Annotated in this window: 43 protein-coding genes and 1 riboswitch; of the genes, 18 read left to right on the top strand and 25 right to left on the bottom strand. The window is 47.2% G+C overall.

Annotated elements, in window-relative coordinates; translation table 11 throughout:
- Positions 1–130 precede the first annotated feature (130 nt).
- From atzF to BM021_RS06625, 5 genes are read right to left on the bottom strand one after another with little or no spacing between them, the layout of a single operon-like run.
- Positions 131–1,945, bottom strand: a complete 1,815-nt coding sequence (atzF, locus tag BM021_RS06645) for an allophanate hydrolase (RefSeq protein WP_090720145.1) — start codon at positions 1,943–1,945, stop codon at positions 131–133.
- A gap of 2 nt (positions 1,946–1,947) precedes the next feature.
- A complete protein-coding gene (gene uca, locus BM021_RS06640) occupies positions 1,948–5,574 on the bottom strand; it encodes an urea carboxylase (RefSeq protein WP_090720134.1) in 3,627 nt (1,208 codons plus the stop codon).
- 59 nt (positions 5,575–5,633) lie between these two features.
- Complete coding sequence (locus BM021_RS06635; protein WP_090720132.1) at positions 5,634–6,299, bottom strand: urea amidolyase associated protein UAAP2; 666 nt, start codon at positions 6,297–6,299, stop codon at positions 5,634–5,636.
- Positions 6,296–7,027, bottom strand: a complete 732-nt coding sequence (locus BM021_RS06630; protein WP_090720130.1) for an urea amidolyase associated protein UAAP1 — start codon at positions 7,025–7,027, stop codon at positions 6,296–6,298. The genes BM021_RS06635 and BM021_RS06630 overlap by 4 nt, the downstream gene beginning before the upstream one ends.
- A gap of 22 nt (positions 7,028–7,049) precedes the next feature.
- Positions 7,050–8,489 (bottom strand): APC family permease, encoded by a 1,440-nt coding sequence (locus BM021_RS06625; RefSeq protein WP_090720128.1) that lies wholly within the window; start codon positions 8,487–8,489, stop codon positions 7,050–7,052.
- Positions 8,490–8,552: 63 nt separating this feature from the next.
- Positions 8,553–8,654: riboswitch (guanidine-I (ykkC/yxkD leader) on the bottom strand.
- Positions 8,655–9,117: 463 nt separating this feature from the next.
- Here BM021_RS06625 and smbP point away from each other — a divergent pair.
- Positions 9,118–9,468, top strand: coding sequence for a small metal-binding protein SmbP (gene smbP / locus BM021_RS06620; protein WP_090720126.1), 351 nt, complete (start codon positions 9,118–9,120; stop codon positions 9,466–9,468).
- A 208-nt stretch (positions 9,469–9,676) separates the two neighbouring features.
- Positions 9,677–11,008 (top strand): aminotransferase class V-fold PLP-dependent enzyme, encoded by a 1,332-nt coding sequence (locus BM021_RS06615; protein WP_218147825.1) that lies wholly within the window; start codon positions 9,677–9,679, stop codon positions 11,006–11,008.
- Here the strand turns inward: BM021_RS06615 and BM021_RS06610 are convergent.
- The 8 genes from BM021_RS06610 to BM021_RS06580 form a co-directional block, all read right to left on the bottom strand.
- Positions 10,919–13,813, bottom strand: coding sequence for a glycosyltransferase (locus BM021_RS06610; protein WP_090720124.1), 2,895 nt, complete (start codon positions 13,811–13,813; stop codon positions 10,919–10,921). The two genes, BM021_RS06615 and BM021_RS06610, sit on opposite strands and share 90 nt — an antisense overlap.
- Positions 13,810–13,968 (bottom strand): hypothetical protein, encoded by a 159-nt coding sequence (locus BM021_RS15480; RefSeq protein WP_177186314.1) that lies wholly within the window; start codon positions 13,966–13,968, stop codon positions 13,810–13,812. Before BM021_RS15480 ends, BM021_RS06610 begins: the two co-directional genes overlap by 4 nt.
- 489 nt (positions 13,969–14,457) lie before the next feature.
- Positions 14,458–15,585, bottom strand: a complete 1,128-nt coding sequence (locus tag BM021_RS06605; protein WP_177186313.1) for a polysaccharide pyruvyl transferase family protein — start codon at positions 15,583–15,585, stop codon at positions 14,458–14,460.
- Positions 15,578–20,665, bottom strand: coding sequence for a glycoside hydrolase family 99-like domain-containing protein (locus BM021_RS06600; RefSeq protein ID WP_090720120.1), 5,088 nt, complete (start codon positions 20,663–20,665; stop codon positions 15,578–15,580). The genes BM021_RS06605 and BM021_RS06600 overlap by 8 nt, the downstream gene beginning before the upstream one ends.
- 639 nt (positions 20,666–21,304) lie before the next feature.
- A complete protein-coding gene (locus tag BM021_RS06595) occupies positions 21,305–22,333 on the bottom strand; it encodes a tetratricopeptide repeat protein (protein ID WP_090720118.1) in 1,029 nt (342 codons plus the stop codon).
- A 10-nt stretch (positions 22,334–22,343) separates the two neighbouring features.
- The gene (locus BM021_RS06590) at positions 22,344–23,573 is read right to left on the bottom strand and encodes a glycosyltransferase family 4 protein (protein WP_090720116.1); all 1,230 of its coding nucleotides are present in this window, start codon (positions 23,571–23,573) and stop codon (positions 22,344–22,346) included.
- Positions 23,548–26,187: a glycosyltransferase family 2 protein gene (locus tag BM021_RS06585; RefSeq protein WP_090720114.1), complete on the bottom strand. Its 2,640-nt coding sequence runs from the start codon at positions 26,185–26,187 to the stop codon at positions 23,548–23,550. Before BM021_RS06585 ends, BM021_RS06590 begins: the two co-directional genes overlap by 26 nt.
- Before the next feature lie 44 nt (positions 26,188–26,231).
- Positions 26,232–27,275 (bottom strand): hypothetical protein, encoded by a 1,044-nt coding sequence (locus tag BM021_RS06580; protein WP_090720112.1) that lies wholly within the window; start codon positions 27,273–27,275, stop codon positions 26,232–26,234.
- Between the two features lie 397 nt (positions 27,276–27,672).
- Between BM021_RS06580 and BM021_RS06575 the strand changes: the two genes are divergently transcribed.
- The 3 genes from BM021_RS06575 to BM021_RS06565 all read left to right on the top strand — a co-directional run bounded on the left by BM021_RS06575 (position 27,673) and on the right by BM021_RS06565 (position 31,937).
- Entirely contained in the window at positions 27,673–28,890 is a 1,218-nt protein-coding gene (locus BM021_RS06575; RefSeq protein ID WP_090720110.1) for a pyridoxal-phosphate-dependent aminotransferase family protein, read from the top strand.
- A 70-nt stretch (positions 28,891–28,960) separates the two neighbouring features.
- On the top strand, positions 28,961–29,992 hold the full coding sequence (locus tag BM021_RS06570; RefSeq protein WP_256207816.1) for an MraY family glycosyltransferase: 1,032 nt from the start codon (positions 28,961–28,963) through the stop codon (positions 29,990–29,992).
- A 7-nt stretch (positions 29,993–29,999) separates the two neighbouring features.
- Positions 30,000–31,937, top strand: a complete 1,938-nt coding sequence (locus BM021_RS06565) for a polysaccharide biosynthesis protein (protein WP_090720108.1) — start codon at positions 30,000–30,002, stop codon at positions 31,935–31,937.
- A gap of 128 nt (positions 31,938–32,065) precedes the next feature.
- Here the strand turns inward: BM021_RS06565 and BM021_RS06560 are convergent, their stop codons facing one another.
- Complete coding sequence (locus BM021_RS06560; RefSeq protein ID WP_090720106.1) at positions 32,066–33,745, bottom strand: ABC transporter transmembrane domain-containing protein; 1,680 nt, start codon at positions 33,743–33,745, stop codon at positions 32,066–32,068.
- Positions 33,746–34,034: 289 nt separating this feature from the next.
- Between BM021_RS06560 and rfbA the strand changes: the two genes are divergently transcribed.
- The 8 genes from rfbA to BM021_RS06525 all read left to right on the top strand — a co-directional run bounded on the left by rfbA (position 34,035) and on the right by BM021_RS06525 (position 42,055).
- Positions 34,035–34,967 carry a glucose-1-phosphate thymidylyltransferase RfbA gene (gene rfbA, locus BM021_RS06555; protein ID WP_090720104.1) on the top strand — a complete coding sequence of 311 codons (933 nt, stop codon included), beginning with the start codon at positions 34,035–34,037 and terminating at the stop codon, positions 34,965–34,967.
- A 22-nt stretch (positions 34,968–34,989) separates the two neighbouring features.
- The gene (rfbC, locus tag BM021_RS06550; protein WP_090720103.1) at positions 34,990–35,535 is read left to right on the top strand and encodes a dTDP-4-dehydrorhamnose 3,5-epimerase; all 546 of its coding nucleotides are present in this window, start codon (positions 34,990–34,992) and stop codon (positions 35,533–35,535) included.
- Entirely contained in the window at positions 35,535–35,693 is a 159-nt protein-coding gene (locus BM021_RS15475) for a hypothetical protein (RefSeq protein WP_177186312.1), read from the top strand. Before rfbC ends, BM021_RS15475 begins: the two co-directional genes overlap by 1 nt.
- Entirely contained in the window at positions 35,694–37,043 is a 1,350-nt protein-coding gene (gene radA / locus BM021_RS06545; protein WP_090720101.1) for a DNA repair protein RadA, read from the top strand.
- 16 nt (positions 37,044–37,059) lie between these two features.
- The gene (locus BM021_RS06540) at positions 37,060–37,836 is read left to right on the top strand and encodes an alkaline phytoceramidase (protein ID WP_256207815.1); all 777 of its coding nucleotides are present in this window, start codon (positions 37,060–37,062) and stop codon (positions 37,834–37,836) included.
- A 127-nt stretch (positions 37,837–37,963) separates the two neighbouring features.
- On the top strand, positions 37,964–38,923 hold the full coding sequence (locus BM021_RS06535; protein WP_256207814.1) for a universal stress protein: 960 nt from the start codon (positions 37,964–37,966) through the stop codon (positions 38,921–38,923).
- A gap of 92 nt (positions 38,924–39,015) precedes the next feature.
- The gene (locus tag BM021_RS06530; RefSeq protein WP_090720097.1) at positions 39,016–39,717 is read left to right on the top strand and encodes a protein-L-isoaspartate(D-aspartate) O-methyltransferase; all 702 of its coding nucleotides are present in this window, start codon (positions 39,016–39,018) and stop codon (positions 39,715–39,717) included.
- Position 39,718: 1 nt separating this feature from the next.
- Positions 39,719–42,055, top strand: coding sequence for a hypothetical protein (locus tag BM021_RS06525; protein WP_090720095.1), 2,337 nt, complete (start codon positions 39,719–39,721; stop codon positions 42,053–42,055).
- A gap of 82 nt (positions 42,056–42,137) precedes the next feature.
- On the opposite strand, the gene BM021_RS06520 is transcribed toward BM021_RS06525, so the two are convergent.
- Positions 42,138–43,523, bottom strand: coding sequence for a DEAD/DEAH box helicase (locus tag BM021_RS06520; protein WP_090720093.1), 1,386 nt, complete (start codon positions 43,521–43,523; stop codon positions 42,138–42,140).
- Between the two features lie 335 nt (positions 43,524–43,858).
- Positions 43,859–45,061, bottom strand: coding sequence for a tyrosine--tRNA ligase (tyrS, locus tag BM021_RS06515; RefSeq protein WP_090720090.1), 1,203 nt, complete (start codon positions 45,059–45,061; stop codon positions 43,859–43,861).
- A gap of 151 nt (positions 45,062–45,212) precedes the next feature.
- Between tyrS and BM021_RS06510 the strand changes: the two genes are divergently transcribed.
- Together BM021_RS06510 and BM021_RS06505 are read left to right on the top strand one after the other, a co-directional pair.
- A complete protein-coding gene (locus BM021_RS06510; RefSeq protein WP_090720088.1) occupies positions 45,213–46,544 on the top strand; it encodes a peptidoglycan DD-metalloendopeptidase family protein in 1,332 nt (443 codons plus the stop codon).
- Positions 46,545–46,642: 98 nt separating this feature from the next.
- Positions 46,643–47,743, top strand: coding sequence for an anhydro-N-acetylmuramic acid kinase (locus BM021_RS06505; RefSeq protein WP_090720086.1), 1,101 nt, complete (start codon positions 46,643–46,645; stop codon positions 47,741–47,743).
- A gap of 26 nt (positions 47,744–47,769) precedes the next feature.
- Here BM021_RS06505 and erpA read toward each other — a convergent pair whose 3' ends face one another.
- The 6 genes from erpA to rplM all read right to left on the bottom strand — a co-directional run bounded on the left by erpA (position 47,770) and on the right by rplM (position 51,569).
- Positions 47,770–48,114 carry an iron-sulfur cluster insertion protein ErpA gene (gene erpA, locus BM021_RS06500; RefSeq protein ID WP_090720084.1) on the bottom strand — a complete coding sequence of 115 codons (345 nt, stop codon included), beginning with the start codon at positions 48,112–48,114 and terminating at the stop codon, positions 47,770–47,772.
- A gap of 21 nt (positions 48,115–48,135) precedes the next feature.
- The gene (locus tag BM021_RS06495; protein WP_090720082.1) at positions 48,136–48,627 is read right to left on the bottom strand and encodes a bactofilin family protein; all 492 of its coding nucleotides are present in this window, start codon (positions 48,625–48,627) and stop codon (positions 48,136–48,138) included.
- 12 nt (positions 48,628–48,639) lie between these two features.
- Complete coding sequence (locus tag BM021_RS06490) at positions 48,640–49,275, bottom strand: DUF6776 family protein (RefSeq protein WP_256207813.1); 636 nt, start codon at positions 49,273–49,275, stop codon at positions 48,640–48,642.
- 338 nt (positions 49,276–49,613) lie between these two features.
- On the bottom strand, positions 49,614–50,642 hold the full coding sequence (gene argC, locus BM021_RS06485; RefSeq protein ID WP_090720136.1) for an N-acetyl-gamma-glutamyl-phosphate reductase: 1,029 nt from the start codon (positions 50,640–50,642) through the stop codon (positions 49,614–49,616).
- Positions 50,643–50,738: 96 nt separating this feature from the next.
- On the bottom strand, positions 50,739–51,131 hold the full coding sequence (rpsI, locus tag BM021_RS06480) for a 30S ribosomal protein S9 (protein WP_090720077.1): 393 nt from the start codon (positions 51,129–51,131) through the stop codon (positions 50,739–50,741).
- A 3-nt stretch (positions 51,132–51,134) separates the two neighbouring features.
- Entirely contained in the window at positions 51,135–51,569 is a 435-nt protein-coding gene (gene rplM, locus BM021_RS06475) for a 50S ribosomal protein L13 (protein ID WP_090720074.1), read from the bottom strand.
- Between the two features lie 240 nt (positions 51,570–51,809).
- Here rplM and BM021_RS06470 point away from each other — a divergent pair, with 240 nt between their 5' ends.
- The 3 genes from BM021_RS06470 to BM021_RS06460 are packed head-to-tail and all read left to right on the top strand — an operon-like array spanning position 51,810 to position 54,288.
- Positions 51,810–53,516, top strand: a complete 1,707-nt coding sequence (locus BM021_RS06470) for a glutamine--tRNA ligase/YqeY domain fusion protein (protein ID WP_090720072.1) — start codon at positions 51,810–51,812, stop codon at positions 53,514–53,516.
- The gene (locus tag BM021_RS06465) at positions 53,509–53,886 is read left to right on the top strand and encodes a type VII toxin-antitoxin system MntA family adenylyltransferase antitoxin (RefSeq protein WP_090720070.1); all 378 of its coding nucleotides are present in this window, start codon (positions 53,509–53,511) and stop codon (positions 53,884–53,886) included. Before BM021_RS06470 ends, BM021_RS06465 begins: the two co-directional genes overlap by 8 nt.
- 3 nt (positions 53,887–53,889) lie before the next feature.
- Positions 53,890–54,288, top strand: coding sequence for a type VII toxin-antitoxin system HepT family RNase toxin (locus tag BM021_RS06460; protein WP_218147824.1), 399 nt, complete (start codon positions 53,890–53,892; stop codon positions 54,286–54,288).
- A gap of 90 nt (positions 54,289–54,378) precedes the next feature.
- On the opposite strand, the gene BM021_RS06455 is transcribed toward BM021_RS06460, so the two are convergent.
- The 3 genes from BM021_RS06455 to BM021_RS06445 form a co-directional block, all read right to left on the bottom strand.
- Positions 54,379–54,849, bottom strand: coding sequence for a hypothetical protein (locus BM021_RS06455; protein WP_090720068.1), 471 nt, complete (start codon positions 54,847–54,849; stop codon positions 54,379–54,381).
- 117 nt (positions 54,850–54,966) lie between these two features.
- Positions 54,967–56,031, bottom strand: coding sequence for a metal-dependent hydrolase (locus BM021_RS06450; protein ID WP_090720066.1), 1,065 nt, complete (start codon positions 56,029–56,031; stop codon positions 54,967–54,969).
- Between the two features lie 2 nt (positions 56,032–56,033).
- Complete coding sequence (locus BM021_RS06445) at positions 56,034–56,744, bottom strand: TetR family transcriptional regulator (RefSeq protein ID WP_090720065.1); 711 nt, start codon at positions 56,742–56,744, stop codon at positions 56,034–56,036.
- Positions 56,745–57,054: the final 310 nt, after the last annotated feature.

The raw sequence follows: 57,054 nt of genomic DNA, 5'->3' as shown, positions 1-57,054 counted from the left end.
GAATATGGTCACCGCTGCGTGCAAACAGACCGACTTCCGCTGTACCAAGGGTTTCAGATCCATTCACATGCACCGATCCCTTGAGCACTGCCAGCTTGACAGTATGGCGGAGATAAGTGATCAGTATTGGCTATAGATTGTCCAGTTGCCGCAGGTAATTGCGCCACCCGCCAAAATGGCTGATATCTTTTGCATTGTCGATAGCATAGTATTCGCAGAGAAAACCTTGGACTGTTTCACTGTTGGCCAGCGTAATGGTGCCGATTCCTAACGGTGATGGAATATTGGCCACAAAACTGCCCAATTCGCGTACTGATAGCTCCCAAACTTCCACTTCGATGGCAACGCCTTGCTCATTTTTATTGACCCGAATTAACCCGGGACGTTGCGGCGGTTTGCCTGGCAGCGCGTAGAGCCTGTAATCAGGTGAAGTGGTTGTGCTAGTCACTAACCGACCCTGACGGCTGGTTAACTGATCGTTTAATGGCAAACCGGATAAATGCGCCCCGCAGACGGCGATGCGTACTTGGCCTGACCGGGTTGCAGGGAAGGGCGTATTCTGGGGCAGCGCAATGCCCGTTGCACCCAGCGGAAGCAAGTAGGCTTGCTGCAGCCGCTGAGCCAGATGCAGCAGCGGTTCATCCTGGTGAGCCGGTGCTACTAATGTGATGCCAAAAGGCAGCCCGTCATTCTGAAAACCGGCAGGAACGGCGATTGCGGTATAGTCGAGCAGATTCATGAAATTGGTATAGTAGCCCAGATTGGTATTGAGGCGGATCGGATCCTGCTGCATCGCTTGAATGGAATAAATCGTTCCGGCGGTTGGCGTCAGCAGACAATCAATGTTCGCCCAGGTCTGATCTGCCTGTTGCTTGATGCTGCGCAGTTGATAGATTCCATTGAAGGTATCCGCAGCGGAGTACCGTTTAGCGGTCGCAATAACTTCACGTACTGGTGCGACGATCTGATCGCTATGCAGCTCAAAAAAAGATTGAATGGCTGCATAACGCTCAGCTACCCAAGGGCCTTCATAAAGACGTCGGGCGGCTTCGAGAAAGGGCTCAAAATCGATCTCGATCGCTTCTCCGCCCAGTGCTTGCATGCGGGCTGCTGCCTCGTTGAACAAGCGCTCGCTGTCGCGATTACCGAAAAATTTCAGTTGTTGTTGGCGCGGGATGCCAAAGCGGAAATGCGATGCCACGCCAAAATTGAAACCATGTCCTTGTCTTTCCCGGGAATAGATATCGGCTGCGTCATAGGCAGTGGAAATTGTCATGATATGCGCCGCATCGGCAGCTGTAAAGGAGAAGATGGATACCGTATCGAGGGAACGGCAGGCTGGCACCATACCATGCGCTGAAAGCCAGCCTTTGGTGGGCTTGTAGCCGATCAGATTGTTAAAAGCGGCGGGCACTCTGCCGGAACCTGCGGTATCGGTGCCGAGGCTGAAACATACCTGTCCTTTGGCCACCGCGACAGCCGAACCCGAACTGGAACCGCCGGAGATATACTCGGGATTGAATGCATTGCGGCACGCACCATACGGTGATCGTGTGCCGTTCAGTCCGGTGGCGAACTGATCGAGATTGGTTTTGCCGATCGGAATGGCACCGGCATCGATCAGTCTTTGCACGACCGTTGCGCTGCGCGAGGGCGTGTAGGCAAAAGCCGGGCAGGCGGCCGTGGTCGGTATGCCCGCCAGATCGATATTATCTTTGACGGCGAAAGGTACACCATATAGCGGCAGCGCTGCCATGCCTTGTGCTTCCACTTTATGAGCATAGCTTCTCAATGATTCCAATGAAAGTGTGGCAATCCAGATATGATCCGGATCATTCTGTATCTCGGCATGAATGGCTTCGACCACCTGAACCGGTGATAGCGCACCGCTCGCATAACGTTGCAGCAAAGAGGGTATGTCACCCAATGGGAGAAACTTTTGCATCATCACTGCTGCTCCTGAATGATCAGCAGCACCTGCCCGGCGGATACGTACCCGCCTTGTTTACAGAACAATTGCCGCACCGTGCCGGTAACTGGAGCATCCACTGGAAACTCCATTTTCATCGATTCAATCATGATCACCGGCTTGCCTGCTTCCACAGACTCACCTTCTTTGACCAGTACCTTCCAGACCGTGCCGGTTACTTGGGAACTGATGGCTTGCGCCCCTTCCGGTAAGTCCAGCTCGCTTTGCGTATCCGCTTCCTCCAGCACATCTTCACTGGCGTAATGGGATAAGTTGCTGGCTTCCCAGCGTTGTCGCTCGGCTTCAAATGCAGCCTGTTGCTTGGCCTTGAATGCGCTAATGCTGTCAGCCTGCTGTTGCAGGAAAGCGTTGTACTGTCTCAGGTTTAATAGAGTTTCTTCGATGCGCAGTTTGAAGTGTCCGCTGATGAAATCCTTGCGCAGTTTGAGCAGTTCGCTTTCACTGACCGGATAGAAACGGATTTGATCGAAGAAACGCAACAACCACGGTTGACCGTCCTTGAAATCAGCTGTCTGACGGTAGCGATTCCACATTTGCACAGTACGGCCGACGAACTGATAGCCGCCCGGGCCTTCCATGCCGTACACGCACAAATAGGCGCCGCCGATGCCGACGGCGTTTTCAGGCGTCCAGGTACGTGCCGGATTGTATTTGGTAGTCACTAGGCGATGACGCGGATCGAGCGGGGTCGCCACTGGTGCGCCCAGGTAGACATCGCCCAATCCCATGACCAGATAACTGGCGGCAAATACGATATGCTGAACGTCCTCAACGCTTTCCAGTCCGTTAATGCGGCGGATAAATTCGATATTGCTCGGACACCAGGGAGCGTCGCTACGCACCGATTGCATATATTTCTCGATAGCCAGCCGCGTGGCGGCATCATCCCAGGATAAAGGCAGATGGATGATGCGAGACGGTACCTCCATGTCATCAACGGCAGGCAATTGGCTTTCACCTGCGATCAGAAGTTCCAGTAATGCCTCGCGTGCCAGCCGACGGGAATCAAAATGAATCTGCAGAGAGCGGATGCCAGGTGTCAGATCCAGGATGCCGGAAAGTTTGCCGTCATCGATGCGCTGCTGCAGCCAAGTCATTAATGCATGAGCACGAAAGCGCAGATTCAGATCGAGTACAGGTGGCCCATACTCGATTAATAGATATTTATCGCCGGATTGGCGGTAAGTCACCTGCACCTGGTCTTCGCTCTCGGGAGTGCAATGCAAAACAGGATTGCCTGGTTTTGCGGATGGAGAATAGGCTGGTGAGCTTGCCTCGGCATGAAGCTGCTGAATCAGTAAATTCTGTTGTTTTTCTAGTAGAAGCGCTTGTTCTATCGATATGGGATAGAAATGAATGCTATCACCGGGTTTGAGTTGTCCAGTCTTCCACAATTCTGCCTGAACAATGGTGACTGGACACACGAAACCGCCCAGGCTGGGGCCATCAGGACCCAAGATGATGGGCATATCTCCGGTAAAATCAACCGCACCGATGGCATAAGCGTTATCGTGAATATTGGAGGGATGCAGGCCGGCTTCGCCGCCATCGCTGCGTGCCCATTGCGGCTTCGGACCGATCAGACGTACGCCAGTGCGGCTGGAGTTATGGTGTACTTTCCAGTCAGCGGCAAAAAATTGTTCGATATCAGCTTCGGTAAAAAAATCGGGTGCACCATGCGGTCCATACAATACCGCGATCTCCCAATGATTCATATAACGCGGAATCAATGCCTGCGGTAAATGCTGTGAAAAAGCAGGCTGCGGAGACGGAAGCGACGGGATATGCAACACATCACCGACACGCAGCACGCGTCCCGCATGTCCGCCGAACTGCCCAAGCGTGAAAGTAGATTTACTGCCCAGGTAATCCGGCACCTGGAATCCACCATGTACAGCCAGATAAACCCGGCTGCCGGCTTGCTTGACTTTGCCGAATTGCAATAACGAACCGGCTTTGACGGCATGAGACTGCCATTGCGGCAACGGTTCACTGTCCAATGACACATCGATAGGCGCGCCACAGATGGCGATAATGCTGTCGCAATTAAAACGCAACGTCGGGCCTGCGAGCGTGATTTCCAGGCCGGCGCTATCTTCAGGATTATTGACCAGCCGATTGGCAAGACGAAAGGCGAGGTTATCCATAGGGCCGGAAGGCGGAACACCCACATTCCAGTAGCCGATCCGCCCGGGATAATCCTGTATCATGGTCTGCACACCGGCATTTAGAAAGTCGATACTATGCGGTTGATAATGGAATCCATTGAGGAACTGCGTGTGCGATTGGCCGTTACGGAACACCGTGCTGTGCAGAATCTGCTTGAGATAGGCAAGATTGGTTTCAATCCCATGCAGCGATGTTTGATCCAATGCAGCTAGCAGCCTGATGATGGCTGCTTCGCGCTCTGGTGCATGCACGATGATCTTGGCCAGCATCGGGTCATAAAATGCCGAAACTTCAATGCCGCGCTCAACCCAGGTTTCAACACGCGCGGCAGTGGAAAATTCCGCTGCCGTGAGTGTGCCGCTGGAAGGTTGAAAATCTTTTGCCGGATTTTCGGCGTATACCCGTACCTGAATGGAGGCTCCGCTGGGCTGGATGGTGAAAGAGTCGATAGAAGGCAGATCTCCAGCCGCCTGCCGCACCATCCATTCGACCAGATCAATGCCGGTGGCTTCCTCAGTCACACCATGTTCGACCTGCAGGCGGGTATTGACCTCGAGAAAATAAAATTGGCCATTGGCGGCATCAAAAATATATTCAACCGTACCGGCGGATTGATAGTTGACGGCTTTACCCAGGCGCACCGCGGTATCCAGCAATGCCTGGCGCAGATGCGGTGCCAGGTTGGGGGCGGGCGTTTCCTCGATGACTTTCTGGTTGCGCCGTTGCATGGAACAGTCACGCTCGCCCAGTGCGACGACCTGGCCTTTGCCGTCGCCGAAAATCTGCACTTCGATATGGCGCGCCTGGTCGACATATTTTTCCAGAAATAAACCGGCATCCCTGAAGTTATTTTGTGCCAGTGTTTTGACCGATTCGTAGGCACCGGTCAATTCCTCCTGATTCCAGCACAGGCGCATGCCGATGCCGCCGCCGCCGGCGGTGCTTTTCAGCATCACGGGATAACCGATATGCTTGGCCTGATGGCACGCATCGTTCAGGTTTTCCAGCAAGCCGCTTCCCGGCAGCAGTGGCACCTCATTTTCCAGTGCCAGGGCGCGTGCTGTGTGCTTCAGGCCAAAGGCGCGCATTTGCTGTGGCGTAGGACCGATAAAACAGATGCCATGTGCAGCGCATTGCTCGGCAAAATCGGCCTTTTCGCTGAGAAAGCCATAGCCGGGATGAATCGCCTGGGCACCGGTTTGCTGGGCAACTTCCAGGATTTTGTCAGTGCGCAAATAACTCTCCGCAGCGAGTCCACTGCCAATACAATAAGCTTCATCGGCTTCTGTAACATGCCGCGATAAAGCATCGGCTTCGGTATAAACTGCTACGCTTTTTACCTGCATGCGGCGCAGCGTGCGGATGATACGGCAGGCAATGGCACCGCGGTTGGCAATCAGGATTTTCTCGAACATGGCGTTATCCTCTTTCTAAATGAATGATCAGCCGAATTCAGTGGCCCAAGGTACAGTCATTACTGAGAATCCCAGATCAGCAAGCGGATCGGTGTTGGATTATAGGCATTGCACGGATTGTTGAGTTGTGGACAATTCGAAATCAATACCAACACATCCATTTCAGCACGCATTTCGACGTATTTGCCGGGTGCAGAGACGCCATCGGCAAATTCCAGCCCACCTGCTTCTGTGACTGGCACGTTCATAAAGAAATTGATATTGCTCGGCAAATCGCGCTTGCTCATGCCGAGTTGCTCGCAAGCTGTCTCATGCGCCAATGCATGCAGGAAATTATCCCGGCAACTGTGCATCGGATATTTTTCCAAGGCGTAGCGCACCGTGTTGCTTTCTGCGGCACAGGCACCACCCAGCGTGTCATGACGCCCACATGTATCCGCCACAATCGTGAGCATGACATTGCCAAAATTCGAGTAGAGTTTGCTGTCATTGGTCAGATACAGCTTGTTCTGGGTACGAATGGTATCGGTGACACTATAACGTTCTAATGCGTGATTGGCATTGAAAAACAATGTATCGACGGCTTGGTTGCCTTCCAGATCAACGATACGGAAAATTTGTCCTTGCTTGACGATTCCGACCCAGGGTTCACCGGCCGCACAAATTTCATCAACCACGGCGAGATCAGGATTGAGTCTGCTTTCTGCAAATGCATGCGTGTTCATAGCGCACCTCCACAGGGTTGATATAGCCGGTGAGTATTGTGCAATCCTCTGACATTCTCGGCGATTTGCTGACATGCCGAGGCTGTTGCGGCAGATGTCACAAATGCTGCTAGATCGACAGCACCGGGCTGGTAAGCTGGCTTTGTGTCCAGCGGATGCGGGGCGGCAGAGAGGATGACCAAGGTATCCATCTCAAAACTCAGATCCACATGATCACCTGCCTGGCTGTTGCCGACATGAAATGACAATTCGCCGTCAGCATCCGCAGTGACTTTGCTGAAAAAATTGATGTTGGATACAATGTCGCGCATTCCCAACCCCCATTTGCCCAGTTCGATCAGCATGCCATCCAGGCCGCTGCGAAACATTTGATTACGATGCTCCTGATAGCGCGCAACACCATATTTCTGTTGGATTGATTTGGCGTCGCTTAATCCGCATACCGTATCATTCCAGCCTGCAGTATCTGCCGTAATACAGCAGAAAATCCGCCCCATATCCGAATAGCATGCATGCCCTTTAGTCAAGCGGAAGGTGTGCTGTGCTTTCAATGTATCCGCCATGTTGTAGCGTTCGAGCTTTTCTTCCTGGTTAAAGAACAGAACAGCCGCATTCGCACCGCCCTGTACATCGGTCAAACGGAGTGTGACGCCACAATGCAGGATGCCAGACCAATGACATCCGCCCGGAATAGATTGTTGCCAAAGCAATGCATTTTGTTGATTCATGATAGATCCTTTTGAAAACAAGTTACTTAACGCTTATCCATTTTTTGCAAAGGATATACACTGTGGTGATACCTAGAAGACTTCCGAGTACCAGCGGTGTTGCCCACAACTGCCACCAGGGCGCATCGACTGAAACAGCATAAGGGCGCGGCCAAGCAATATTGATGAGTTCAAATAAGGACCAAGCGAATGCCAGGCTATTGATGATCAAGCCCCATTTCCCCAGTTTTAATTCGCCCAGATCAGGGTTCCAGCGGCCAGATAACCGTGCGAACAACCCGACCCCGGTCGTGAACGTAAACATGGCATATAAACCGCCGGTGCCGAAGGCGATGATGGTAGCTACCGCATCATCATTTAATCCGAATATCAATCCGGAACCGGCCAGCAATACCGTAAACAGAACGGCGTTGCGCGGAATTTTGCTCGCCGTGACCTGACTCAGTATGGCGGGCATATTGCCTTCCCGTGCCATGGAATAAACGATGCGCGAGGTATATTTGACCACCGATGCCCCGCAGGCAAGAAAAGCGGTCATTACAATGGCCAGAAAAGGTTTTTCAAACCAGTCTCCGATGCTGCTGGCGATTAATGGTGTCACGGGATCGGATGTGCTGCTGGAACTCCTCAGCGTATCGGGATCAAAGGCCAGAATCAGAGAAGCTGAATTGAACAAGACTACCGTACCAACCATCAGCAAGGAGAGGAAGACTGCGCGTGGAACCATGCGCTTGGGATTGTGAGTTTCTTCTGCTGTGGTGGAGCAAGCGTCAAAGCCAATAAAAGCCCAGCCAGCGATGGCGAGCGCTGCCAGAAAAGCAGCAGTTTCAGTAGGGGCGGTTCCAGTGCCCATATGTTGGAACAATTCCAGCACTGAATGCTGGCGGAAAAACACAAATAACAGTAAGGCAACACCAGCTGAACCGACGATTTCAGCATAAACTCCCATTTTGATCACAAATTTGAAGATACTGACGGGCGCTATATTGAGCAGTGTACAAACGAGCAGAAATACTACGCCCCAGAGTACCATCATTTCACCCCCCTCAGCAGGCAACCCCAGGAAAGTAGCTAGCCAGAAACCGCCTGTATAAGCCGTTGTCGTTAACATAGCAATGGTGGAGCAAATATAAATAACCCCCGCATATTGCCCGGCTACGACGCCTCCGAGTTGCCGCGCCCACTTATAGGCACCGCCGGCAATCGGAAATTGTGAAGATAATTCTGCGTAGACGGTAGCTACCAATAACTGCATGGCCAGGCAAATCGCCAGAGCGGCAAACCAGCCACCACCGGTCACTACTGTCTGCACACCAATGATGGCATACAGTCCGACTACCGGTGACACAACAGCAAAGCCCAACGTAAAGCTATGCCATACGCTCATGCTGCGATCGAGCGCATCGCCTGTTATTGCATTCACATCTGCAGAGGGGGTGATTGATTTTGTTACTTTTGACATAACGAAGTCTCCTGCACTTAACGGATAATTACCGAGAATAATGTACTAAAAATACATTACTTAACCTCCCGGGCTTTTATCCCTCCGTGGAGCCTCGCTATCACGAGACCGGAAACTCTTGGACCAGCATTTCTCTTAGAAATCGGAACCCTAGTTTCCCTATCATGTACTGCTTTTCTTTTTGAGCAACCATGCTATCAATAATTAGATTGTTTGGTTAGCGTTTTAGAAAGCAAGTATCGGTTAAGATTTTAAGTGTGAATTCTGGAAAAAGCAATTGGATGTTAAGATTTACTCTATTTTTTTATTGTCTTATGTTTGCTTGGATTTGCAACTTGCAAGAATTAGCACTAAAGATGTGGTGAAAAGAATAGAAATTCTTACTTGCAATAGGCAAGCGCTCAATGGCCCACTTCCACTCAAATTCATCACTTTTTAAATTCTCATCCAGTTTAGCATTATTGTTTTCCTGCAAGATATGCTATAAAGAGCATGCGTGTTGTTAGAGCTAGCGATAACTATCAGACAGGCTGACTCTTTCATGACAGTTGCGCGGGCAGCTAGCTAGCACGATCTTTCCAAAGATGTTTGACATTATTTATCTTAAATAAAATAAGGAGTAATGATCATGAAATCGATATCAACGATTCTTGCAACTGGAGTATTAGCATTTTTCTTGAGCACCCAAGTCTTTGCAACGGATGCGCCTGAGAGAATAGAAGCATTGAAACATATTGATGAAGCGATAAAGCATGGGAAAATGGGCCATGCCAAAGAGTTGCTCAAGCACGCCAAGGAAAGCAGGGAGCATGCCAAAGCTGCACTCGCGGCAGGTGCTGATGCTCATATGGATCAAGCTGTTCAGCATTTAGATGAAGCTATCAAGCACGCTGAAATGGACCATGCCGATGAGGCAACGAAGCATGCCGAAGAGGCCCACAGCCATATGCATGAATCGGGTGCCAGATCTGCTAATTGAACGCGGTAGAAAGCAGGTACCCCAGCATCGCTGGGGTTTAATCATGGCCAGGCAATTTTTCTCAGAATCTGTCATACGAATCATTACCTTTCTTGGTTTGGGGTTTATATTTCGATAACTCACTAAACATTTAACCCTTTGCCTAATACAGGCTTGAAGGCCTGTCCGTTTCGTCGTCTCATGCGTCTCATGCAAAAAGGAAAAAGCTATGTCTATGACACGCCGTAATTTTTTGTTGAGTGCCGGATGCACTGCTGTGGCTTGCACTGCTCTTCCATCGGCTGGAAATGCCAGTGACCATACGCACGATGTATTCAATCCCCACGATTGGCATTCTGTGCGTGCGCAATTCAATCTATCGCCGAACTATATCCATCTGACCGGTTTTTATATTGCATCCCATCCGCGTCCGGTGCGCGAAGCCATTGCCCGGTATAGCAAAGCAATCGACGAGAATCCGTTTCTGACCATCGAAAATGGGCTGTTCGGGGAACCGCAGAGCAAGATTTCTACGCGGGTATGTGAAGCGGCAGCCGCCTATGGAGGCGGTAAGTCCAGCGAATATGCCATCACTTCGAATACCACCAGCGGCTTGGCGCTCATCTATCATGGACTGATGCTCAAACCCGGCCAGGACATCCTTACTACTGAGCACGATCATTATGCGCATCAGGAATCTCTCCGGCTTGCGGCGGAGAAAGCCGGCGCTTTCTGGCGACGCATTGCGTTATTTGAACGATCTTCCGATGCAACCGAGGATGAGATCGTTGGCCGCCTGGTAAAGGCCGTGCGATCAAATACGCGCATCATTGGCCTCACTTGGGTACAGTCCAGCACTGGCGTTCGCCTGCCCATTCGCAAAATTGCGAATGCACTTGCCGAAATCAATCGTGGACGCGACGATGCTGATCGAGTCCTGCTGGTTGTTGATGGTGTGCATGGTTTTGGTGCTGTGGATGAATCCTTGCCAAATCTTGGGTGTGACTTTTTTTCAGCCGGTACCCATAAATGGATTTTCGCTCCGCGGGGAACAGGAATCCTCTGGGCACATGATTCCGCATGGGCGCAGATGCGACCGACCATTCCCAGTTTTATTGCCGATGAACCGTTTGATGCCTGGATGAAACGCGAACCGCCCAAGCCTCCCACTCGGGCAGACTGGGTTGCTCCCGGCGGGTTCTATGCCTATGAACACCAATGGGCAATGCAGGATGCCTTCGAGTTTCAGAGGCAGATCGGGCGCACGCGCATTGCCAGGCGTATTGAAGAACTCAACAGCTTGTGCAAGGAGGAGCTTGCGAAAATGCCGCATGTAATGCTGCACACGCCGCTCGATCCTGGACTTTCGGCTGGTATCATTTGCTTCGAAGTTGCTGGCCTTACGCCACAGGCAATTGTCGAAAAGCTTTTGGAACGGCATATCATTGCAAGCACATCTCCTTATGCTACCTCATACGCTCGGCTTTCCTTTGGAATCATGAATACGCCCCAGGAAGTGGATGTCACGCTGAGAGCGATTTGCGGCTTGGCTAGGGGTTAATGTTTGCTTCGTCTGTTCAAAGGCAAATAACTTGATTGCCAGGTTTAATCTGATTCTAGCATCGGCCCGAATATTCACTTTTTGTTTACTTTGTTTAATCGCAGGGATTATTCTGGAGATAAGTTCTTGAAGAATTTCAGTTCCCGGCCATGCTATTCCTTCGGCTTTGCCATGCCGCAAATAGTGTTCCATTCCCCAAGGAAAATCGCCTGCACGCACCGCCTCGGCTACATCACTTCGTTGCTTTAAATACTCTGCATCCAAATGCAACAGCAAAGCATCGAACGATTCTAATGATGCGCTGATTTGACCGGCCAACAGGAGATAATACGCTGCCTTGTGTAGCGATTGCGCACTTTTATCGGAAACATGTGAAAGCTTGAGCGCATATTTATGCATCAGGCTATGTGCATCGTTTTGTTTTTCGAGCACCGCTAAAAGCGACTGATAAAACCATGCCTTGTCAAAATTATTATGGTGACCGGCTTCAAACTCAGAAACAGCTCTTTCCACTTCAGCAAAATTGCTATGCTTTACAGCATTCAATGCATGCAGCAGGAGCCGCATGTTAATGATGCCGGGATTTGAATTGATACTCTGCTTGTCAGCATCAAGTTGCCTCAGCAGTTGACGTGCCAATTTGTCCTGATTCTCTAGTATTAGCAATTTAATCAATGCAACTAGAGTTTCCGGTGCATCGGGATCGCCAATCTTGATTCGTTGCCGATCTATTTCCGGCAATTCGTCATATGTATCTATCTTTATTTTAGCAGAGTCTGTTTGCCGATAAGCAAGTCCATGTGTGAGGACAGCCAATTCAGCTAACGGAGCTGGCAGAAATTCCATAAAAGGCCGAAAACTGCGCATGCGATTTGCAGTTGTGTGAGTAGTACTCAACATGGAGAATCCATTTCGCCGGTACCAGAACAAGGATTCAGGCACGACGCTTATTACCGCACCGCTGAGTACTGCCCGCAGATAAAGCTCAAAATCTTCGTGGCCCAGTCCATACTCTTCAGAAAAGCCGCCTAATTTCTTGAACGAGGATCGCCGTATCAGTGAATTGGCATCGCCAATGCAGTTACTGATCGCCGAAAAAGAAACGATATCACCCAGTGGCAGGAAACGCTCAACGATCGGGGTTCGCAGGGTAGGTGCTTTGTTTCCCGAAAATACATCGAACATTGCCGTTACCAGATCGGCTCCGGAGGTTACCGCTGCTTGAACGAAGCGGCTGATCATATTGGGTTTTGCGACGTTGTCATCGTCCATAAACAGAAGATATTCACCCTGGGCTTGTTTTACTGCCGTATTGCGTGCCTTTCCCAGATAGCCATTTTTCAGATGCAAGATTTTCCAGTTGCGTTTAGTAAATTCCGGCTCCAGCTCAAAAAGCAGTTTTTTGGCAGTTTTGCTGGAACTGCCATCATCAGCAAGAATGACTTCAAAATTCGTGTAATCCTGTGCCATCAGTGAAGCTACTGCCTGTTTCAGAAGTTGCGGGCGGTTATAGTGAACCAGGCAAACTGACACAAGTGGTGGCTTGGCATATTCCCGGTTACGCTTAATTTGGTTGACTGGTGATGAGGCACGGATTTCCCTTACCTGGGCCAGCAGAGTTTCGCACCATGTGCGGCGGTTTTCTTCAAGATCGAAGCCCAATCGAGGGACCAAGGCTCCATCACATAATATCCTGGCGAACATTTGTGCGAGTATTCCGGGGTTATCACTAAACAGGCAGGCTTCCTGATCCTGCGGGTGTATTAGCTCAGCGACTCCGCCTACATCGCGAGCAAGGAAGGGAATAGCAGCTACCAGACATTCGTATACTGTATAGGGTGAGTTATCGGCTACTGATGGCATCACTGCCAGGCGACCAGGTTCAGCCAGATATGCCAATGCTTCGGACTGCCCCAACCGTGCCTGAATCTCGACAGGAAATTTCCATTTTTTTGCACGTCTGGCGATGTATAGACCCGAGTGTTCTTGTCCCATGCGCGAGAATTTGCCGAGAAAGGTTACCTTTTGCGGTGCAATTTTTGTTTCCGCTAATCTATCCAGCGCATCGCAGAATTGCCCGAGCCCCTTGCGATACTCCAGTCGTCCAAAAAAAACGAGTTCATTTACCTGGGTACGAACACAGGATGTTGATTTGCGAGGCTTCTTTACTTCGATCAGATTAGGTAATACAAAAGATCGTTCGGGAGGATTGAATCCATGCTGCCGTAGCCAGTTCAGCATATATGCGCTGGGACTAATCACTACATCCGCCAGTTCTACTGATTTGCGCTCCATGAAATAGGTGATCGATTGCATCGGATCCGAAGCTAAATCGGCATTGTTCAATGCATGCCACAGGCTGGGACTATGGGTTTGAGTAATGAAAATTGTGTCTTGAAAACGCAATCCGGCTCGTTTGGCCTGCAAGGCGTAGAAGCCATGGCCTTGCCATTCCATGAAAAGCACCAAGTCAAAATCGCGCTCGGCCAGCCAGTCGTGAACTGCAAGAGCCATTCCCAGCACTGGATAAGCAGGAAAATATTTATTTTTTCTATTCTTTAGCCACGCCTCTGCGATATCAATACTGATACCGCGTGATCGATAGTTTTTCACCCACGAATCTGTTGATTTTGCAGAAGTAGCACACTGTGAGAATAAAATAGAAACTTGGTAACCAGCCTCAGATAAAGCATGAGCCAGAAACGTGCATGCGGTGCCAATACCGCCGTTGCGTACCGGGCCAAGCAAATCAGGTGTAATAATACCAATTGATAAATTATGAGGTTTTTCGTAATCTTGTCTCATTGTTGTTTCATCAGCGCCGCTTTTTCTGCGCTCTCCGCATCGGTCTCACGCAATGAAAGAATTTTGCTCGGTGCGCAGCAAAACCGATGTTTTCGTAAGCGAACCTGGCTGCCAATTCTGCGGTCATCATAGCTTCCACAAAGCATTTCTGACATAACCGTAATATGCTCAGGTGGTGCTGGCAAACCGCATCATAAGGTGCCTACCGGCCTGCATCCAGCAGAACGGGTTCTGCTTCATCCTCCAAGCGATTGGCATTGATTGAATTCCAGATTGTAGATATAAAAATATTTATATATAGACCCTTGCAAAAGTCCTTTTATGAGTTCTCGACCTATTGATTTTATTAATTAAAATTTTATGAAAATAGACTTTTGCAAAGGTCTCATATAGTAAAAAGTGGTTGGAAACTATATTTCTTTGTTTTGATCTTTTTTACTAAACCCTAATTTTATAATTGCAATACAATCTGTATAGGATAATTTTAAGTATATAATTTAAAAATATAATTTTTGATATTTTTTAAGCTAAGGCAGATTTTTATATAATAAATAATCATCAAAACACGGAGTAAACAATGCGCGTCTAGAAAAAACTGATGCGCACATAAAGCTCGAGAAGCACTTCTTTTTAAAACCTTTTCCTTAAGCATTTGCTATATTTGGGAGATTGTGGAAGATTCCATTTTCATTCAAAAATTTCACAAAACGTTTAAAAAGAATCTTGTAACTATTTTCAAACTGACTGTAGTCTGCTTCAAGAATTGCATTTTGAATATCAGTGATCTTAAAATTATCTTTTTCAATCTTGCTGACATGAAGCGTTGGTACACCGAGAAGAGCACACATCTCCATTGTTCTTGAGTCATGAACAATTGTTAATGCAGGGATACCATTAGTAAGAGCAATGAGATTTCCATGAAACCTACTGCCAATACTTAAATCTACCGATCTTATGTGCTTTGCCCAATCTGATACATTGCAAAAAAATTTGGTTTTCTTTCGGAAGTAATCAATACATATATCAGGATCAATCTGATCAAAATACTTTATTATTTGTGCCTTTATAGTGGCGTTCTCAATACTTGCAAGGATTGATAATTCTTCAACCTCATCTTGAGCAATAAATATACTTTCGTATCCCAATGCATATTTAAGTAACGTATTTTCAATTACTTTCATCCGATCTGGATAAAATGAATGGGTATGTACGCGCCGAGAAAAATTTATAGAAATAGTTTTTAACTGTTTTAGTGGCATTGTATTCACATTTACACTAGGGCACCGGCTAGTATAAATTGAAGGACATCCAATTACGCGTATGTTATGGATTCCATGTGCAGCCAATACTTCAGCTGTGTAATATCCCCTAACACCAAGTGACGCGGATCTTTCACTAATAATATTCATCAGTCTTAAAGTATTAGGGTGAATTTCACTCGTTGTAGTTCTGTCATTAGTTTGAGCGCCAACGCCAGTGATTGTTATTGGCAGATTCGTTTTTTCCAGAAAGTCTGCCATGTAACCAAAGTCAAAATTTTTCCACAAAAAGTTGGCTGCTGGTATTACAACCTGATCACATTTCTCATTTGCCTCTTCAGGGGATTTGAGTGATGATCTGCACACTATCTCGTTTTCAGTCAAGAAAGAATAAACAGCATTTCCGATCAGGATATTTCCATAGTTTTTTCCACTTTGTTCGAAACTTTTCTCAAAAGGCAGATTGCCATCGCAACTTGTTGGTGCGCCCCACAGCAGAATACGCTTAGCCATTAATATTCCTAATTTTTTCTGTTTTAAAGAAATCGGTTGGTTTCTCATATATCCAAATCATCTCTACAAAATCTTTTCCATTTATTACCGATTTAATCGCATCAATCTCCGGTCCCATTATCAGTAACCTCAATCTGGTATCGATCTTGTTTTCCTTACGGCTGATTTCCAATTCTTGGATCACTTCCCTCCATTGTTCAGGAGTTTTGCTTGCTGCTAGCGCTACTTGAACATCTTGGTCGATCTGCAGAGAAAGCTTTTTACCATGTTTTAGGTTTACCTTGGAAAGATCCAATCGATAAATAGGCCGCCGAGAGGCCTGAGCCATGTGAGCAAAAGCATGAGGCGGATATTCCGAGATAAAGCATGCTTCATCACAAATTTTCACGGCGTTGATCAGCGCTTGGAGTGTGATCGTCTTGTCTCCCGGTAAACTACCTAGTAGCGTATCGAATTCCTTGCCGGCAACTAACATCCAGTGCAGACGATTTTGTTTCCATAATGATTCGATCTGAACATGGGAGAACAGGCCATGACTGATGACATTACGATTCTTGGCAAGTAGATCCGGTAAGTTTTCAGTTTGACTGACATGTCCTTTATTGGTGCGCTTGTCGGATAGTTTTGTTGCACTTGTTTTGCACAAGATTGAGACTTGTTTTTTGTCCAATCCAGTGACTTCAATGAAGATTTTCGCTCTGTCGATACTAGCAAGGATAGCGACTTGTAATTTGTATCTGTTTTGCAAGTAGTTTATGAGGCGCATTGAGGCTTCACTATCTGCTAGTGCATCTTCGGAGATGACGAGCAGAATTGGAGAAGGCTGGTTTGCGGTTTTGAGGGCAGCAACAGGATCGAATTGCTCTGTCAGTGCCTGATATTCCATCTTGAAGACTGGATGTTCCTTCAAGCGTACAGCCTGATTCTGCAATTGGGGAAATAGGCGATACATGGCTTCTAGGCGGGTGAAAATGTCCAGTCGCGTTTTGGGGCCGAAGATATGTGGTTTGTATTTTCCTAGCCGACGATAAAAGGCCATGGTTTCCGGTATTAGCTTTTCACTTTCACGCAAAATATTTCCCATCACACTTTGTGAGTGGCGGCGGTGGTAATTGAGAGCTTCGGCACGGTAAGAGACTTTGCCTTTTTCAGCAAGGCTGATCCAGAACCACCAGTCACCGGAAAAATAGTATTGGTTGATCATACTAAGATCAACGTCGACTGCTTTTCGGCGAAATAATGCGGCACTGGCGTTAGGCAGAAGATTGGCTGAGAGCAGGCACTTTTCGATGAGCTTTGGGCCGTCCATTATGAAGTGACTATGCCACCAATCGCCAAATTCTTTGGCGTAATGGGTTTTGTACTCAAAACCATGACTATTACCGAGACTATCGACAATAACAGAGTCACACCATGCCAACACAACACTGGAATCAGTCAATTCTCTAGCCAGGGTTTCAAGTAATGTAGGTTCACAATAGTCATCGGCTTCGGCAATCCATATGAGTTCGCTATTGGCTTTTTCTAATCCTTTGGCCCATTGCATAAAGGGATTACCAGTGTTTTTGTCGTTGGTAATGAGCTTGATGGGGATAGTACTTTGTTCCGCCACGGCACGAATGATGTCCAGGCTATAATCACCGGAAGCATCGTCGAGGATGATAATTTCGTCAGGTGGCAGGGTTTGATCAAGAATAGTTCGCAGCCGTAGCTCCAAGTAGCGTCCATAGTTGTAGTTGGGGACGATGGCGCTGATTGCCGGGCGCGGGGCGTCTTCATACCAAGCCTGGCGCTTGAGTATGCCTTTGTTGACAGCTCTGGCTGGTACTCCGTCGAGCAGGGCCAGCAGCTTTTGCATATAGGCAGAGTAACCGAAGGTGGTGCGGCAGAATTGATGTACGTATTTGCTGATGCGTTGATGACGGCGCTTGTCTTTGAGCAAAGCAGCCAAGGCTTTTGACATGGCGGGGACATCGAGATAAGGGATGAGTGCGCCAGTTCGATCATTCACGATGTCCACATAACCGCCACCACCGTCAAATGCTACAACAGGTAAATTTGCGTCGAAGGCTTCCATTACTACACTTGGGAAGGGATCTTCGCGGCTAGTAAGCGCGAAAGCGTCGGCAGCAATGTAGTAGCGGGCAGTGTCATCAACGCGTCCTGTGATATGTAATCGATCTTCAAGATGTAATCGCTTGATGTCATTCTGAATGTAAGGTGCTAATCCGCTATCTAAATTACCTACCCATACAAAAGTAACATTAACGATCATGCGGCTGACTTCTCCCGCCATTTGCACAAAGAGATCGATGCCTTTGCGAGTATCGCCGTAGCCGCAGCCCATGATAAGTAAGGCGCTGTCCGAAAACCCGAGTTCTTTCCTTATTTGGCGACGCAGCTCGGTACGCTTCGGGTGATAGGGATTGAAAGCAATGCCTTGTGAAGCGATCAGGATTTTTTCGGAATCTGGCCAGAAGCGATCCCGAAATTCCCGGGCGACGATATCTGAAGCGAAAACAATATTGTCTGCATGACCGGCAACATGCCAACAAGCACTCTGCAAGCCGTGCGATTCTACGAGTGAAGGTAATTCATGCACTAAGCTAACGATAGTATAGCCGTGGCTACGAATAATACTTGCTAATTCTCCAGTAACTACAGTATTGCAAATAGCTTTGCGTGTTCCGAGGGCAAAATAGTGTCGCAGCAAATCAGTCAAGGTGGTCTGCCACCCTAGGTCCTGGCCAAGTACGACAGTGGGGCCGACCCGTTCATATTCCTGGACCAGTTTACCCCCATCTTTAAGAAGAATGAGGACGTCCATGCCAAGGTCACGCCGTAGGCAACGGGCCATATGCAGCATATTAATTTGCGCACCGTGAGGATGAGCATCATGACCAACCATGATAATTCGCTCACTAGATTCAAGACGTTTCGCAGGAAATTGGGGTATGTTGTGCTTCCAGTATGTGTTCTGTGTCAATAAGGGAAACATTGCTTTGGTTTGGCGAGTCGCCTCCAGCAAGCCATAACCAAAATGACTGTCTGGCTCCAAAACTGCTCCTTCAGCCCATTCATTCCATGCATTTATGAATACCATGCCGGTATCGGCTTCCTGCGCACAGCGCACAAAATTGTGTGCCAGCCACTGCTGGTACTTGCTGATGGAGAAGTTGTGATAGATGTGTGCGTTTTTTCCGCGCCGGGCGGTATTATCCCAAGCCAGGAAGCAAGCACGATGCAAGTGGTAGGGTTCTCGGGGGCGTTGCATGAAGGCATCGGCTATGCTTGCATAGTTGTAAACACTGCCCGAGAAGTGTTCTACCAAATTTGGTAATCCGGCTAATTTTTGGTAGTAGTTATGCTGTTTATATTTTTCGTGAAGTGAGTGCGGCGGAAACTCAACTGCTGCATCAAAGCCTAATGGGCGCGGGTCATCAAAGCCAAATGCTTGAACTGCGCAGAGATGCAATTCACCAATTCCTTCCTTGCGGCACCAGTCACGCCATGCTTTAACAGTTTTCTTAGGTGTTGCTAACTTATCTGCCCGATATATCAAGAGTACAGGTTTGCCGTCAAAGCGCACATAATTCGAATGCTTGAGCAATGGAGCCACATCCTGGATGAAACGTAAATCAGATTCTGGAGTATGGTTTTGCGCTAGCAAGATTTCGCCTGACATACCATCCCAACTGCGGGTCCAGTCTTCGTTGGCCCAGCAGATACAAAAGGGGAAGGGACCACTCCGGCCTTCCATCAAATCTTGCAGGGGGCGTTCTAGTATCCGTTTACCATTAAACCAGTAGTAGTAATAGCAAAAAGCATCAATACCGTATCTTTTCGCCAGTTCGAATTGAGCATTGGCAGTTTCGGGCAGGCGCAGGTCGTAATATCCAAGTGCTGTAGGGCGGCGCGGTTGTAGATGGCCCGAAAAAAGAGGTGCAGCAGTGGTAACGTTAGTCCATTCAGTGAAGCCCTTTCCCCACCATTGTTCATTTTCTGGGATCGGGTGAAATTGCGGTAAATAGAATGCAATGATCTGTACACGCTTGGTGCGACGCATTGCTTGGAGTTTATCAATACGCTGTAGAATATCTGATGCTTCAGGCAGCTTCCTCATCGCATTGAGCAATAGCTTTTCTGCTTCAGCTTCTTTTCCTATGGAGATCAAGATATCTGCTGATGCTGCATAAGCTTCCGTTCGGGAGTTATCTATTGCGATGGCGCGTTTGAATTGAACCAAAGCTTCGGTTGGCTTATTGTCCTGTTTAAGTAGGTTACCAATTTGGCAAATCAGGGTATAACGAACTTTTAGATCATCTTTCTCTATATTGATGAGTTTTTTTTCTATCGTTTGAATCTGTTGCTCGATTTCCGATTTGGCAGAGGTAGCGGCAAGTCGCGTTTTTTGGGCTTGGATCGCTGACGGTGTCATTTCCCAAATAGAATTATCCAGAAAAGGGTAATGTTCACTATCTTCTACCGGCTCGGGAAGAGGAGTAAGATAGCTACGAGTTTCGATATCCCATTGTAATTCCTTGCAATGAAAGGTAAATCGGTGAATCTCGCCGTCAAGATATTTTTCCGGCATATCGAATGTAAAACGGCCAAGCGCGCCCCCTTCGTCGATCAAACCTTTGGTATCACTTTTACTGATTACTTCATCTTCTTCCATTAATTCTATAGTGAAGTGACTATTGGGGTTAATATGATCATTCAACCACCCAGTCAGCTTGTGGCGATCTACAAAGCCGTCGATGTGATAGCTAAATCTTGATGCTAGAGAAATTTGATGTGGGCCACCAGGCAGGATGTCTTCTGTTCCAGCGATAACTGCTTGCAGTAGTGTCCTGTCTTTCATAAAACACTTGCTTGGTAAACAAATTTCAAATCCGATTCGTAATCCTTTCAGATCGGATCGAGAATTGAATGCATCACCTGTGGCGAGGATATTTCCATCCTGATCCACAATTTGAATACGGACGTGTAGTTTTGGGTTAATTTTACTGATCGCCCATCCAATTGCACGGCCATTGCGCACCATCTCAAAGCGGCCTATTAAATTTTGATTATTCATTGTTTCAGAGTCTCACATCACGGAATATTCTTTTAGTAAATAAGGTTATTGGCAATTCTCGTAAGGCTTTTAAATTTGAGTCTTATTTATAACAAATGATAAATTCATCTGCTGACTCCCACAGTACTTGGTAGCCGCAACATTGTAGAGAATACAGGTGGAAGTTTATTGTCAGGAAACAGTAAGCTGGGTAGAAGTTTGTCACCCGCGGTATCCTGGAGCAGGCCAGATCGATTGATGAGTATTTCATTCTTTCAGCCAGGGCTTCGCTATTGTTCAATTGAATTACTTGATCAAGCATTAATGGCTCTGCAAATAATTTTCCATCAGTAGTTTGCAAACGTTTGATTTCTCTTTTACCGCCCGGGCAGGAAAAAGTAATTTTTCAGGCTTTAAATATGTCATGGGAGATATCAGCATCCTTATTCTCCAGCAATGTGATGAATTAAATGCAATTTTATCAATTACTTATTAAATGAGTTAATTTGGATGTGAAGCCCTTGGTCATGGCATTGCGTTTCTTAATCTGATATCACCAGACTTATCTGATCAATCAGGGTTAGATATTTTGTAATTTTTCATTTTGTTGAATTCATTTGCCTGAAAAAGGTTAAGAGCAGCCATTCTCGCCAATTTTCGCTACAGGAAATCAGCTTTTGCTGTTTTGTTTGTTTTCGGTTTCCTGGTTTTGGGAGTAATAGCTGTTTTTTGTTTCAGCTCTTGTTCGACAGTGGCCAGATTTTCAATGGCATCCTGGTAATCAGGGTGGAGCTTGATGGCCTGTTTCAATTCCTTGCGTGCGCCAGTCAGATCGCCTTGGATGCGCAGAAGGTTGCCGAGATTGTTGTGGGCAGCCGGTGAATTGGGTTGCAGAAGAATAGCCTGGCGGTAGGCCGTTATGGCTTCGTCGAGTTTGCCGATGCGCTTGTAAGCGACGCCCAGGTTGATGAATGCGGGGGTAAAATCTGCTTTGACTTTGAGGGCACGCTTGTGAAAGCTGATGGCTTTTTCCAATTCGCCGCGTTCCTGAAAGAGAATGCCTAGATCGTTGTAATAATCAGGCCGGTCCGGTGCCAGCATAATGGCTTGCTGGATCAGGGGAAGTGCGCCATCGAGGTCTTTCTGGGCACGGAGCACCAGCCCGAGGCCATGAAGGGCTTCCGGATGATCAGGATTAAGCTGTAAAGCAGTATGGTAGAGTTTAGTGGCTTCTTCAAGTTTGCCGCCGTGCTGTAGCTGACCTGCTTTTGCGACTAGCTGCTCGATGGTATAAGGGTTCTCAACGGCATTTCCCAGATTCTGAATGAGCTTGGAAAGTTCTGTCGAGGGTCTTAATTCGTTGGCTCCCCTAAAGCTTTGCAGGGCTTCGATTACCCGTCCGGTTTGCTGTTGTGCCAAACCGATCTGGGCAAGAACGGCTGCTTTGGGGACGATGGTTTTTTTTGTCTTGCTAACAGAAATCGCTTTCCATACATTCTGGAGAATTTTGAGGGCCTCTTCGGGTTGTCCCGTGCGGTTGTGAATCATGGCGATTCCCATGGCGGCGGCCGCATTGCCGGGCTGCAGTTGCATCGCTTTGCGATAGAGGGACTCTGCATTGGTATATTCCCTTTTTTCAAGCAGAGTGCCGGCTTCTTTGAGTGTGGCTGTGAGTGTTGTTTTCGTCATTCATCGATTCCTATGGATTGTATTGGTTTAAGAGTTGAGTGAATGCTGGATAGCAGACGGTTTCGAAATCATAACTGGAAATAATGGTCTGGCGGGCTGCCTTGCGCATATCCAGATAACGATCGGGTTCGCTCAGCGCTTCAATGGCACGGTCGGCCAGTGTGGTTGGCTCATGAAACGAAAATAATAAACCGTTTCTGCCGTCGGTGATAACTTCCTGCACGGATGCAGTGGCTGAGGCGATTAACAGGCAACCGGCTGACATGGCTTCCAGCATGGACCAGGATAGGATAAACGGATAGGTCAGGTATACATGCGCTCTGGATACCTGCAATACTTTGAGGTAGTCATTGTACGGAAGGTGTCCGGTGAAGTGAAGGCGCGATGGGTCGATCTCGTCCGCAATTTCATTCAGATAGCGTTGACGGTAAGTTTGACCGGGAAGAGGTTGCTTGCCATAACTGACACCGTCGCTGCCGACAATAATAACCTGGCAATCGGGGCGAGCTTCCAGAATACGAGGCAGAGCCCGCATGAAAATATGAAAGCCGCGATAGGGTTCAAGATTGCGGCTGACGAAGGTCAGTATCTCTTCTCCGGCACGATGGGTTGATCCATCAGGGAGCGTGATAGTGGCGTTTGCATCGGGCTTTACCGTGGGGGTATCGATGCCGTCGTGTATGACATGAAGCTGCTGCTGGTAATGAAGAGGAAAGCAGCTGCGTTGCCAGGCCGTCGGACAATAGCCGATATCACAAGACTCAAGAGCCAGTAACTGGGTGGCATTGAGGCTGCGGACACGGAAGATGTCATCAAAATTCATCGGGAATTCGGGATCGAAGCCTACATCGGCACCTCTGACGCGGTAGTAATATTCGAATAAGCCGATGATCGTGGCGCCGGGGAAGATATCTTTCAGGTAGAAGGCATCTCCCCAGCCGGGGTGGGCAATGATGATGTCCGGTTCAAGCCCTTGTCTTTTATGGGTGAGCAATGTCTGAACAATTTGCTGTCCGCGCTTGACGGCAGCATCGAAACTGCGGGCATACGGGTGGGTATTTTTGCTGACTTCCTCCGGCGTAGAGTAGGCAATGATGGGAATATCCGGTAGAGGTACGGTTTCCGCCATCCATCCGGCATCACCGGCGCCATACACACGCATGCCTGGTTCACGCGCCAGTGCAGCGGCAAATCGGCGGAATTGCCCAGGAAAATTAGGATGGATGAAAAGTATTTCCAAGTGCTTTCTCTATTTCAGTATGCAGCCATTTGACTTGTGGCATTGAGTTGATAATCATCCATCCTTGCGCATCGTCAGGATGTAACGTTTTGCTGCCATCTGGCGCCCAGAGGATATTCAGGGTATGAAACTGGGGGGCAGGCAGATTTTCGGGCAGGCGTTTGTTGAGGTGAATGGCGATTTGCACATCGGCCAGCCGTTTGGAGCCGCTATCGGAGGAGGGTGAATCCTGCCAGACTATCGCGCCATTCGCCTTTAAGGATTGCTGCAGCTCACTGATACGGGCTTCGTGTCGGGACGTCATTTTTGAGGAGACCAACAGAGCAATGCGTAATGGCGGCAGCCGGGGGTTGAACAGGGGACCGAGCGGGGAAGTTGCGCTTGTTTTTACAATCGGGTTGACGATGGTAGGGGCAAGCTGCCTTACGATGGCCGAATTGGCCGCAAGATAACCGTCAAACTGCGGCCACCATGGTAATTGACACCACAGGTTTGGATTATCCCTGATCCAGGCCAGCGTGATCAGATCTTCCCGGTGCGCTGTCAGATTGTCGATGTCGTATTCCGGATGCCCGACGATGAGGACATGAAGGTTGCGGGCATTGTACCAGCCACGGCTTGGTGGAAGAAAAACGACTTGAGCTTGCGGATAATTCCGGAGCACTTGTCTGGCCAGCTTGTTCGCATCGGCGGATAACGGGGTAGTACCGTCTTTTGCCGGCGCTTCGTCGATAATAAAACCGATGGTCAATTTCTCGGTAGTAAGATTTTTATCGTTGCTGAAAAGGCTTGTCCAGTAATTTCGCTTTAACCATAATCCAACTTGTTTTTGCAGGACATTTGCGTTGTTTACCAGGCGGTCGAAGATATCCACGGCACGGCCCGATAAACGGGTATGCCCATGATAGTGCAACGCCACCAGGTCGTTCCGGCAGACGATTTTCCGATTGAGCTTGTGACCGAGGCGCAGGCAGAATTCAACATCTTCAAAGCCATAAAAATAGCTGGGGTCGAATTGCCCGGCACGGAAAAAATCTTCCTTGCGGCAGAGCATGGCGGCGGCAGTAACAGCCGGAACAACTTGAGCGGAATATTCGGCTTCATTTTTGTCATCGTTGGTAGCTTCATACGGCCAATAAGCGCCGTTGGAGAGCTTAAAGCGCACGCCCAGATGCTGCACGGGTGCCTGCATGAATGCTTGTTCGTGATCATCGGTTGATTTGAGCAGTTTCAGGCCAAGTGCACCGATTTTCTGGTCTTTTTCCAAGGCATCGACTATGGGTGGGAGTGCATCCTGCAGCCACACAATGTCGTTGTTCAGAAACAGCAGGAATCGGCCGCGGGCCTCTGCGGCAGCGCGATTGCACGATGCGGAGAAAGAGTCGTTAAATGAAAGCGGGATGATGTGCAGAGGAAGCTGATACTGCCATTGATTAAGCAATTTAAGGCTTTCGTCTTCGGACGCGTGGTCAACGATGATAAATTCGATATTGGTCAGGCTGTTTTTTGCTTTCCAGCTTTCGAGCAGGGTTGCGAGAGGCGTTTCTCCGTTGCGATTCAGAATGATGACAGAAACCAGCGGCGCCTTGGGCCGCGCAATTTTTGCGGACCGCCGAGCCAGCTTCGGAGGAGGGGCGATTTCATCCAGTGTCAGGTAATTTTTGGGTATTTGGACAAGCTGGTTGCTGCCACGCAGTGGGTGGCTTGAATCGGTGAATTCGACGCTGATGCGGTGTGGTTTGCCATCGAAAAGGATTTCCGGCGGCGTTATCTGGAAACCGACAATGCCTAGTTCTTCATCTGATAATTTTAAATGCCTTGCAATGTCAAAACGGCGGATATTGGGGCGGAAAAAAGAAAAAATCTTGTTATCGATCTTTAAAGTCAGTTCAACCGGGTCAGCCGGTTTATTCATGTCAAAAGCCCAGCCGCGAATAGCTTTTTTATCGAATCTTTCGAGAAAGCCGGCCAGCTTTTTTGAGGGTTCGCAGGGCGATCCAGTCAATTCGGTTCCACCACAATGAATCCACAGGGGAATCGGTAAATTTTTACGGGGTATGCGGAAGTTAGCCAGATATTTACCAGCTTGTCCGGCAGCAGCAGGCAGGGGAATCAAGGGAACTTCCTTGATACAGTTTCCCTGCTGATCACAGAGAGTCAGCTGAGGCAGAGGAGTTGGCCGTTGATTGAAGGCAACCCAACCCTGAAAATGATGATCAACATAGTTGACGTGGCCATGGCGGTCGCCGAATTGAAATGTCAATTTGTTTTCGATGAGCCAGCCCTGTTTCGGGTTACCGGTTGCGGATTTGCCGGTAGATTGTCCAGGTAGGCAGAGTCGGATGGTCAATTCATGGGGAGCGCCATCGAATACTTGTGCCGGTAACGGTACCAGAAAGCCTTTTGCCCGGTCGTCAAGTTTATTTGCCGCATCCTGATAAGTCTTGGGTATGGGGAGTTTGCAAAAAACCTTGGTCAGCGGTTTGCCATTGATGAGAACGTCGACCTGAGGCAGTTCGGTGTCCGAAACAAAGGCGTAGCCTCTGAGCAGCCCATTATGCACAATAATGGGAGCAAGATACGGCGCTTTATAGCTTTTCGGAGAGAGCATCATAAAAAAGCCCACATGGCATGTGGGCTTTCCGTATTTACGGTATATTACAAGTTAAAAATAACCATGTCTGCGGTTACTTCGTCAGCAGTCATGCCCACCAATGTAATGGTTGCTTCACCATCCAGGAACTCATAAGTCACGTTGCCATCTGCTTCGGATACACCCGTTACAAACGGAAGCAGGTCGTCTAATGTATTAATGCCATCGAATTGGAAGGCTAGTTTGTCTGCTCCGCCGATTTCAATGGTATAGTTTCCTAGGGCATTGAATCCAATGACATCATCACCGCTACCACCGATCAGCGTGTCGTTTCCACCGCCACCAACCAGGGTATCGTTTCCGCCACCGCCGGTTACGTGCTGATCTCTGTTGTCGCCTTGCAGATTGACATCATTGTCATCACCAACTTGTACTGTTCCGGAACCGACAAGCATTGCATTTTCGACGCCTTGAAGCTGGAGTATGTCGTTTTGCTGGATGTCACCTAGGAGAAGTGCGAAAACTTCATTGCTTGCAGCATCAGTTGCATCAAATACGATTGTTTCACCCGTTGTATTCGATACTTCAGCAGCAAGAGAGCCTAGAATATGTTTTCCAACTGCATCCGAACCGGAATCACCGGAAAAGCTTACAATCGTTAACACACTCTCACCAATACCTTGATTAATTAAGGCATTAGTAATATTGCTAAGTGCATTTTTCAAGCTGATATTGAGTGCCAGCGCAGAGGGGTCTGTGCTGTCCAGCGGTAGTGCATCATCGATCTGGCTTGCAACGAAAGCTTCGATTTCTTCAGGTGTGGCTAATTCGCTCAGCCCTTCGAAAGCTATGTTCACACCCGGTGGCAGTTGAATCGCGAGTTCCATTACCCCAGCATTAATTTGCGTGGCCACTGCAATATTGCCGGCGACAACTGCACCTTGGGTCTCACCATTAGCGCCTGTGCCAACTAACAATACAGAACCATCGCCTAACTCGGTTAACTCTGTACTGTCTTCAACTGTGTCGGCCAGATACTGATCCAATAGATTTATGGTATCAGCGCTTATTGAATCAGCGAGTCCACCAAGTAAAGATTCTGCTGCCATATACTTCCCCCTTCATTTAATAAAAAATTAAATGCAAAGCCTACAATAATTTGAGCAAGTTGAATTTAAAGAATAGAAAGACTTTTTGCCTTGTCATTGAGAATTCAATAACGATATTGCTCAAAAATCATAGCCCCTTCCTTTAAGGCTCGACGATTGTATAAGAGGTTATAAAGACTTAGTAGAAATAAATAATAGGAGGCAAAAAAACTGCTGAACTTGTAGCATATTTGCAAATGCTGAAAGATTGAGGGAGAGATACAAAACGAAATTCAAATTGAGGCGCTATGACTACCTGCTGCTTTAAGTGATAGTAAAATCCCCATTCCCTTGTTAAAATCCATACTTTTTACTTTATAAAATAAATCAGATTCTCACTATAAATTTAGGATTGTTCATGAATACCGAAGATTTTCGCCCAGAAAAAGAAGTCAAAATATTTTACCCACCGCAGCGTGTATTGATGGGACCAGGACCATCGGATACCCATCCGCGGGTGCTGAATGCGATGGCACGTCCTACGCTAGGCCATCTTGATCCTGTCTTTACCGAGATGATGGAGGAAATAAAAAGCTTGATGCGCTATGCGTTCCAAACCAAAAATCGCATGACTTTTCCGGTTTCCGGGCCTGGATCTGTAGGTATGGAAATGTGTTTTGTAAATATGATTGTTCCAGGTGATAAAGTCATTGTGTGCCGCAACGGAGTCTTTGGCGGACGTATGATTGAGAACGTAGAACGTCATGGCGGTATTGCAGTGGTGGTGGAAGATAAATGGGGCGAGCCCGTCGACCCGCAGAAAGTCGAAGATGCGCTAAAAAAGAACCCTGATGCAAAGATTGTTGCGTTTGTTCATGCTGAAACTTCAACGGGCGCTTCATCGGATGCCAAAACCTTGTGTGAGCTTGCGCGTAAGCATGATTGTTTGACGATTGTGGATACTGTCACCTCCCTGGGCGGTTCTCCCATTAAAGTGGATGAATGGGAAATTGATGCAATTTACTCAGGTAGCCAAAAATGTTTGTCTTGCCCGCCAGGCTTGTCACCAGTGAGTTTTTCCGAGCGCGTGACCGATCTGGTTAAAAATCGTAAGGAAAAAGTGCATAGCTGGTTTATGGATATCAGCTTGCTGCTGAATTATTGGGGGTCATCAACGCGTACTTATCACCATACGGCACCCACTAATGCACTGTATGCATTGCATGAGTCCTTGCTGATGCTGGCTGAAGAAGGATTGGAGCATTCCTGGGCGCGACACCGGCGTAATTATGAAGCATTGAAAGCCGGATTCGCGACATTGGGTATGAATTATGTAGTTCAGGAAGAGTATCGCTTGCCGCAGCTGAATTCTGTTTTTGTGCCCGAAGGCGTGGATGAAAAAGAAGTGCGCCGCCGCTTACTTGATGACTACAATCTTGAAATCGGCGCTGGTTTGGGCGATTTTGCCGGAAAAGTGTGGCGCTTTGGTTTGATGGGTACTTCCAGCCGAGTAGAGAATGTGCTTTTTTGCTTAAATGTACTTGAAAGTGTGCTGTCTGATATGGGTATGAAAGTAGAACGCGGTGCCGCTGCATCAGCAGCGCATCAAAGTTATGCCGCCAATCCCATGTTTTAAGGCACTATCAGAATTAATGGCAGTTTAACGACGCATGCCATTTTCTTGTCACACATGATGAGAAAATGGCGTGTGTTTTTTATTGATCTATATGGATAATCCTGTCACTATGGTTTTGGATTCTCCCTTATCAGTTATTACAGCACCACTGCTATCATTTGTTATCGCTTTCTTCTCAATTTCAGGATTGATAAAGAGCAAAATTGACTGGGTGCTGGATCATCCTAATTCACGTTCACTTCACTCGGTACCCGTTCCTCGCATTGGCGGTTTAGGCTTATTATGCGGGGTGGTCATTACATGGCTGTTGTTCTCCGCGCCAATCCCTATCATGGTTTGGATAGGTATCAGTTTGTTAGTCCTCATCTCACTCATGGATGATATTTGGCATTTACCGATCTGGTGCCGGTTACTGATACAAAGTGTTGTGGCAGCGAGTCTCTCTATCGTTCTTCTACTGGATACCTATGGTTGGATAACTGTATTATGTACGGCTGGTGCAGTGATTTGGATGTCAAATCTTTATAATTTTATGGATGGCTCAGATGGGTTGGCAGGGGGAATGACGGTTATTGGATTTGGATATTACGGCTTATTTGCTTATTGGGTCGGGAATTACGATTTCGCGGTGATCAATTTTTCAATAGCTGCCGCAGCGATGGCTTTTTTGTTGCATAATTTTTATCCGGCACGGATTTTTCTGGGAGATGTCGGGGCTATTCCACTCGGATTTCTGGCAGCTGTGTTCGGCATACTTGGATGGCTCGATAACCTATGGTCATTCTGGCTGCCATTGCTGATATTCTCACCTTTTATTGCAGATGCGACAGTGACAATTATAAAACGCTTGTTGCGTGGGGAAAGAATTTGGCAAGCTCATCGCGAGCATTATTATCAACGCATTGTACAAAGCGGTTTTGGTCATCGTAACACAGCGCTCGCAGCTTATGCATTGATGCTTGCAGTAGGTGGAAGTGCTGTGTGGGCAGGTAAGCAGGATCTAACGGTGCAACATTGGATGACCGCGATTTGGGGAGGTATTTATCTGGTACTAATGTTTATTTCTGATTGGAATCAGAAATATTATTCCGGTCGAGAATAGGAATAGTATGTTTGTAAGCAGATTCGGAATCCGCACACTGATTGCTTTTACTCATGATCTTGTTGCAGTTGCTGTGGCATGGTGGTTTGCTTATTTATTCCGCTTTAATTTTGAAATTCCTTCCACTACGTTGGCATTTTTGCCAAAAGTTCTGCCCTGGATTGTGCTCATCCAGACCAGTTTCTTCTTATGGCTTGGACTCTACCGCGGATTGTGGCGTTACGCCAGCTTACCTGACTTAAAAAGAATCTTTGTTGCCGTCGTTAGCGGCACGGCGACGGTATTGCTGGTATTGTGGTTACTTGACCTATTGGCGAATATTCCCGGCTCCGTTATCTTGCTCGCTCCGTTGCTATTGTTGTTGATCATGGGCGGCAGTCGTTTGGCTTATCGCGCCTGGAAAGAGCACCGCTTGTACGGACTGGAGAGCTACGAGGCAAAGCTGGTTTTGATCATCGGTGCTGGTAACACTGCGATGAATCTGGTTAAGGATTTAGCGAGAAGCCGTGATTGGCATGTGGTTGGCATGCTGGATGATGACCCCAGGAAATGGGGTACTCGTTTACTCGGTGTACGCGTGCTAGGCGGAATCAATGAATTACCGCAATGGGTGCAAAAGCTGAATGTCGGCCATGTCATTATTGCTATCCCATCCGTTCCTCATCGAATACATCGGCACACGTTGGAGATGTGTTCGGAAATCGGTGTAAAAGCAATGACTGTGCCGTCTTATGCTGATCTGATCAGCGGCAAAACAACGGTCTCAAAGATTCGTGAAATAGAGCTGGATGATTTGCTGGGTAGAGCGCCAGTGGTTCTGGATAATGATGGATTACATAGTTTGCTGACAGGTAAAGTGATTCTGGTAACTGGCGCAGGTGGTTCGATTGGCTCAGAATTATGTCGACAGTTGATCATCTTTAATCCTGATCGTATCGTACTTCTTGAACTGAATGAACTGGCCCTGTATAACATTCAGGAAGAATTCTCGCAGCGTTTTCCTGACATCAACATGTCGTTCTTGATTGGTGACATCAAGGATCATGCGCGGATGACGCAGATATTTACACAATTCCGACCCTCGGTGGTTTTTCATGCAGCCGCCTACAAGCATGTACCGCTGATGGAACAGGAAAATGCATGCCAGGCTTTGCTGAATAATGTCTTGGGTACATATGTTTTGGCCCAGGTGGCAATAAATTTTGGCGTGGAAAAATTTGTTTTGATTTCAAGTGATAAAGCCGTCAATCCGATCAGTATTATGGGAGCAAGCAAGCGGCTGGCTGAAATGGTATGCCAAGCTTTGCAACAATCGATTTTAAAACATACAAGATTGGATCAAGCTATTCGGATGCAGCCTACCTGTTTTGTAATGGTGCGTTTTGGTAATGTGTTGGGGAGTACCGGCAGTGTCATTCCAAAATTCCGTGAACAGATTGCCAAGGGTGGTCCAATTACGGTCACTCATCCAGAAATGACGCGCTATTTCATGTCTATTACCGAGGCTGCGCAATTAGTTTTACAGGCTGGGTTGATGGGGGGTACGAAAGGCGGGGGAGAGATATTTGTACTGGATATGGGTAATCCGGTCAAAATTGTTGAACTTGCAAATGATTTAATTCATTTATCCGGGCTGGGAGAAGATGATATTCGAATTGTATTCAGCGGGCTGCGGCCTGGAGAAAAGCTGCATGAAGAGTTACTGGCAACTAATGAGAATACTTTGCCTACCCCGCATGAAAAATTACGGATTGCGCAGGCATGCCAGGTTGATGAACAATGGTTATCTGATCTGATTGCTTGGCTAAGCAAAGTTACCGTATTGAGTGATCAAGAAGTTCGTGACCAGCTTGCAAAGTGGGTTCCTGAATATACTACTAAAGAGCTGGAACACATTAATATACCTTTTAATCTCGAACCAGTTAGAAAGGTGCAAGTAAACTAGGGAAACGCTGATTAATTCGGCGAACGTGATGAAGCGCTAGGCGCACGGAACGCAGCAACCGAGACATATCAATCAGATAGACGAGGAAGCGAGTACCGCGCAACGAAGCGATTCGCCCATGCAGTCAATTAATCAGCGTTTCCCTGGGTGAAGTTCTGTGTAATACAGCCGTTTTTCAGAACAACGACTCGGTCAATTTTTTTTAAATGCGGAACATCTTGATTGAAAATCAACGTAGTACGGTTTTGCATCAGCCTTTCCAAGGCATGGCATAAATCATCAGCATCGAGCTGGTTAGTCGCAGATATCTCATCTAGAATCAGGATGGATGGATTTTTAAGTAATACGCGTGCAATAGCAATTTTCTGACACTGTTCTTTACTTATTCTAGCGCCGTTTCTACCAATCCGCGTCTGTAAGCCTTCCGGCATTTGCCGGATAAATTCCATGGCATGAGAGGCATGGGCTGCGGCGGTAATTTTTGCTTCGCTGGCACATTTCATGGCACCATAAGCAATATTCCCGGCAACCTTTTCATCCAATAAGGCAGCATCTTTTGTAATGATGCCAATATTAGCATGTAAGTTATTTAACTGGATCTCAGTAAGCGGTTGATCATCCACCAATATTTTTCCACTGGTAGGTTGTCGTAAACGCAGAACCAGGTCAATGAGCGCGTTTTTCTCAGCGTCGGTATAGCCTGTGAAAACAATCGCTTCATGGGGTTTTATGGTGAGGTTGAGATGCCTCAGAATGGGTTTTGTTTGCGTATCGTGACAAAACCGTACTTGTTCAAATGTCAATTTTCCAGCAACATGCTCGAGGCTTCGCGTACCTGTATCCTGTTCAGATACTTGATCAAGAAATAAAAATAGAGTTTCTATATTTCTTTGATCTTGCTCAAGTTGCTTGGGAGTGTTCGCGATGCGCTGGATGGGGTTAATAAATAGTAACGCTGCTGCTAAAAATGCACCCGCTTTATCCAAGCTCAATGGATTATCAGGTATTTGTTGCGTGAGAAAGTAGATCATTGCAATCAAAATTAATGCAATGGTTATTTGACCTGCAGGGATGAGCACTGCTCTACTCAGGGCTTGCTGTATTTCCGCATGGTAGATGGGTTCAGCGATTTTACTAAGGCGATGACTTTCATGGTCTTGCCCACCGTTCAAGCGGATTTCTCTGCAATGTTGAATGGATTGCAGTAAATGCTGAATGAGATTGTCAGACGCGCATAAATTTTTCTGGTTGAATTTGTTTAAATGATCATGAGTCATTTGGATAATCAATATCGGTAATGGTGATACCAGCAGCAGTAGTAGTGTAAGTTCATGATTGAGATAGAGAATGCAAATAACGAGTCCAATAATTGTCAAACCATCTTGAACCAGGATAGTGATATGCCGGGTCGTATGGTGAGTAATTTGATTAATGGAGGAAACCAGCCTGTCGACCTCGCTTTTTTTATTAAAATGCGTATAAAAACTGACCGGCAGTGTCAGCAATTTATTAAACATATCCCTGCGTAGATCAATACCTAATTGACCACTGGCTTTAGTAGTCGTATAGATACTGATCGAGCTTGCAACGCTACGTACAATGAACAATGTGATCATTGCGAGCAATGTCGTCTGGAGGAGTGCTGAGTCCTTTTGAATAAAAGTGCTATCGAGTAGCTGTTTGATGAGTATCGGTAATGAGGCTGAAGTTGTTGCTATGATCAGCATGGCAAATAACGCAAGCGAAAGTAATTTCCAATGAGAAACAAGCCTGCTGAGCAAACGGAAGTATGGTTGTGGGTGGATCATAATGAATCATTTTACATGAACATTCATTGGCTCTTACAGCGCGCAGTTATCAGGAATGGGGAACAGATATAGTACAATCCATTTTTAACAGACCGTTGAAAAACTATCTGCGTTGCCGCTACGGTGTTAAAAACAGGCTCAAAATGCTCATTTATTACGCATAAACTGCGCTTTTTCGCCTGTTTTTGCCTTGTATCGGCTGCCTCGAAAACGTTTTTCAACGGTCTGTTAATGGATTAGCGGATGAAAGTATTTATTCATGAGCTTGTGAACCTCGGGATTTTTATTTATGCCAACACTAAGTACCTCATATATAACAAGAGATTCTTTAAAATCCAAGCCTTTCCGGCGAAAAGGAATTGTCCTCGCAGGTGGTTCCGGTACGCGGCTCTATCCAGTTACCCAAACAGTATCCAAACAATTACTGCCAGTATTTGATAAGCCCATGATTTATTACCCGCTGAGTACCTTAATGCTAGCGGGAATTCAGGATATTCTGATTATTTCAACACCGCGTGATGTTGGAAACTATGAAGAACTGCTGCGTGATGGCCATCAGTGGGGAGTGAATATATCTTATGCCGAACAGCCATCACCCGATGGTCTTGCGCAAGCCTTTGTCATTGGTGAATCGTTTATTGGTAATGATTGTTCAGCACTGGTGCTGGGCGATAATATTTTTCATGGACACGACCTTCATCATTTGCTAACCAACGCCATGGAACGTACGGAAGGCGCCAGTGTTTTTGCTTATCATGTCCATGACCCAGAGCGTTATGGCGTGGTTGAATTTGATACAGAGGGGCGTGTGATCAATTTGGAAGAAAAGCCTCAACAACCGAAATCCCACTATGCCGTGACAGGTCTGTATTTTTATGACCAGCATGTGGTTGATTACGCCAGAAGCCTGAAACCATCGGCACGTAATGAATTGGAAATCACTGACTTGAATCGTATTTATCTGGAGCGGTCTGCATTGAGTGTAGAGATTATGGGACGTGGTTATGCTTGGTTGGATACGGGCACTCATGAATCTTTACTGGATGCGGGTCAGTTTATTGCCACGATTGAGCATCGGCAAGGATTGAAAATTGCCTGTCTGGAAGAAATAGCATTCAAGCAGGGATGGATCGATGCGGCACAATTAGAAAAACTAGCGGTCCCATTGGCCAAGAATGGCTATGGGCAATATTTGCTGCAAGTATTAAAACGTGAAGCTTGATTGAAGTCCTAAACTCCATGCTATGAAATCAACTCATTTGGTTATTCCGGAAGTTCTTTTATTGGAACCGCGTGTCTTCAGTGATGAGCGCGGTTTTTTTTTCGAAAGTTTTAATCAGCGTGAATTCGAATCAGCAGTTGGAAAGAAAATAAATTTTGTTCAAAGCAATCATTCGCGCTCCGCTCAACATGTCTTGCGTGGCCTGCATTATCAGATCAAACAAGTGCAGGGAAAGCTAGTGCGGGTGGTGATCGGGGAGGTATTTGATGTGGCGGTGGATATACGCCGCTCGTCGCCCACTTTTGGGCAGTGGGTAGGAGAAATACTCAGTGCGGAGAATAAGAAACAATTATGGGTTCCACCCGGTTTTGCCCATGGCTTCCTGGTACTCTCTGATTATGCTGAGTTTTTATATAACACAACTGATTATTGGGCGCCCGAATATGAGCGCTGCATCGTATGGAACGATGCAACTTTAGCGATTGATTGGCCTCTTACGGGTAAACCGGTTCTTTCCGAGAAAGATGCGCGTGGAGCCGTATTCAGCGCTGCCGAGGTTTATGATTAATGATTAAGGAAACGCTGATTAATTCGATGAACGTGATGAAGCGCGAGGCGCACGGAACGCAGCAACCGAGACATATCGATCAGATAGACGAGGAAGCGAGTACCGCGCAACGAAGCGATTCGCCCGTGCAGCCAATTAATCAGCGTTTCCCTAAATGAATGGCCAAACAGAAATCAATCTATTCCTGTACTGAGTGCGGTGGGCAGACCTTGAAATGGCAGGGTCAATGTCCGCATTGTCAGGCATGGAATACTTTGGTAGAAACTCTCGCAGAGAAGTCGGTATCGCGTTTTAGCCCAGTATCAGAAATCGGTCAGGTGCAAAATTTAAGCGCCATCGAAGCGCGTGAAGAACCGCGCTATCCAACGGGGGTAAATGAACTTGACCGCGTTCTGGGCGGGGGGTTAGTGCACGGTGGTGTGGTATTGCTGGGTGGAGATCCTGGCATCGGTAAGTCAACGCTGTTGCTTCAGGCGCTCTCGTACATGTCTGCCCAGCATCAGGTATTGTACGTAAGCGGTGAAGAATCGGCACAGCAAGTGGCATTACGTGCCAAGCGTCTGGCACTCGATGTGCATACAGTGGATTTGTTCGCGGAAATTCAATTGGAAAAAATCCAGTCGGTGCTGATTGAGCGTAAACCGACTATCGCCGTGATTGACTCAATCCAGACGATCTATTCGGAAACATTGCAATCTGCACCAGGATCAGTCGCCCAGGTGCGCGAATGTGCGGCGCAATTGACTCGCTTGGCGAAATCGAGCGGCACCTGCATCATTCTGGTGGGTCATGTGACCAAAGAAGGAGCGCTGGCGGGACCGCGCGTGCTGGAGCATATGGTAGATACGGTGTTGTATTTCGAGGGTGAGATGCATTCCAGTTTTCGCATGATTCGCGCCTTCAAGAACCGTTTTGGTGCAGTGAATGAACTGGGTGTATTTGCGATGAGCGAGAAGGGCTTGCGCGAAGTCAGAAATCCATCGGCTTTATTCCTCTCGCATCATGGCGAGCAGGTTCCAGGATCCTGTATCATGGTCACACAAGAAGGCACACGTCCGCTATTAGTGGAAATACAGGCGCTGGTCGACGAAGCACGCTCGCCCAATCCACGGCGACTATGTGTTGGACTGGAACAAAACAGACTGGCTATGTTGCTGGCGGTACTCCACCGTCATGCCGGTATTCCCTGCTTTGATCAGGATGTTTTCGTCAATGCCGTGGGTGGTGTGAAAATCACTGAACCCGGGGCTGATCTTGCGATTATGCTGGCGGTTGTTTCTTCCCTTAAGAATAAGCCACTTGCGGAAAAGATGATTGTCATCGGTGAAATTGGTCTGGCCGGTGAAATACGTCCCGTGCAGCGTGGACAGGAGAGATTGAAGGAAGCGGCGAAGCTTGGTTTCAAACAGGCGATTATTCCACTGGCCAATAAACCCAAACAACCTATCCCTGGTATTCATATCATTCCTGTTGGGCGCATCGGGGAAGCGGTTGCCCATATGTATTAATAACTTCCGATCAATCATGATGCAACGACAGCTTTGGATGCTTACTGGATTGTCGATTGCGGTCGTTGTGACAGCGATAGTGCTGCCACCGCTCCCTCAGCCAGTCGATTATCATCAGTTTGCTGATCAGCGAACCTTTCTTGGTATTCCGAATTTTGGAAATGTTGCTTCAAATCTGGCTATTTTGTTAAGCGGCATCGCTGGCCTTAGATTTCTTTTTCTCGCTTATCAATTACCTGCTCACAAGGCATTTTTCAGCAGGATTGAGTATTTACCCTATTGGGTGTTATTTCTGAGCGTTGCTGCGGCGGGATTGGGTTCAATGCTTTATCACTGGATGCCGCATAACGACTATTTAGTGTGGGATCGGCTACCGATAGCCATGGGCGTAACTGCCTTGCTTGCTGCAACATTGGCTGAGCGCGTTAGTCCCATATTGGGGGTACGATCATTGCCGCTGCTGGTTATGTTGGGAGCGCTAAGTGTATTGTATTGGCACTGGACCGAACAACAAGGCAACGGAAATCTGAATTTTTATATCGTTACCCAGTTCTATTCAATCCTGCTTATTCTTTTGTTGAGTGTGTACTATCCATCACGTTATATGCATGCGAAAGATATCTATCAGGTAATTGCTTTGTACGCCGCGGCCAAATTGGCTGAAATGCTGGATCTGAAAATCTATGATGTGACGAATGATTTGATCAGCGGCCATACGATAAAACATTTGCTGGTCGGATTTGCTATTTACCGGCTTGTAGGGATGTTGCAGAAACGGGAATTTATTTCTTAAAACAATAAATTACATAACTAACTGAAGGGAACCTGGAATATCCGGTTCGCAACCATGGAAAATGGATGCGAAAAAGCCTATACTCGAACAGTGATTATGACTGGGGGGTATGCACATGATCAGGCGAGTGCTTATACCATTGGATGGTTCTGAACTGGCAGAACAAGTCATTCCTCATCTGCTGCGCTTTGTTGCGCCGGAGCGGACGGAGCTTCTGTTAATGACGGCATTGTCATCATTCATTCTTCCATCACTCAAAAATGCTATCCGACCGCTTGCGTCAGAGCAGACAGCGATATCCCATGAAGATGAGGTCAGCGAAAGACTACTTGAAGTGGCGCAGCAGCTTAATCAGAACGGTTTTCGAGTAGAGAGCAAATGTTTAGCGGGAATACCTGCTGAAAGTATTTTGCGTCTGGCCGAAGAAGCCTATGTCAATTTGATTGCCATGTCTACGCACGGAAGAACGGGGTTAGGATTGACGTTGCTGGGTAGCGTAGCGGACGAAGTAGTGCGCAATGCACGTCCACCCGTATTTCTGGTTCCTGCCCGGATTGCAGTACAGTCTGATTCTTTGCCTCGTACCATTCTCTTGCCACTTGACGGCACTCCCCTGGCCGAGGCAGCTATACCTGCTGCTCGTCAGTTTGCACAGGATATGGGTGCGATGATCCGCTTGGTTCGTGTCGTCGATCCGTATGATGCCGAGAATGCCGGGGATGGATTGACAACCGGTCAAGTATTCAGCGATCTAGATAATACGGAAGGGCAGCCTATCATCCGCCAGGCAGTATGTTATCTGGAGCGCATACGCCTGAGGCTGCAACTGGCAGGCATCACATGCCGTTATCACGTCACAGCAGGAGGCCCGGCTGATTCCATTGTTCGCATCGCTCATGCAGAAAGTGCTGATCTGATTGTCATGAGTACTCACGGCCGGACAGGTGTGGAGCGCATGGTTTACGGTAGCGTAGTCAGTCAAGTCATCAGTACTACCACCTGCCCATTATTATTAATGCGTGGAAAAGCGTTGGTCGAGGCTTATGAACGTGGCGACAATGCAGTATTTGCCAAGTCTTCTGGCTAGCAGGGATCGATGGGATCCATGCGTTTGCTATTGCTCAAGACGGTTTTGAAGTTGTGGTGAAGGCACTTCATGAGGGGGAATAGGATATGACAATGAGTAAACTGCTATTTATACCGATTCTTGTTTGCCTGTTTGGGACCTTTCCTGTACAGGCCAAGGATACTGATCGGACACGCGAACTACGCGAGAAAATGGTCACTGAGCAGATTGCTGCAAGAGGCGTGCAGGATAAGTATGTTCTGGATGCAATGCGTGCCGTGCCTCGTCATCTGTTTATACCGGAATGGGGAGAACGTTTAGCTTATGAAGACCGTCCGCTGCCGATTGGCTATGGTCAAACGATGTCGCAGCCTTATATTGTCGCCTATATGACAGAAATGGCCAAAGTAAAGCCGGATTCCCGTGTGCTTGAAATCGGTGCGGGTAGCGGTTATCAAGCTGCCGTACTGGCGCAAATTGTCAAACATGCTTACACCATAGAAGTTATTCCGCAACTTGCGCAACAGGCAGAGGTACGTTTGCATAACGCCGGCTATAACAATGTCAGCGTCAAGCAGGCGGATGGCTATTACGGCTGGGCCGAACATGCACCTTTCGATGCGATTATTGTGACTGCAGCTGCACCCCATATTCCGCCGCCGCTGATCGAACAGCTCAAGGATGGCGGGCGAATGATTATTCCCGTCGGCACTTCTTATATGGTTCAGATGCTTGTTCTGGTCACCAAAGTTGGCAGTGAGGTGCGTACGCAAAATCTTTTGCCAGTACGTTTTGTTCCCTTAACGAGGGGGTAGAGTGCATTTTAATTGGCGGCTATCCGGCGTTGATATCGCCCTGTTTGTGTCTTCACTGGCACTGATCGCGTTACAGATCGTGTTGATGCAAGCGCTGGCGCAGGCGCAGGGCCATCATTTCGCCTATGCCGTGATTTCTCTTGCCTTGCTGGGATTCGGCAGCAGTGGCACAGTTCTTGCGCTGGCACGGGACAAATTGCTGCCACGCAGTAACGGCGTGGCGTACTTATGCCTTCTATTCGCCGCAGCAAGCTGCATTCTGGCGCTGCCTTTAGCGCTGCAAGCCGCGGCATTGACGGATTTTCCTTTGTTGTTTATCGATGTGCGCAGCTGGGGGCCGCTGTTAGCCAGTGCCACACTTGTTTTTTTACCCTTTTTTAGCGGGGCGTTATTTCTTGGGCTTATCTTCATGCGCGATACCACATCAATCGGACAGCGTTACGCGGCGAATCTGTTGGGATCGGCAATCGGCGCAGGACTGGGGCTGTTGTTGTTGCTTTATTTCACACCGACGCAGGGTTTTGCGCTATGCGCTGCGGCTTTTGCGTTGGCCGCATGGGTGTTGCAGCGCTCATGGTTCAGCGTGATCTTGCTGCTCTTGGCGTTGGCAAACACCTATTATATTACTGATACCAAGCCTTCTCCCTATAAGGCGATCAGTTATGCCCTGCAATTGCCGCAATCGCAAATCATCAGTGATACTGCTCATCCGATGGGTCGGATTCAAATCGTGCAATCTCCTGCCCTGCGCTATGGGCCGGGCCTTAGTCTACAGTTTCATGGCACGGTACCTGCTGCACCCCATATTTATCGCAATGGTGATGCTTATGGCATTTTGCTGCACGACGCAACCGTACTGAATGAAAGCGTGCAAGCGCTGCCACTCGCGCTGGTGACACCGTCACATGCACTTGTTCTGCATGCAGGAGGGGCAGCAGTGGCGCATCTGCTGATGCAGGACGATATCCTTGTGGATGCGGTGGAGCCTCACCCCGTGGTAGCTCAGTGGCTGCGAGCGCAATACCAGGATGATCGGCTTACTGTCATTACACGCGAAGGCCGTGCTTTTCTAAGTGCACCTTCCCATTATTACGACCTGATTTTGTTACCACCACAAGGCTTGTTTGGTGGCGGTGTCGGCTTACAGGCGATGCAGGAAGATTATCTGCTGACCCGTGAATCGTTTGGTGCTTTGTGGGATGTGTTGCGCGAAGATGGCCTGTTGGCCTTCAGTGTTTATCTTGACCAGCCGCCGCGCCAGAGTTTAAAGCTTCTGGCGCTGGTCGCAGATACTCTCCGCGCGACTGGTCTATCTGATTTGTCGTCCCATATTGCCGCAGTCAGAAGCTGGGATATGCTGTCTGTGGCGGTGTCAAAGCAACCGATGAACAAAGCGATGCGAGAAAAGCTGGCCGCATTCTCGCAAGCCAAAGGGTTTGACCGGCTCTGGTCACCGGGAGAAGGCTCTGTACTTGCTGATCGTTTCCATATCATGGAAGAAGATCGACTGGTAACGGGATTCGCAGCGCTGCTTTCTACGGATAGGGCATCTGCTTTCTATGATGACTATTTGTTTGATGTGCGTGCTCCGCTTGATGATAGGCCCTATTTCCATCAGTTTCTGCGTGGAGATCGCCTTGCAGAAGTGGAGCAGTATTTTGGGAATGGTACTCTTGCTTTTGTTGAAATGGGATCAATTCTAGTGGCTTTGACAGGATTTGTACTGGCTGGGGTTGCCTTTGTTTTGATTCTGGCGCCACTGCTGTGGTTGGGTTGGGCTCCGGGCGGGCGACTGGCTGTGTTGTTTTATTTCGCAGCGATCGGTCTGGGGTTTATGTTTTTGGAAATTTTGTGGATTCAGCGTTTCACCTTATTCTGGGGCCACTCACTCTACAGCGCTGCTGGCGTCGTTGCCGCCCTGTTATGCGGTATGGGAGCAGGCAGCGCTTTTAGTGCCCGGCTTGTGGCCTCCCGCAGAACCGCTGGCCTTGTTCTGGGCGGCATCGTGATCATCATTGTGCTATCTCTGTTTTTAACACCGCCGTTGTTTACGATCGGGTTGGTCTGGCCGGAGCCGCTGAAATGGATTGCCGGGCTCGCGCTTCTGGCTTTGCCAGCTTTTCTGCTGGGCGTACCTCTCCCGCTGGCCCTGCGCGTACTGAACCATACGCGCCCCCAACAAGTACCATGGGCTTGGGGCATTAATGGTTGCTTTTCCGTTATTGCCGCACCGCTGGCCGTTTTTCTGATCATGCAGGGAGGCTTTCCTACTGTCGGCTGGGCTGCCGCCGCTGCTTATGCACTGGCTATGATTGCTTTCCGGGGCTTAGGGCGCTGATTTTAATAAACCGAAGCTTGCTGCCACAACACCAGATGGTTGATTGTTGCGGCAGAAAACCATTCATGGTGATAACACGTTTTTAGAAGTATTTAGGTTGCTTCGCCCTTGCAAGGTGTTGGCCACTATTGGGTTTATTGCCATTATTTCGGAAAGAATTGTTACGGCTTTCGTGACCGAATGAACGACCGCCATAGCTATTTCCGTTGTCCTGCGAATTACTGATCGAATTGAAATTTTGGTGACCCCTGTGTGCTAACGGCGAATGCTTACGTTTCTGAGCGATACCCGGTGCGCTTTTAATACCGTTGTTCTGGAAACGTGGTTTAATGCGGGGTTCAAGGCCAGGAATGGTATGCGACGTAATGCGCTGCCCTGTATAGCGCTCAATTTTCGTTAAATGAACACTATCCCGGATGGATGCAAAGGAAACTGCGATTCCGCTTGCGCCAGCTCGACCGGTACGGCCAATACGGTGAACATAGTCTTCTGCAAATTTGGGTAAGTCAAAATTGATGACATGCGTAATATCGGCAATGTCGATGCCTCTGGCAGCCACATCGGTTGCCACCAGAACACGTAAACCACCCGTGCGAAGTTTGGTAAGTGTACGGTTACGTTCACGCTGATTCATGTCGCCATGCAATGCGGCGGCTGCATAACCTTGCGCATAAAGATTATCAGCCAATGAGTCTGCATCTCGCTTAGTGGCTGTAAAAACAATGGCCTGCTTGAGGGTTTCGTCACGCAATACATGATGTAATAAGCGATTCTTATGCGACATATCATCAACATAATGGAGCCGCTGCTCAATATTCTCAAATCTTGCTTTGTGTGAGGCAACTTGAATTCGCTTCGGAGATTTTAAAAGTTTTGCTGCAACCTTATTGATCGCATCATCCAGAGTGGCAGAGAATAACAGGGTTTGCCGGGTAGCGGGAGTGGCAGATGCAATGCTTTCAACATCATCAATAAAGCCCATATCCAGCATTCGATCTGCTTCATCCAATACCAGCATTTCTAAACGTCTGAAATCAATCCGGCCACGTTGAATATGATCAATAAGCCGACCGGGCGTAGCAACCAAAATATCCACAGGTTGTGATAAAAGTTTATTTTGTAGTGGATAAGGCATGCCGCCCAGTATGCTGATAACTTTGGCACGGGAAAGATATTTACCATATTTCTTAGCGGCATCGGATACTTGCAGTGCCAGTTCGCGTGTAGGGGTTAACACCAAAACGCGGGGTCCACGGCTGTAGATTTTTGCCGGTGTTGCCAGAAGATGAAGAGCTGGCAACATGAAAGCAGCTGTTTTTCCCGTTCCGGTTTGTGCAGATGCCATGACATCGTGACCGGCTAATAATTCAGGAATCGCTTGTTTCTGAATGGGAGTAGGAAGGGTATACCCTGCGTCATGAATGGCTTTGATAATAGAAGGATGTAAGTTTAGATCTTCAAAAGACACGTTGTTTTCCTAAAGAATAAAAATTGGACGCACAAGCAGGCAAATATTGTCTTGTCCAAAAATGCATAGCCCTGCCAGCGCATTAAATAAAGCATCGCCGCTAACCAGGGTTGCTATACATCATTTTCCGGAAATTTGAAAAATTGAAGAGAGGTCAGAACGATGAAACCAGATAAAGATCAATCAGACAATCAAAAGAATAGCCTGAATCAACCAAGCGCGGCAGTATACTGGATTCTATAACGATTTGCAATTATTTATGGCTATTTAATAATAGGCTGGATTCTTGACTACAACGGAAATAATCGATAAGAAATTACAACAATGCAAAAGGGTTACTGGATAATAACTTTGGCGTACTTACGCTTGCCTACTTGTATGATCACGGATTTGCCTCGTGCTATTTGCGCCGATTTATCCTCCACTTTTTCGCCATCCAGTTTGACAGCGCCTTGACTGATCATACGCAAAGCTTCACTGGTGCTGGCAGTTAATTCTGATAATTTTAATAATTGCACCAGCGGGATTTCATTATCTTGTGTTTGGATTATTTTTTGTGGGATTTCATCTGGTAACGCACCATGCTTAAAGCGTGCTTCAAAATCGGCAAGGGCTTGCTCAGCGTCTTGCGGGCTGTGGAAACGCGCGACAATTTCCTGCGCGAACATGACCTTGATGTCCCGTGGATTGCGACCTGCTTCTACTTCTTTGCGCCATGTCTGAATGGTATCAAGCGATTCAAAAGATAGCAGCTCCAAATAACGCCACATGAGCTGATCAGATATCGACATCAGTTTGCCGAAGATTTCTTGCGGACTTTCAGTGATGCCCACATAATTGTTCAAGGACTTGGACATTTTGTTGACACCATCCAATCCTTCCAGCAAAGGCATTGTAAGTATGCATTGCTGTGATTGTCCAAAATGCTTCTGTAGTTCTCGTCCCATCAGAAGATTGAATTTCTGATCGGTGCCGCCTAATTCAAGATCAGCTTTCAGGGCAACAGAATCATAGCCCTGGATCAAAGGGTAGAGGAATTCATGAATGGCGATTGCCTGATTGTTGCGATAGCGTTTATTAAAATCGTCTCGTTCCAGCATACGCGCAACCGTGTGCGTTGCAGCAAGTTTTATGAGATCCGCTGCGTTTAGCTTGTCCATCCAGGATGAGTTAAACACGACTTCCGTGCCTTCAGGTTTGAGTATTTTAAAAACTTGCGTGGTATAAGATTTTGCATTCTCCGCAACTTGCTCGCGAGACAATGGCGGGCGTGTAGTATTTTTACCGCTTGGATCGCCGATCATACCTGTGAAATCCCCAATCAGGAACAGAATGTGATGTCCCATATCTTGTAACTGGCGCAGTTTGTTCAATAGGACGGTATGACCCAGGTGCAAATCGGGTGCAGTTGGATCAAATCCTGCTTTGATGCGCAGTGGACATCCTGAAATAAGCTTACTTTCTAACTCTGCTTCAATTAATAGTTCGTGGCTACCACGTTTTATAATTTCGAGTTGAGATTTGATAGTTTTATTCACAATAACGATAAGCTAAAGATTCTTATTAATATTTCTCTTTCAATAAGCCATTTATTACAATTTCAATTGTACCTTGGTACATGTTTTGATGGTTTTCATGTTAGACTCATCCCTCTTTGCAATGATAAAAATGACTGGAGGTACTTCATAGATGCTATATACACTGCTTAGCAGAAAACAAAGGATTCTAGCTCAAAAATCATCAAAACTAACAAAAAAAACGATTCGCTGGCTGGTCACCTTATCCAGCATACCCCTGTTTGGCATAGTTACTGCATTTGGTATTGCGCCAAATACGACATCTTTTGAAGAGATTCAGGTAGAAGAAGTGGTTCTTGATTTATCGATTCCGGATGTGCTTCCTGAAACTCAAACTAATCAAACTTTCTGGCACCAGGAAAATATTCGTCGTGGCGACACGATTGCGGCAATTTTAAATCGACTGGATATCAGTAACCAGGACTCGATCGATTTTTTACAGGCAGCCCGTGGCAGCCGAGCCATGCGCCAGCTAAAACCCGGTCAAACCATTTATGCACAGACGACAGCTGACGGCGAACTATTGTCACTGCGTTATTTTTTTGGAAACGAAGAACTGTTCTTGATGGAAAAAACCGATGATGAATTCAAAATGACTGAGCAATCAATTGAGCTGGATACTCAAATTCATATGAAATCGGGTGTAATCAATAGCTCTCTATTTGCCGCAACCGATAGTGCTGGCATACCCAACAATATTGCCATGCAGCTAACAGAAATATTTGCATCAGAAATTGATTTTTATCGAGATTTACGTCAGGGAGATCGCTTTACCGTCGTGTATGAAACTTTTTCAAATAATGGTAAGCGTGCTAAAACCGGACGTGTGTTAGCAGTCGAATTCGTCAATAAAGGAAAATCCCATCAAGCTGTCTACTTCAAGGCCTCTAACGGCGCAGATGGTTATTACACACCGGATGGGGAAAGTTTACGCAAAACATTCTTACTTTCACCGCTTACTTTCTCGCGTATCAGCTCCGGTTTTACTAATGCCCGCTTTCATCCCATACTCAAAGAATGGCGTGCGCATCGAGGTATAGATTATGCAGCGCCTACCGGTACACCTGTCAAAGCCACAGCCAATGGAATCGTTGCGTTCTCTGGCTCACAAAAAGGTTATGGTAATTTAGTTGTTCTTAAACATAATGGCAAATATGAGACAGCCTATGGCCATTTGTCACGTTTTGCGAGCGGAATAAGCAAAGGTAAGCGGGTTAATCAGGGCGAAGTGATTGGGTATGTGGGTTCAACGGGTATGGCGACCGGCCCGCATTTACATTATGAATTACGCGTTGATGGCTTGCAGCGCGATCCAACAAAAGTTGCTCTGCCGACTGCGCCTCCCATTGCCAAAAAGGACTTGAATACTTTCCAGAAAGAAACTCAATCCTTGGTGGCGCGTTTAAACATCATGCGTAATATTCATTATGCTGCGCTAGAATAGCATCGTATTGCGGTAAAATGGAGCGTTATCGAAGCTATCCATCCTAAAGATTTTATTTAGGGTTCAGGAATAATGCTTTTTGAAAGGCTGATGCGTCATTGAAATCTGTCTACTATATCGGCATCATGTCGGGTACAAGCTTGGATGGTGTCGATGCTGTTCTGGTTGATTTCAGTGCGTCCGCTCCGGTTCTGATCCAGACTTTCTTTTGTCCCTATAATGATCAATTACGCACACAATTATTGGCCTTACATCGGTCAGACTACAATGAACTGCATCGCGCTGCAGTGCTCAGTAATCAATTATCCGTTCTTTATGCTGAAGCTACCGCAGAATTGCTAAGAAACTCCGGTATCGGGTTTCAACAAGTTGTTGCCATTGGTTGCCATGGTCAAACAATCAGGCACTGTCCCGAGTTGGAAAAAAGCTATACGATTCAGCTTGTGAATGCAGCGCTATTGGCAGAGCTCACCCAGATCACAGTCGTGACAGATTTCAGAAGCCGCGATATAGCCGCAGGCGGTCAGGGCGCGCCACTGGTTCCAGCCTTTCATCATGCTCTTTTTAAAGATTCACTTTGTCATCGGGTCATTGTAAATATTGGTGGCATTGCCAATATCACCAGTCTTGATCCTCATAACGAAATCATCGGTTTTGATTGTGGTCCGGGAAATATTTTGATGGATGCCTGGTGTTTGCGTCATACAGGAAAAAATTATGATAAGGATGGACAATGGGCAATGGCGGGTCAAATTATTCCTGCGCTACTGGAAGAATTATTAGGGGACTGTTTTTTCTCGGTTCAGCCACCTAAAAGCACTGGCAGAGACTTGTTTAATGTTGAGTGGCTGGAGCAAAAATTAGTGGGAAGTGAAGCGCCGGAAGATGTGCAAGCAACATTGCTACAACTGACCGCAGTGACAATTATCAGATCGATACGCGAATATTGTCCAACTGCCACAGAAATCTATATGTGTGGCGGGGGAGCTCATAATACCTTGCTGATGGATCGTCTGTTAAATCTGATGCCAGAAAGAAAAGTAGCCCTGACGGATCAGCTGGGCGTCGTGGCAGACTGGGTGGAAGCTTTCGCATTTGCCTGGCTGGCGCAACGAACGATATCGCGTAAGACAGGCAATTTAACTGCTGTCACCGGTGCGAGAGGAGATAGAATTCTGGGCGCAATTTATCCAGCCTGAATTGCTATTGCATCCCAATGCAGAAACTATATCGAAAATGATGACCCGCAGCCGCAAGTACTGGTAGCGCCAGGGTTTTTGATCACGAACTGAGCACCTTGCAGATTTTCCTGATAATCAATTTCAGCACCGATCAAATACTGGAAACTCATCGGATCAACCAGAAGCTTGACGCCATTCTTCTCCATGACGGTATCATCTTCGTTGACCAGTTCGTCAAAAGTAAATCCATACTGAAAGCCTGAACATCCGCCACCACTGACAAAAACTCTCAAATTGAGATTTTCGTTGCCTTCTTCCTCAATCAATTGCTTAACTTTAGCAGCAGCGTTATCAGTAAATAAGAGTGGAATGTTATTTTCAATGCTCATATCAAATCTCTGTAGTGATGTTTAATTATTATTGGACTCCAAACTGCCAGGATAGTTGTAGCTGTCACTTTCTGTAGTGATATGCTCATCTGGCGTAGATGGAATAAATGTTACTATTTTCTCAGACTGGTGTTTATTTTCAGATTCTAATTGATTCTGGTGGACCATTTTTCCTTCGGCGGAAGCGCCCAGCTGGATTTCTAAAGAGCCGTAATGAATATCACCGTACACTTTAGCCTTTGCTTGCAGTTCCAAGTATTCTTGTGCGTAAATAGGACCTGTCACTGTGCCATTGATAATGATGTGAGTGACTTTTATTTGACCAGCTATGCTACCTTCATCACTAAGCACTAAAGTGCTGTACTCGTCGTCGGCAGCGATAACATTGCCAATGATATGCCCATCGACCCGGAGACCACCGCGAAAATTAATATCCCCGATGATACTCGTGTTGATGCCGATCAACGTATCGAAATGATTGGGAAATTGTTTTTTCTTCTTTCTGCCAAACATGTTTTTTCTCCTTCACAGCGATGGTTGCGTGGTTTGGGTTAATATGGCCTTGCTGTTATTGTGCTCGTAAATCTGTACCTGTAGGCTTTCTACGTGGGTATGGGGGGGTACCTTGAAACTTTCTTCCAGTCTATGAAGAAATTTAAAATTAATTGGAAAATCCTGCTTAGCCTCCTTGCTGGTGAGGGGTATGGTTTTACTCTGATCATCTTGCAGCAGTTTGACTTGGAACCGCAAGTTCCCTTTGAAATCACTGGGTCTTTCCCCACCTTGAATCAAAGTTAGCGCATAGCGATATTGACCGGGGATTTCTGTTTCCTTTAAACTGAACTGATGAATTGAAATCCCGCTTTTTGTATTTCCTGCCATGAGGTGCTGAAAAAATATCAGCTTTTCTTTTAAACGATCATTTTCATTGGTAAGCAGTTTTATTTGTTTGGCAAGGTTTTCATTGGCTATATCGCTGATTTGTAATTGATGAGTCAAATCACCCATCTGAGTGCATAATTTCTGCTTCTTTGTTTGCCTACAGGTTCCTGGGTCATATATATACGCTAATTTTTCGGATCCAGGGTCATATACATATGCTAATTTTTCATCAGTCAAATCATGTTGGGTATTTGCTGATCGCTTACCAGCTTCGTACATACCCCAAGCCAGCAAAACCAGGACGAAGCAGGAAATGATGAAAACTGACAAACGATATTGCCATGATAAACGAGGACGTATTATCACGCGCGAAGACAGAATTTTAGGTTTTTTCTGAGAAAGCTTGTTCAACTGAAGTGCTCTATCGCTTAATAACCAGAACTCATCTAGCTAGGTATTGATTTCTAAGTAGTCAGACACGAGTTATTCGAAAACAACAGAACAAATCATATCAATGTTGTTAATATGGGTAAATATTTCGCTTTCACAGGGGATCAGAAACACTAGAAGATGATTTAATGCAGTGTTTGATTCCGATTCCTATGAGATGTAAAAACTCATGGTAGTAGTGGAACTTGGTCAATACCCAAAGTCTCAGGTAGGTCGAACATGATATTCATATTTTGTATGGCTTGTCCCGCAGCGCCTTTTACGAGGTTATCAGTCACAGACAGTATGACCACAGTATCGCTGTTTTGCGGTTGATGCACGGCAATACGGCAAATGTTGGAGCCCCGTACAGAGCGGGTTTCTGGATGTTTGCCCGTCGGCAGTACATCGACAAAAGCTTCATTTTGATAACGTTTTTCATAGAGTGCCTGCAAGTCAATCTGTTTGGTCAGTCTGGCGTACAGCGTTGCATGGATACCACGTATCATCGGCACCAGATGCGGAACAAATGTCAAACCGATTGGCCGCTTGGCCACGCTGGCAAGGCCTTGTTTAATTTCAGGAAGATGTCGATGTCCCGGAACGCCATAGGCCTTGAAATTATCCGAAGCTTCAGCGTAAAGCGTATGCACCTCAGCTTTGCGCCCTGCACCAGAAACGCCCGATTTAGCATCAGCAATGAGGTGATCCATATCGACGACGTCGGCTTCGATCAGCGGCAAAAAGCCGAGTTGTACTGCCGTTGGGTAGCAGCCAGGGTTGGCTATCAGGTGAGCATCCTTGACGTGTTCACGGTTAATTTCCGGCAGTCCATACACTGCTTCAGCGACCAGATCAGGGCAGGCGTGCTGCATGCCGTACCATTTTTCCCATTCTTGGACATCTTTAATACGAAAATCTGCTGCCAGGTCAATTACCTTAACGCCTGCTTTAAGCAAGGATTCTGCTTGCTGCATGGCAATGCCATTCGGTGTAGCGAAGAAAACAAGGTCGCATTTATTGAGTTTAGCATCGGCTGGATCGCTGAATTTGAGATCGATATATCCTCTCAAATTGGTAAATAATTCAGCGATATTCATCCCTGCCTCGCTACGCGAGGTAATCGCTTTGATTTTTACTTTAGGGTGTTGTGCCAGTAATCGTAGTAACTCCACGCCTGTGTATCCAGTTCCACCCACAATGCCGACATTAATCATTGCCATTCCTATCTTTTCCAGAAAATTTAATTTGCCAACACACCCAATAAAAAAGCCGCCCTCGAGAGGCGGCTTTTTGCATGTTCTAATAAAAAATCATCGCTTGGAGAATTGCTTGCGTCGCCGCGCCTTACGCAAACCAACTTTTTTTCTCTCCACTTCGCGCGCATCTCGAGTAACTAAACCCGCTTTGCTTAATGCAGGCTTCAAGGTTGCATCATAATCAATCAATGCACGGGTAATGCCATGCCGGACTGCCCCAGCCTGACCCGATTCACCACCACCATGAATGTTTACTATGATATCAAATGTATTGGCATTATTTGTCAATTCCAGCGGCTGTTTGACAATCATACGACCGGTCTTGCGGGAAAAAAATTCATCAATTGGCTTATCGTTAATGATAATCGCACCATTACCCGGTTTGATAAAAACACGTGCAACAGCACTTTTACGCCGACCGGTTCCATAATTATATTGAGTGGCCATAGATTAAGCTCTTACTTCAAGTGGTTTGGGTTGTTGTGCGGCATGTGGATGGGTATCACCCGCATATACTTTAAGTTTTTTTAGCATGGCATACCCCAACGGGCCTTTAGGCAACATACCTTTAACGGCTTTTTCAAGCGGACGTCCGGGAAAACGCGCATGCATTTTCTTGAGGGTCGTTGCGTAGATGCCGCCTGGATAACCGGTATGGCGATAGTAGATTTTATCTTCCAGTTTGTTGCCGGTTACGCGCATCTTGTCGACATTGACAACGACGATGTAGTCGCCGGTATCAACATGCGGTGTATAAATGGGTTTGTGTTTACCACGTAAACGATATGCAATCTGCGAAGCAAGGCGACCCAATACTTTATCGGTCGCATCAATGACAAACCAGTCATGATTTACTTCGTGTGGTTTGGCTGAAAATGTTTTCACGAAAACCTGTCCTGCGTATTCAAAAAGAGCCGGGAATTCTAAGTCAGACATCGGTAAAAGTCAAATTTAGAACAAGTTTTTTATGTTTGGTCGAGGTACTGGGCTGTAAGCAAGGGTGATTGGGCAATTTATTGAAGAGATGATGGATTTTAGGTCAATCGTCGTTATAATCTAATTGCACGTAGAGGAAGAGTACCCTTTTCTATCTTAACGAATCCATCATTTGCCGAGAGACAAGCTTTGAAAGAGAAATCTGAAACCAATCTATCCCTTGAATCAACGCCTACCAATTTCATTCGCCATATCATTGATGAAGACAATCGCAACGGTAAATGGAACGGCCGTGTAGAAACGCGCTTTCCGCCCGAGCCGAATGGCTACTTGCACATCGGTCATGCCAAGAGTATCTGCCTGAATTTTGGCATTGCGCTGAATTATGGCGGGGTATGTCATTTGCGCTTTGATGACACCAATCCAGAGAAAGAAGCGCAGGAATACGTCGACTCGATTTGTGCCAGTGTTTCCTGGTTAGGTTTTGATTGGGGCGACCATCTGTATTATGCTTCTGATTATTTTGATCAATTGTATGAGTTTGCCGAGTATCTGATTAAACAAGGTAAGGCCTATATTGAAAGTCTTTCCGCCGATGAAATCCGCGAATTTCGCGGTACGCTCACCAGTCCCGGCAAAAACAGTCCTTATCGGGATCGCCCCATCGAAGAAAACCTGGATTTGTTCCGGCGCATGAAAGCCGGAGAATTTCCAGATGGTCAATATGTGCTGCGGGCCAAGATCGACATGGCTTCGCCCAATATCAACATGCGTGACCCAGTCATTTATCGCATTCGTCATGTACATCACCAGCGTACCGGAGATAAATGGTGCATTTATCCGATGTATGACTACACGCATTGTATTTCCGACGCACTGGAAAGAATTACGCATTCTCTGTGCACCTTGGAATTTGAAGATCACCGGCCGCTGTACGACTGGGTACTGGATCAACTGGTGGATAAAGTACCATGCCATCCGCAGCAAATCGAGTTTGCCCGCCTCAATCTGACCTATACCATAATGAGCAAGCGTAAACTGATTGAACTGGTGGAAAATAAGCTGGTGGACGGCTGGGATGATCCCAGACTGAGCACACTTGCAGGTGTGCGCCGCCGCGGTTTTACGCCGCGTTCCCTTCGCCTGTTTGCCGATCGTATCGGCATCAGCAAGGCGGATTCTTGGATCGACATGAGCATATTGGAAGACTGCCTGCGCGAAGATCTGAATGAATCTGCACCACGCCGCGTTGCCATCTTGAAACCACTGAAACTGATCATCGACAATTATCCGGAGAATCAGCAAGAAGATTGTTTTGCTCCAAATCACCCGCAAAAACCAGAATGGGGCAAGCGCACGATTCCGTTTTCCAAAACGCTGTATATCGAACGCGACGATTTCATGGAAGTGCCAGCCAAAGGCTATTTCCGCCTGTCTCCAGGCGCTGAAGTGCGGTTGCGCTACGCCTTCATCGTCAAATGCGTGCAAGTCGATAAAAACGCGCAGGGCGAAATCGAAGCAGTTCATTGCACTTATGATCCTGATACCAAAAGCGGAACACCGGGGGCAGAGAGCCGCAAAGTCAAAGGTAATATTCACTGGCTATCCGCCCAACATGCGCAAGCGGCGGAAGTGCGCCTGTACGACCGCTTGTTTATCGATCCTTACCCCGACAGTGGAGACAAGAATTACAAAGCATTATTAAATCCGGATTCCAAACAGATCATTACCGCTTATGCGGAGCCAGCATTGTGCGACGCGCAGCCCGAACAAAGATTTCAGTTTGAACGCAATGGCTATTTTGTCGCCGACCGTGTCGATATGAAACCCAGCAAGCCGGTATTCAACCGTGCTGTGACCTTGCGCGATTCCTGGGGAAAGGTTGCGGGTGCTTAGCCGATTAACCGCATTACTATCGCAATACCCACAGATTAAGCTGGCGCTATTGTTTGGCTCAATGGCAACCGGTAACGCGCGCCCGGATAGCGACATCGATCTGGGTATTTTGGCGCAAACACCGCTCAGCGCGGACTTCAAACTGCAACTGATGCAGACTATCGGCGCCGAATTCGGCCGCCCGGTCGATATTGTCGATCTGTACCGCGTGCCAGAACCCATTACCGGTCTGGCATTCAAGGGAGTCCGGCTGATTGGCGACAATACCACCTATGCCAATTTGTTAACCCGGCACTTGCTGAACGTCGCCGACTTTCTTCCACTGCACCAGCGCATACTGACCGAGAGACGTAATCGATGGATCAAGTGATTCTTGTCGAAAAAATGGAATCGTTGCGGCGCTGCTCAGCGCATCGAGGATAAAATGCCGGGCAATATCAATCTCTTGACTCAGGATCAGGATCTGCAGGATATCCTGGTTATCAACCTCACCCGGGCTGTACAACTTTGTGTCGATATCGGCAGCCACATCATCAGTGCTGCCAATAAACCATCCCCACAAACCATGGGAGAAGTTTTCACAATATTGCACGAACTGGGCGCCATTTCGCTGGATACTCGCGAACAGTTAAAAAAGGCGATTGGCTTTAAAAACATTGCAGTGCACAACTATGAAGCCATCAACTGGGAAATTGTGTACGCAATTTGCCATAATTCTTTACAGGATTTCCTCCGGTTTGCGCAAGAAATTAGCCGGTATATATTTTTGTGACAATCTGCAAGATATATGTAGCATAGAGCATAGGGTGCTTTTATTCATTGCAATAAAAATTGCATCTTACATACTTGAACAAAATAAAACTTACTTGGCACGATGTTTACAAACCTGAAGAATAAGATCAAGTTCATTTATCCGCTTCCGGCGAATTTGATCAAGTATTTGATCCAATTCTGCTTGTTCGATACGATCAGCCATTTCCCGGAGAGCGTTTGACTGCATTGTTGCTGGTGAAGGTCGTGAACTGGGATTGTCTCGATAGTACTGTTCCATCCATTGGCGGTTTTCGTGAATCATTCGATCAAGTTGAATACGCAGTTTCTGGTCCCGCTCTGGTTGTGTACGAAGAGTTTCCTGCTCTCGATTGGCAAAGTAGAGTTGATCCTTCCAGAAGGAATCTTTTTGTAGAAATTCGCGAATGTCATTTTGAATTCCAATCAAAGCGCCATCGATTCTGACGACAACTTTGCCAGGAGAGCTAATCCAGAAATATCCGACAATAATGAGTAAAACTACTATCCCAGCAAACCAGCGATGCCGAATGAGCCAAAACATGGTGTTCAGTATGTTTAGTTAAATTTAAAAAGATTATTGATTGAACAGCGCTGCTTATTTCCACTTATAATTTTACTATTATAAATTTTTCTTTTGTTCCCGCGTGAAATAACTCATTCAATCAATATAAAACAATCCCCGCTGCCTGAACATCTGCCAGTCAGAATGACCATTCTGCCGGCACACGCCGTAACGGAAAGAAGGTGGCAATTCCGGGAATTTGAAGCGCAGGTCGTAGAACCAGGCGCATAGATCTTTTTCTGAAATATCCATACGTTCCAATACCGGGAACTGGGCAAAGGTGCGGAACGATGCAAAGGTGGGAGCAAGCCAGGCTTCACGGGCAAGCTGTGTGTTCGCTGGGCTATTACCGAATTGTTGCTGAACTTGCCAGTTATTTTCTGCGATAGGGCGATAGGCGGCAGCCATTCTCGCTAGCCGCCAGGTATCAGTATCGGTTTGCTGTTCAACCCCGGATTGCCGCAGGTTGACGTGCGCGAGGTGGTAGGTTTCATGCTGGCGGATGATGATTTTCCAGTGAAACGGCGACAGTGGTTGCGGCAGTACGCTGATTTGCGCTTGTGGCATGACTTCTGCATCGGCGTGATGAGTGGCGATTTTGACAGCTTGCTGGTGCAAAGTGGATAAAAAGATCACATAACCACATAGTACCGCCAATGCCACGATCGCCGGAATTCTGTATTGTGGATAGCACCAGGAAGCAATCAGGCCGGCGATGATGATCAGGCTGAACCAGGGATCGATAACAAATACAAATGACAAATAAAAACGTTCAGTGGAAAAGGGCGTAAATAGCATCAATCCATATGAAGTAATCAAATCCCCAGCAATATGAATGGTAATGCCCAGACATGCGGGCAAGTAAAATAATTGCCAGGCATAGCGGCCTCGGGTAAGCCATGAAAACAGCCGGGCCAATAGCCATGCCCATAACGGCAACAAAACCAGAGAATGTGTCGGACCTTGGTGCCAGTTCAGATAGGTCAGCGTATCAATCAGGCGCAGGGCAAAATCCACGTCAGGAAACGCTGCAGCGATAAAACCTGCGGCAATTTGCAGTCGTAATGGCAGATCGGTTTTTCCGGCACGCGATTGCGATGACGACGGAGCTGCAGCCCGCGCCAGCAAAGCGCCGCTCAATGCGTGTGTGAGCGGGTCCATGCTTAGTAAGGGTTTATGTGCGTTTCCGATGCGGTGGGCGCAGCCAGTGGAGAAGGTTTAACGGAGGGCGGGATCTCACGAATGGGTCTAGGCTCTGCGCGGGATCCTGTTGCGGCTTCTTTGCGCGAGGTTCCATAAATCATATGATCCAGCGATTCAGCTAATCGCAGGTTGCGATCCAGAAAGTCACGCGTGCGCTGTGAATTTTCTGATTCATCCTGCATCCAGTGCGCAAAGGTAGCCAGATAAATGGTGGTCAGAGCGGTTTCCTCCAGCGCGCGGCGTACAAATGTGGCATCGCGTTGCGCGGCTTCACGTATCCACTGTACGGTGCGACTGATGCGCATGATGGCCGGAATCTGGATATGTATATGGCCGGGTTCCAGTTTGGCGCCGATCATCTGCCGCGCTACTTTGCGATGCGCAGCCAATGCTTCAAGCCAGGTCATGATGAGATGATGTAAACGCTGCCGCGGAGACAATGACAAAAAGTTTACCGTTTCTGTCGCTTTCAGCATTCTGCTGTCAGCCCGATCGAACCAGGCGTCGATCAGATCTTCTTTTTCGCGGAAATAAAGACGGATATCATCCAGAGAAATGTTTAATTCAGCAGCGATATCAAACAGGCGAACCGCTTCCCATGACGAACGTTCAGCAATGGCAATAGCTGTATCTACAATCGCCGCGCGCATCTCAAGCTTGGTTTTTATCATCCTGATCCTCCCACATAGCGTTTAATAGGTGTGGTGTCATGCAAGCCGTTTTTACTATAACATACAGGGACTAACTAGAAAAATGGAAAACTGCTCTTTCTTACATGCCTTTTCTGCTCACTTAAAGTCTCCTAAAACAGCATTTGCTCTAATAATGGTATACTTTTTATACCATGTTTTCTTTTGAATTTGATGAACAGAAAAGCCAAACCAACGTGAAGATGGAGCGTGCCTTTATAAAAAAGTGTGCGACGTATTTCGCGAAGGGGTCGCGGTGAGATACGGTCTGATCGAGTCGATGCTTTGAGCT

The organism is Nitrosomonas sp. Nm166 (genome assembly GCF_900112825.1).
In the GTDB taxonomy this organism is placed as follows: Bacteria; Pseudomonadota; Gammaproteobacteria; order Burkholderiales; family Nitrosomonadaceae; genus Nitrosomonas.
This window is presented reverse-complemented; position numbering and strand designations above follow the sequence as displayed.

Excerpts from the sequence above, each read along its gene's own strand:
- atzF (WP_090720145.1), bottom strand. The coding sequence starts at position 1,945 with ATGCAAAAGTTTCTCCCATTGGGTGACATACCCTCTTTGCTGCAACGT.
- uca (WP_090720134.1), bottom strand. The coding sequence starts at position 5,574 with ATGTTCGAGAAAATCCTGATTGCCAACCGCGGTGCCATTGCCTGCCGT.
- BM021_RS06635 (WP_090720132.1), bottom strand. The coding sequence starts at position 6,299 with ATGAACACGCATGCATTTGCAGAAAGCAGACTCAATCCTGATCTCGCC.
- BM021_RS06630 (WP_090720130.1), bottom strand. The coding sequence starts at position 7,027 with ATGAATCAACAAAATGCATTGCTTTGGCAACAATCTATTCCGGGCGGA.
- BM021_RS06625 (WP_090720128.1), bottom strand. The coding sequence starts at position 8,489 with ATGTCAAAAGTAACAAAATCAATCACCCCCTCTGCAGATGTGAATGCA.
- smbP (WP_090720126.1), top strand. The coding sequence starts at position 9,118 with ATGAAATCGATATCAACGATTCTTGCAACTGGAGTATTAGCATTTTTC.
- BM021_RS06615 (WP_218147825.1), top strand. The coding sequence starts at position 9,677 with ATGTCTATGACACGCCGTAATTTTTTGTTGAGTGCCGGATGCACTGCT.
- BM021_RS06610 (WP_090720124.1), bottom strand. The coding sequence starts at position 13,813 with ATGAGACAAGATTACGAAAAACCTCATAATTTATCAATTGGTATTATT.
- BM021_RS15480 (WP_177186314.1), bottom strand. The coding sequence starts at position 13,968 with ATGTCAGAAATGCTTTGTGGAAGCTATGATGACCGCAGAATTGGCAGC.
- BM021_RS06605 (WP_177186313.1), bottom strand. The coding sequence starts at position 15,585 with ATGGCTAAGCGTATTCTGCTGTGGGGCGCACCAACAAGTTGCGATGGC.
- BM021_RS06600 (WP_090720120.1), bottom strand. The coding sequence starts at position 20,665 with ATGAATAATCAAAATTTAATAGGCCGCTTTGAGATGGTGCGCAATGGC.
- BM021_RS06595 (WP_090720118.1), bottom strand. The coding sequence starts at position 22,333 with ATGACGAAAACAACACTCACAGCCACACTCAAAGAAGCCGGCACTCTG.
- BM021_RS06585 (WP_090720114.1), bottom strand. The coding sequence starts at position 26,187 with ATGATGCTCTCTCCGAAAAGCTATAAAGCGCCGTATCTTGCTCCCATT.
- BM021_RS06580 (WP_090720112.1), bottom strand. The coding sequence starts at position 27,275 with ATGGCAGCAGAATCTTTACTTGGTGGACTCGCTGATTCAATAAGCGCT.
- BM021_RS06575 (WP_090720110.1), top strand. The coding sequence starts at position 27,673 with ATGAATACCGAAGATTTTCGCCCAGAAAAAGAAGTCAAAATATTTTAC.
- BM021_RS06565 (WP_090720108.1), top strand. The coding sequence starts at position 30,000 with ATGTTTGTAAGCAGATTCGGAATCCGCACACTGATTGCTTTTACTCAT.
- BM021_RS06560 (WP_090720106.1), bottom strand. The coding sequence starts at position 33,745 with ATGATCCACCCACAACCATACTTCCGTTTGCTCAGCAGGCTTGTTTCT.
- rfbA (WP_090720104.1), top strand. The coding sequence starts at position 34,035 with ATGCCAACACTAAGTACCTCATATATAACAAGAGATTCTTTAAAATCC.
- rfbC (WP_090720103.1), top strand. The coding sequence starts at position 34,990 with ATGAAATCAACTCATTTGGTTATTCCGGAAGTTCTTTTATTGGAACCG.
- BM021_RS15475 (WP_177186312.1), top strand. The coding sequence starts at position 35,535 with ATGATTAAGGAAACGCTGATTAATTCGATGAACGTGATGAAGCGCGAG.
- radA (WP_090720101.1), top strand. The coding sequence starts at position 35,694 with ATGGCCAAACAGAAATCAATCTATTCCTGTACTGAGTGCGGTGGGCAG.
- BM021_RS06540 (WP_256207815.1), top strand. The coding sequence starts at position 37,060 with ATGATGCAACGACAGCTTTGGATGCTTACTGGATTGTCGATTGCGGTC.
- BM021_RS06530 (WP_090720097.1), top strand. The coding sequence starts at position 39,016 with ATGAGTAAACTGCTATTTATACCGATTCTTGTTTGCCTGTTTGGGACC.
- BM021_RS06510 (WP_090720088.1), top strand. The coding sequence starts at position 45,213 with ATGCTATATACACTGCTTAGCAGAAAACAAAGGATTCTAGCTCAAAAA.
- erpA (WP_090720084.1), bottom strand. The coding sequence starts at position 48,114 with ATGAGCATTGAAAATAACATTCCACTCTTATTTACTGATAACGCTGCT.
- BM021_RS06495 (WP_090720082.1), bottom strand. The coding sequence starts at position 48,627 with ATGTTTGGCAGAAAGAAGAAAAAACAATTTCCCAATCATTTCGATACG.
- BM021_RS06490 (WP_256207813.1), bottom strand. The coding sequence starts at position 49,275 with ATGTACGAAGCTGGTAAGCGATCAGCAAATACCCAACATGATTTGACT.
- argC (WP_090720136.1), bottom strand. The coding sequence starts at position 50,642 with ATGATTAATGTCGGCATTGTGGGTGGAACTGGATACACAGGCGTGGAG.
- rpsI (WP_090720077.1), bottom strand. The coding sequence starts at position 51,131 with ATGGCCACTCAATATAATTATGGAACCGGTCGGCGTAAAAGTGCTGTT.
- BM021_RS06455 (WP_090720068.1), bottom strand. The coding sequence starts at position 54,849 with ATGTTTTGGCTCATTCGGCATCGCTGGTTTGCTGGGATAGTAGTTTTA.
- BM021_RS06450 (WP_090720066.1), bottom strand. The coding sequence starts at position 56,031 with ATGGACCCGCTCACACACGCATTGAGCGGCGCTTTGCTGGCGCGGGCT.
- BM021_RS06445 (WP_090720065.1), bottom strand. The coding sequence starts at position 56,744 with ATGATAAAAACCAAGCTTGAGATGCGCGCGGCGATTGTAGATACAGCT.